General features: G+C 74.1%; 40 protein-coding genes and 2 pseudogenes. 20 read left to right on the top strand and 22 right to left on the bottom strand.

Annotated elements, in window-relative coordinates; genetic code table 11:
- Positions 1-108: 108 nt before the first annotated feature.
- On the top strand, positions 109-1,041 hold the full coding sequence (locus tag ACFRMQ_RS06920) for a VOC family protein (protein WP_380727753.1): 933 nt from the start codon (positions 109-111) through the stop codon (positions 1,039-1,041).
- Positions 1,042-1,348: 307 nt separating this feature from the next.
- Here ACFRMQ_RS06920 and ACFRMQ_RS06915 read toward each other — a convergent pair whose 3' ends face one another.
- Positions 1,349-2,194, bottom strand: a complete 846-nt coding sequence (locus ACFRMQ_RS06915; protein ID WP_380727751.1) for a helix-turn-helix domain-containing protein — start codon at positions 2,192-2,194, stop codon at positions 1,349-1,351.
- Between the two features lie 532 nt (positions 2,195-2,726).
- Between ACFRMQ_RS06915 and ACFRMQ_RS06910 the strand changes: the two genes are divergently transcribed.
- On the top strand, positions 2,727-3,179 hold the full coding sequence (locus tag ACFRMQ_RS06910; RefSeq protein WP_380727749.1) for an SsgA family sporulation/cell division regulator: 453 nt from the start codon (positions 2,727-2,729) through the stop codon (positions 3,177-3,179).
- A 42-nt stretch (positions 3,180-3,221) separates the two neighbouring features.
- On the opposite strand, the gene ACFRMQ_RS06905 is transcribed toward ACFRMQ_RS06910, so the two are convergent.
- On the bottom strand, positions 3,222-4,181 hold the full coding sequence (locus ACFRMQ_RS06905; RefSeq protein ID WP_380727747.1) for a pirin family protein: 960 nt from the start codon (positions 4,179-4,181) through the stop codon (positions 3,222-3,224).
- Positions 4,182-4,349: 168 nt separating this feature from the next.
- A complete protein-coding gene (gene rpe / locus ACFRMQ_RS06900; protein ID WP_380727745.1) occupies positions 4,350-5,033 on the bottom strand; it encodes a ribulose-phosphate 3-epimerase in 684 nt (227 codons plus the stop codon).
- A 285-nt stretch (positions 5,034-5,318) separates the two neighbouring features.
- Here rpe and ACFRMQ_RS06895 point away from each other — a divergent pair, with 285 nt between their 5' ends.
- The gene (locus ACFRMQ_RS06895; protein ID WP_380727743.1) at positions 5,319-6,170 is read left to right on the top strand and encodes a hypothetical protein; all 852 of its coding nucleotides are present in this window, start codon (positions 5,319-5,321) and stop codon (positions 6,168-6,170) included.
- Between the two features lie 55 nt (positions 6,171-6,225).
- On the opposite strand, the gene ACFRMQ_RS06890 is transcribed toward ACFRMQ_RS06895, so the two are convergent.
- From ACFRMQ_RS06890 to ACFRMQ_RS06875, 4 genes are all read right to left on the bottom strand, one after another.
- Positions 6,226-6,894, bottom strand: a complete 669-nt coding sequence (locus tag ACFRMQ_RS06890; RefSeq protein WP_380727741.1) for a C39 family peptidase — start codon at positions 6,892-6,894, stop codon at positions 6,226-6,228.
- A 275-nt stretch (positions 6,895-7,169) separates the two neighbouring features.
- The gene (locus ACFRMQ_RS06885; RefSeq protein ID WP_380727739.1) at positions 7,170-8,156 is read right to left on the bottom strand and encodes an aldo/keto reductase; all 987 of its coding nucleotides are present in this window, start codon (positions 8,154-8,156) and stop codon (positions 7,170-7,172) included.
- 71 nt (positions 8,157-8,227) lie between these two features.
- Positions 8,228-9,058: an ABC transporter permease gene (locus tag ACFRMQ_RS06880; RefSeq protein ID WP_380727737.1), complete on the bottom strand. Its 831-nt coding sequence runs from the start codon at positions 9,056-9,058 to the stop codon at positions 8,228-8,230.
- The gene (locus tag ACFRMQ_RS06875) at positions 9,058-10,029 is read right to left on the bottom strand and encodes an ATP-binding cassette domain-containing protein (RefSeq protein ID WP_380727735.1); all 972 of its coding nucleotides are present in this window, start codon (positions 10,027-10,029) and stop codon (positions 9,058-9,060) included. The genes ACFRMQ_RS06880 and ACFRMQ_RS06875 overlap by 1 nt, the downstream gene beginning before the upstream one ends.
- 104 nt (positions 10,030-10,133) lie before the next feature.
- On the opposite strand from ACFRMQ_RS06875, the gene ACFRMQ_RS06870 reads away from it, so the two are divergent.
- Positions 10,134-10,898, top strand: coding sequence for a TetR/AcrR family transcriptional regulator (locus ACFRMQ_RS06870; RefSeq protein WP_380727733.1), 765 nt, complete (start codon positions 10,134-10,136; stop codon positions 10,896-10,898).
- A 43-nt stretch (positions 10,899-10,941) separates the two neighbouring features.
- Here ACFRMQ_RS06870 and ACFRMQ_RS06865 read toward each other — a convergent pair whose 3' ends face one another.
- Positions 10,942-12,330 carry a pyridoxal-phosphate dependent enzyme gene (locus ACFRMQ_RS06865; RefSeq protein ID WP_380727757.1) on the bottom strand — a complete coding sequence of 463 codons (1,389 nt, stop codon included), beginning with the start codon at positions 12,328-12,330 and terminating at the stop codon, positions 10,942-10,944.
- A 263-nt stretch (positions 12,331-12,593) separates the two neighbouring features.
- Here ACFRMQ_RS06865 and ACFRMQ_RS06860 point away from each other — a divergent pair, with 263 nt between their 5' ends.
- Complete coding sequence (locus ACFRMQ_RS06860) at positions 12,594-13,106, top strand: hypothetical protein (RefSeq protein WP_380727731.1); 513 nt, start codon at positions 12,594-12,596, stop codon at positions 13,104-13,106.
- Between the two features lie 184 nt (positions 13,107-13,290).
- On the opposite strand, the gene ACFRMQ_RS06855 is transcribed toward ACFRMQ_RS06860, so the two are convergent.
- A complete protein-coding gene (locus tag ACFRMQ_RS06855) occupies positions 13,291-14,022 on the bottom strand; it encodes a hypothetical protein (protein WP_380727729.1) in 732 nt (243 codons plus the stop codon).
- Between the two features lie 12 nt (positions 14,023-14,034).
- Positions 14,035-14,481 carry an ATP-binding protein gene (locus ACFRMQ_RS06850; RefSeq protein ID WP_380727727.1) on the bottom strand — a complete coding sequence of 149 codons (447 nt, stop codon included), beginning with the start codon at positions 14,479-14,481 and terminating at the stop codon, positions 14,035-14,037.
- A 176-nt stretch (positions 14,482-14,657) separates the two neighbouring features.
- Between ACFRMQ_RS06850 and ACFRMQ_RS06845 the strand changes: the two genes are divergently transcribed.
- From ACFRMQ_RS06845 to ACFRMQ_RS06835, 3 genes are all read left to right on the top strand, one after another.
- Complete coding sequence (locus tag ACFRMQ_RS06845) at positions 14,658-15,518, top strand: helix-turn-helix domain-containing protein (protein WP_380727725.1); 861 nt, start codon at positions 14,658-14,660, stop codon at positions 15,516-15,518.
- On the top strand, positions 15,515-15,748 hold the full coding sequence (locus tag ACFRMQ_RS06840; RefSeq protein WP_380727723.1) for a DUF397 domain-containing protein: 234 nt from the start codon (positions 15,515-15,517) through the stop codon (positions 15,746-15,748). The genes ACFRMQ_RS06845 and ACFRMQ_RS06840 overlap by 4 nt, the downstream gene beginning before the upstream one ends.
- Before the next feature lie 123 nt (positions 15,749-15,871).
- Positions 15,872-16,873 (top strand): threonine/serine dehydratase, encoded by a 1,002-nt coding sequence (locus ACFRMQ_RS06835; protein WP_380727721.1) that lies wholly within the window; start codon positions 15,872-15,874, stop codon positions 16,871-16,873.
- 154 nt (positions 16,874-17,027) lie between these two features.
- Here the strand turns inward: ACFRMQ_RS06835 and ACFRMQ_RS06830 are convergent, their stop codons facing one another.
- Complete coding sequence (locus ACFRMQ_RS06830) at positions 17,028-18,020, bottom strand: Lrp/AsnC family transcriptional regulator (RefSeq protein ID WP_380727719.1); 993 nt, start codon at positions 18,018-18,020, stop codon at positions 17,028-17,030.
- Positions 18,021-18,236: 216 nt separating this feature from the next.
- Between ACFRMQ_RS06830 and ACFRMQ_RS06825 the strand changes: the two genes are divergently transcribed.
- A complete protein-coding gene (locus ACFRMQ_RS06825) occupies positions 18,237-19,820 on the top strand; it encodes an MFS transporter (protein WP_380727755.1) in 1,584 nt (527 codons plus the stop codon).
- Between the two features lie 231 nt (positions 19,821-20,051).
- Here ACFRMQ_RS06825 and ACFRMQ_RS06820 read toward each other — a convergent pair.
- Together ACFRMQ_RS06820 and ACFRMQ_RS06815 are read right to left on the bottom strand one after the other, a co-directional pair.
- A pseudogene (locus ACFRMQ_RS06820) lies at positions 20,052-20,768 on the bottom strand (VWA domain-containing protein); the annotation flags it as partial.
- A gap of 99 nt (positions 20,769-20,867) precedes the next feature.
- Positions 20,868-21,446 (bottom strand): hypothetical protein, encoded by a 579-nt coding sequence (locus tag ACFRMQ_RS06815; protein WP_380727717.1) that lies wholly within the window; start codon positions 21,444-21,446, stop codon positions 20,868-20,870.
- A gap of 148 nt (positions 21,447-21,594) precedes the next feature.
- Between ACFRMQ_RS06815 and ACFRMQ_RS06810 the strand changes: the two genes are divergently transcribed.
- On the top strand, positions 21,595-22,737 hold the full coding sequence (locus ACFRMQ_RS06810) for a serine hydrolase domain-containing protein (protein ID WP_380727715.1): 1,143 nt from the start codon (positions 21,595-21,597) through the stop codon (positions 22,735-22,737).
- The gene (locus tag ACFRMQ_RS06805; protein WP_380727713.1) at positions 22,725-23,288 is read left to right on the top strand and encodes a hypothetical protein; all 564 of its coding nucleotides are present in this window, start codon (positions 22,725-22,727) and stop codon (positions 23,286-23,288) included. Before ACFRMQ_RS06810 ends, ACFRMQ_RS06805 begins: the two co-directional genes overlap by 13 nt.
- Before the next feature lie 50 nt (positions 23,289-23,338).
- On the opposite strand, the gene ACFRMQ_RS06800 is transcribed toward ACFRMQ_RS06805, so the two are convergent.
- From ACFRMQ_RS06800 to ACFRMQ_RS06785, 4 genes are all read right to left on the bottom strand, one after another.
- Positions 23,339-24,148: an alpha/beta fold hydrolase gene (locus ACFRMQ_RS06800; protein WP_380727711.1), complete on the bottom strand. Its 810-nt coding sequence runs from the start codon at positions 24,146-24,148 to the stop codon at positions 23,339-23,341.
- 139 nt (positions 24,149-24,287) lie between these two features.
- A complete protein-coding gene (locus ACFRMQ_RS06795; RefSeq protein WP_380727709.1) occupies positions 24,288-25,796 on the bottom strand; it encodes a PQQ-binding-like beta-propeller repeat protein in 1,509 nt (502 codons plus the stop codon).
- Positions 25,797-25,930: 134 nt separating this feature from the next.
- Positions 25,931-27,466 carry a carotenoid oxygenase family protein gene (locus ACFRMQ_RS06790; RefSeq protein WP_380727707.1) on the bottom strand — a complete coding sequence of 512 codons (1,536 nt, stop codon included), beginning with the start codon at positions 27,464-27,466 and terminating at the stop codon, positions 25,931-25,933.
- On the bottom strand, positions 27,463-28,098 hold the full coding sequence (locus ACFRMQ_RS06785; protein ID WP_380727704.1) for a TetR/AcrR family transcriptional regulator: 636 nt from the start codon (positions 28,096-28,098) through the stop codon (positions 27,463-27,465). The genes ACFRMQ_RS06790 and ACFRMQ_RS06785 overlap by 4 nt, the downstream gene beginning before the upstream one ends.
- A 134-nt stretch (positions 28,099-28,232) precedes the next feature.
- Here ACFRMQ_RS06785 and ACFRMQ_RS06780 point away from each other — a divergent pair, with 134 nt between their 5' ends.
- From ACFRMQ_RS06780 to ACFRMQ_RS06745, 8 genes are all read left to right on the top strand, one after another.
- Entirely contained in the window at positions 28,233-29,027 is a 795-nt protein-coding gene (locus ACFRMQ_RS06780) for a hypothetical protein (protein ID WP_380727702.1), read from the top strand.
- A 224-nt stretch (positions 29,028-29,251) separates the two neighbouring features.
- Positions 29,252-29,941 (top strand): alpha/beta hydrolase, encoded by a 690-nt coding sequence (locus ACFRMQ_RS06775; protein WP_380727700.1) that lies wholly within the window; start codon positions 29,252-29,254, stop codon positions 29,939-29,941.
- Between the two features lie 224 nt (positions 29,942-30,165).
- Positions 30,166-31,413 carry a serine hydrolase domain-containing protein gene (locus ACFRMQ_RS06770; protein ID WP_380727698.1) on the top strand — a complete coding sequence of 416 codons (1,248 nt, stop codon included), beginning with the start codon at positions 30,166-30,168 and terminating at the stop codon, positions 31,411-31,413.
- Between the two features lie 149 nt (positions 31,414-31,562).
- Complete coding sequence (locus ACFRMQ_RS06765) at positions 31,563-31,919, top strand: DUF6204 family protein (RefSeq protein ID WP_380727696.1); 357 nt, start codon at positions 31,563-31,565, stop codon at positions 31,917-31,919.
- Between the two features lie 76 nt (positions 31,920-31,995).
- A complete protein-coding gene (locus tag ACFRMQ_RS06760; protein WP_380727694.1) occupies positions 31,996-32,514 on the top strand; it encodes a MarR family winged helix-turn-helix transcriptional regulator in 519 nt (172 codons plus the stop codon).
- A gap of 231 nt (positions 32,515-32,745) precedes the next feature.
- A complete protein-coding gene (locus ACFRMQ_RS06755) occupies positions 32,746-33,150 on the top strand; it encodes a sulfurtransferase TusA family protein (RefSeq protein WP_380727692.1) in 405 nt (134 codons plus the stop codon).
- 59 nt (positions 33,151-33,209) lie between these two features.
- A complete protein-coding gene (locus tag ACFRMQ_RS06750) occupies positions 33,210-34,139 on the top strand; it encodes a polysaccharide deacetylase family protein (RefSeq protein WP_380727690.1) in 930 nt (309 codons plus the stop codon).
- Positions 34,140-34,180: 41 nt separating this feature from the next.
- Positions 34,181-34,627 (top strand): hypothetical protein, encoded by a 447-nt coding sequence (locus ACFRMQ_RS06745; RefSeq protein ID WP_380727688.1) that lies wholly within the window; start codon positions 34,181-34,183, stop codon positions 34,625-34,627.
- Between the two features lie 335 nt (positions 34,628-34,962).
- Here ACFRMQ_RS06745 and ACFRMQ_RS06740 read toward each other — a convergent pair whose 3' ends face one another.
- The 4 genes from ACFRMQ_RS06740 to def all read right to left on the bottom strand — a co-directional run bounded on the left by ACFRMQ_RS06740 (position 34,963) and on the right by def (position 38,801).
- Positions 34,963-35,238 (bottom strand): hypothetical protein, encoded by a 276-nt coding sequence (locus ACFRMQ_RS06740; protein WP_380727686.1) that lies wholly within the window; start codon positions 35,236-35,238, stop codon positions 34,963-34,965.
- A gap of 428 nt (positions 35,239-35,666) precedes the next feature.
- Positions 35,667-37,100: an RsmB/NOP family class I SAM-dependent RNA methyltransferase gene (locus ACFRMQ_RS06735; RefSeq protein WP_380727683.1), complete on the bottom strand. Its 1,434-nt coding sequence runs from the start codon at positions 37,098-37,100 to the stop codon at positions 35,667-35,669.
- 128 nt (positions 37,101-37,228) lie between these two features.
- Positions 37,229-38,173 (bottom strand): methionyl-tRNA formyltransferase, encoded by a 945-nt coding sequence (fmt, locus tag ACFRMQ_RS06730; protein ID WP_380727681.1) that lies wholly within the window; start codon positions 38,171-38,173, stop codon positions 37,229-37,231.
- Positions 38,174-38,255: 82 nt separating this feature from the next.
- Positions 38,256-38,801 carry a peptide deformylase gene (def, locus tag ACFRMQ_RS06725; RefSeq protein ID WP_380727679.1) on the bottom strand — a complete coding sequence of 182 codons (546 nt, stop codon included), beginning with the start codon at positions 38,799-38,801 and terminating at the stop codon, positions 38,256-38,258.
- Positions 38,802-39,104: 303 nt separating this feature from the next.
- Here def and ACFRMQ_RS06720 point away from each other — a divergent pair.
- Positions 39,105-39,450, top strand: a pseudogene (locus tag ACFRMQ_RS06720) (hypothetical protein); the annotation flags it as partial.
- Between the two features lie 522 nt (positions 39,451-39,972).
- Here the strand turns inward: ACFRMQ_RS06720 and ACFRMQ_RS06715 are convergent.
- Positions 39,973-42,057 carry a primosomal protein N' gene (locus ACFRMQ_RS06715; RefSeq protein ID WP_380727677.1) on the bottom strand — a complete coding sequence of 695 codons (2,085 nt, stop codon included), beginning with the start codon at positions 42,055-42,057 and terminating at the stop codon, positions 39,973-39,975.
- Between the last annotated feature and the right edge of the window lie 41 nt (positions 42,058-42,098).

Here is a 42,098-nt window from a genome sequence, read left to right as displayed (position 1 = left end):
GCCCGAGGCCCAGCCCCCGGCCCGGCCCGCGACGGCGGTACCGACCGCTCCGGCTCCGGCGACCGTTCGATCGGATGCCGGTCACGCACCACGACCAGGAGGTTCCCCGTGAAGCTTCGTCCGGCCCGCCGCATCGTCCCGCTGATGGCGGCACTCGCCGTCGTGACAGCGGTCCCCGTCGCCACAGCGGCCCCGGTCGAGCAGGGAAACCAAGGTCAACCGCCGGTCAGGCACGGCCGGTTCGCCGTCGACCCGCGGTACGACGCCACCCACGTCTACGTCGAGCCCGGCACCGAGCAGGCCTTCGTCGGCAGCTGGACGGCCACCTTCGGCGGCACCGCGACCGCGCCGGTGTCCGGCCAGGTGACCCCGACGACCAGCCGAACGACCACCCAGGTGGTGTCGTCCCCGGTCGGCCCGCTGTCGGTGTTCGACTACACCACGCCCGTCCCGTACCCCTTCGGCACCGAGCGCACCGGCTGGCGGGTGACCGACCTCGACGAGGCGGTCGAGGCGGCCCGCGCCGACGGCGCCGCCGTCACGGTGGCGCCATTCGCCGACCCGATCGGCCGGGACGCCGTCGTCCAGTTCCCCGGCGGGATCAGCACCCAGCTCTACCAGCTCACCGCCCCGACCGACTCCCCGCCACTGGCCAGCGTGCCGGAGAACCGGCTCTATCTGCCCCCGGACTCGGTCGGCGCGTTCCTGCGCAGCTACCTCTCCTTCACCCAGGGCCGGATCGTCTCGGACGACCGGAAGGCCGACGGCGCCGCCATCGGCCGGCCCGGCACGACGTACCGGCTCATCCGCCTCACCTCCGGGTTCGGCGCCACCACGGTCGCGGTGACGGACGGCCACCTGCCCCACCCGTTCGGGCGGGAGCTCACCGGCTACGGCGTGCCGGACCTCGGCGCCACCCTGGAGCGGGCGAAGGCCGCCGGCGCCGAGGTGCTGTCGGGACCGGTCCGCGCGGGCGGCCGGGACAGCGCGGTGGTGCGGTTCCCCGGCGGCTACATCGCGGAGATCCACACCGACCGCTGACCGGTGTGACGGCAGCCGCCTTCGGCCGGCCGGACCGTCGACGCCCGCGAGGACGTCGGTCAGGTAGGCGGCGTCGTGGGCGAGCCCCCGCGGCGGGTTCGCGACGGCGACCACGGTCAGGCCGCGACTGTGGAGTTCGGCGATGACGCCGACCCAGCCGGCCGCGCCGGATCAGCCGTCGTGGACGAGCACGACGGCGGGTCTGACGGCAGGTCTGACGGTGGGCCTGGAGGAGGACATGGCGGACTGTCGAACGACACCGGACGGCGCTGCACGGACAGGGGCGTCGAGAGGAGGGAGGAGGGCGTCAGGAGACCGGGCCGCGGCCGTCGCCCTGCGCCGCGTACGCCTGCCACTCGCGGGGCGAGACCCCGTAGGTGTCGCGGAACGCCCGGCTGAAGTGGGAGTGGCTGACGAAGCCCCACCGGTGCGCGACCGCCGAGACGCTGGTCTGCCTGCGCGAGGGACGCTCCAACTCCCGTCGGCAGGCGTCCAGTCGGCGCTGCCGCACGAACTGGCCCACGGTCGTCCCGTCCTGCTGGAACAGCTTGTGCAGGTACCGCACCGAGATGTGCTGGGAGCGGGCGATCGCCTCGGGCGCCAGGTCCGGATCGGCGAGGTTCTCCTCGATGTGCGCGCGTATCCGCGCCAGCAGCTCCGCCGAACCGCTCGGCTGCTCCGGCCCCTCCCGCTCCAGCAGTTCGGTCACCAGCACCGCGACGATGTCGGCGACGCTGCGCGCGAGGTGGTTGCCCGGCCGGGCCCGGTGCGCCCGGGCCTGGGCGGCGAGCGTCCGCAGGAACTGGGAGGCGAGCGAGCCGACGCCCTCGTCCCCCCGCGCCAGCAGCCCGCCGGCGCGCCGGACGTCACCGGGCCGCACCCCCAGGTAGAAGCAGGGGACCCGGAAACGGAGCGTCCGGCACTGCGCGTCCTGCAACAGGCCCGCCGGGTGCGGGGTGGTGTCGATCAGCAGGTCACCGGGCGCCAACGCGGTGCTGGCGCCGTGGCGCCGCACGGAGGCCGCGCCCCGCAGGTGCAGGACGACGTAGAGGCAGTCCTCCGGATCGGCCCCGGGCGGCGGGGACAGGATGTCGACGCAGCCACCGCCGCCGGGGGCGGCCTGGCCGAACTGGTGGTACTCGGTTTCGGGCATGGGGGAGGGTCCCGACGGGATCACGGAAGGCTCCGACCGGTTCGAGGGTTCAGTACAGGTGCTGGGGGGGGACCGCCTGCCGGCGGTGGCCGAGGGATGAGCGGCAGCTCGTAGCCACGATTCTCGCCGCGCCCCGAGCCCGGCGACCACCGACCGAGGTAGGGATTGCCCGACGGAGCTTCATCGCTCTGTAGCAACCGACCGGCCCCGGCGGCAGGTCCCCCGGCAGGAGGCGGTGGGTCCCACCACCCGGACCTGGCCGTGGAGGACCCAGGGCGTGCGCGCGGTGCGCGGATCATCATGCGGAGATGCACGGCCGGAACATCCGCGTCGGTACGGTCTTCTAGCGTGGAGGACGGCGCCGCCTCCCCCTGTTCCCCGGCAGTTCCCAGGACGTGGGGCGAGCGCGTCGCGCCGCCGACGGCACCGGTGCCCCGCCCGTGCGAACCCGAGCGGCCCCTCCCCTACCCGCCCCGTGCACGCCGTGCACCCCGGCACCGGCTCCCGCCCCGACACCGCTCAGGAGAACCCCATGCCCGCCCACTCCGTCTCCAGCCCCCAGCCCCACCCCGAGGCCACCGGCACCGACATCGCGCTCCAGGCCGGGCTCGTCCTCGGCGAGCACGAGAGCGTCGACGTCCCGGTCCGCCTCGGCTACCGCAGCGACGACCCGCTCGCCGTCGCCCTCGAGTTCCTCGGCCCCGCGTCCGACGCGGGCGTCTGGCAGTTCTCCCGCGACCTCCTGTGGGAGGGGCTGCACCGGCCCACCGGCCTCGGCGACGTCCGCGTCTGGCCGCCCTGCACCTGCCACGGCCGCGCGTCCCTGCGCATCATGCTCCGCGGCTGCGACAGCGTGGTGCTGGTCGACCTCCCCGCCCGCCAGGTCCGCCGCTGGCTCCGCCGGGAGAGCTTCGCCCTGGTCCCCCGGGGCACCGAGGCCACCCGCATCGACTGGACCGCCGAACTGGACGGCCTCACCACCTGACACCGGAGCCCCGCCGACACCCCGCCCCGTCCCCGTCCCCGCTCACCGCACCCGCCCCCGCGCCTTCAGCGGGATGTCGGGCAGCTCCGGCGCCGGCAGCCGTTCGCCCGCGTAGCCGTGGACCTCGCCGAAGCGGTCGCCGGTCATCCAGTCGGCCCGGGCCCGGGCGATGTCCTCCGTCGAGCGCCCGATGAAGTTCCACCACATGACGATCTTCTCGTCGAAGGGCTCGCCGCCCAGGAGGAGGACGGCGGCGTCGGTGTGGGCGCGGAGGGGGAGTTCGGGGCGTCCGCAGCCGAGGTAGAGCAGGGAGCCGGGCTCGACCGGGGCGCCGTCGACGTCGACGCGGCCGGACATGGCGAGGACGGCGTACTCGAAGTCGGGGACGAGCGGGAGGCGGAGGCCGGCGCCCTCGGTGAGGGCGAGGTCGGCGCCGACCAGCGGGGTGTGGGTGGTCCCGGGCGAGGTGGCCGTGTCGAGGGTGCCGAGGATGACGGTGGCGCGCAGGCCCGGGGCGGTGACCACGGGCAGGTCGGGGTGGTGCTCGAAGGCCGGGGCGAGGTGCCGGCTGGCGTCCGGGAGGGCGACCCAGAGCTGGGCGCCGTGCAGGTGGCGGGCGTGCGGGCGCGGGGACTCCTCGGAGTGCGAGATCGCCCGGCCGGAGGTCATCAGGCCCAGCTCGTACGGCCGGACGGTCTGGAGGCTGCCGAGGCTGTCGCGGTGCAGCACCTCGCCCTGGTGGAGCCAGCTGACCGTCTGGAGGCCCATGTGCGGGTGCGGCGGGACCTGCATGCCGGGCTGGTCGGCGATGTCGTCGGGGCCGTAGTGGTCCACGAAGCACCAGGCGCCGACCATCCGGCGCCCGAGGCTGGGGAGCAGTCGGCGGACCATCGTGCTCTCGCCCAGCCGAACTTGACGGGCCGTCAGTAGATCCCGGACCGGGCCGGCGCTGGCCTCGCGGCCGCAGCTGGTCGGGGTCGGCTTGAGGTCGAGGTTGCTCATCGCGGTTCCACCACCGAACGGAGAGGGGCCGGGCGGAGTCCTCCGGGGACATCGTCACCACGCGGCCGGCGAGCCGCCCCCGAGGAGGACGCCGTCACCGATCATCCGGCACGGCACGGTGTTCCTCCACCCGTGCCCGGCCATCCGGCGGTCCCGCCGTCGGGGGACTCAGTGCCCGCAGGCCCACCAGGCGTCCGCCGTCGCCTTCTCGGCCAGCCCGCGCAGGTTGCGGACCGCCTCGGCCGGGTCCTCGGCCCCGTACACCGCCGAGCCGGCCACGAACACGTCCGCGCCCGCCTCCGCGCAGCGCTCGATCGTGCTCGCCGCGACGCCGCCGTCCACCTGGAGCCACAGCTCCAGGTCGTGCTTGGCGATCAGCTCCCGGGTGCGGCGGATCTTCGGCAGCATGATGTCCAGGAACGCCTGGCCGCCGAAGCCGGGCTCGACGGTCATGATCAGCAGCATGTCGAGCTCGGGGAGCAGGTCCTCGTACGGCTCGATCGGGGTGCCCGGCTTGAGGGCCATCGAGGCGCGGGCGCCCTTGGCCCGGATCTCGCGGGCGAGCCGGACGGGCGCGGCGGCGGCCTCGACGTGGAAGGTGACCGAGCCGGCGCCGGCCTCGACGTACTGCGGGGCCCAGCGGTCCGGGTCCTCGATCATCAGGTGGCAGTCGAGCGGGATGTCGGTGGCCCGGGCGAGCGACTCGACCACCGGGACGCCGAGGGTCAGGTTGGGCACGAAGTGGTTGTCCATGACGTCCACGTGCAGCCAGTCGGAACCCCGGACGGCCTCGGCCTCGTCGGCGAGCCGGGCGAAGTCCGCGGACAGGATGCTGGGGTTGATCTGGGCCATGACCGACTACCTTCGTACGAGGGCTTGCGAGGGCTGGGCACCCCCGGAGCGGGCACCTCGTCCCATCATCCCGTGCCGCGCCCCGCCGCCCGCACCCGACGGGCGTCCGTGTGACCGCCATCACACTCCTATCCGGGATTACCTGGGCCGCCGCCGTGGTCATCAGCTGGTGAGCGGTCCACGCACCCCCGCCGGAGGGCCACCGGCCGCCGCCGGGCCTGCCGGGCCGTCCCGACCAGCCGAGCTCCCGCCCCGCCGGGAGCTCCGTCCGAGGAAGGTCCCCCGATGGCCGATCTCGTCCATCCCGCCCGCGCCCTGTGGTGGCTCTTCGAGCCGGTGCACGCCGTCACCTACTTCCAGCCCGAGGCCCGCGCCACCTTCGAGGAGGCCGGTCTGCACGGCCGGCTGCACGGCTACTTCGGCACCCGCGCGGCCCCGCTCGGCGCGGTGGACGCGACGCCGGTGACCGCCGCGTTCTTCAACTTCGCCCCGGCGATGGTCGAGCGCGCCCTGCCGGAGGTGTGGAACCACGCGAGCCCGGAGGAGGCGCTGACCGCCCGGCTGAAGGCCTCGGCGACGGTCCTGGGGCAACGGCTGGAGCACGTGGACCGGGCCCAGGTCGAACTGGTCGCCGAGACCCTGGAGCAGGCCGCCACCCGGCTGGACTGCGCCGGCCGGGTGCTGGCCGCCGCCAACGCCGCGCTCCCCCGCCCCAGCGGCCTGTACGAGCGGCTCTGGCAGGCCGCCACCGTGATGCGCGAGCACCGCGGCGACGGCCACGTGGCCGCTCTGGTGACGGCCGGGCTGGACGGCTGCGAGGCGCTGGTGATCCGCTGCGCGATGGACCTGCGGCGCGAGGACCTCCAGCCGCTGCGCGGCTGGACGGACGCCGAGTGGGAGGCCGCGGCCGAGCGCCTGGTCGAGCGCGGCTGGCTGACCGCCGAGGGGACGGTCACCGAACTCGGCCGGATCGGCCACCAGTCGCTGGAGGCCGCCACCGACCTGGCCGCGGCCCGGGTCTGGGAGGACTACCCGCGTGCCGAACTCGACCGGCTGGCGGCGGCGTTGAAGCCGATCTCGGCGCTCTGTCGCGGTCAGCTGCCGCTCAACCCGTTGGGGCTGCCGGACAACCAGTGACCGGCGGCCGGTGACCGGCGGCCGACAGCCGGTCACCGGTTCCCGGTCAGCGACGTCAGGCGGCCTTCGGCGGGCCGAGGACGATCCCCCGCCCGGCGTAGAACCGCCCGAACGACCGCCACGGCACGCGCGCGAAGGCCTGCGACTCCCCGGGGAACCCGGACGGGTTGTGGATCAGCAGCGCCGTGTCCGTGGCGCCCACCGCCAGCACCAGGTGCCCGCCGCGCCGCGCCGGCTCCGGCCCGTACGGGTCCCGGATCGACGGGTGCACCGACACCATCACCAGCCGCCCGCCGGCCACCTCCGCCGACACCTCCTCGGGCGCCAACTCCCGTGCCCGCGCGGCCAGTCCCCAGCGCCGCCCGACGTACTCGGCGAACGGCGCGTGGATCAGCCCGCGCAGGCCGTCGCCGTCCCGCCGGTACGCCCCGGCCGCCTCGCACTCGGCCGCGAGCGTCATCGCCGCCGGGGTCACGCCCCACCAGTGCTCCAGCGCCATCCGCAGGCAGGCCACCCCGCACAGCCGCCAGGACCACCACGCGTAGTCGTCCGGGGTGGCCGCGCCGGACTGCCCCCAGCGCGGGTCCTCGGCGGCGTCCAGCCGCCCCTCGACGATCTCCCGCACCAGCTCCGCCGACTCCCACTGCGCGCGGTACGGCACCTCGTGCACGACCCGCACCGGCCGCGCCGGCGCCTCCGGCCGCGCCCCGCCCTGATCCACCATCCTCCGAAACTCTCACGGCGGGGGCGACCGGACAACTCACGGCACCCGCTGAGCGGCCGTGCTCAGGCCCCGGCCCGCGGCTCTCCGTAGCGTGGTCACGCCGGACACGCGGCACGCCCAGCGGGCCGAGCGCGTCGAGAGCGTCGAGAGCGTCGAGGGCGTCGAGGGCGTCGAGGGCGTCGAGGGCGTCGAGGGCGTCGAGGGCGTCGAGGGCGTCGAGGGCGTCGAGGGCGGCCTCGTCCTGCGTGAGCGAGGCGCCGGTGGGCGCGGTCCGGCTACCAGGCGTAGTCCTCCGGGGCGGGCCGGTGGCCCGGGAAGAGCTCGTCGAGGCGGTCGAGGGTCTCCTGGTCGAGCTGGACGTCGAGCGCCCCGATGGCGGCGTCGAGCTGGGCCGCGGTGCGGGGGCCGATGATGGGCGCGGTGACGGCCGGGCGGGAGAGCAGCCAGGCGAGGGCCAGGCCCGCCGGGTCGGTGCCGATCTCGTCGGCGAAGTCCTCGTAGGCCTGGATGCGGTCGCGGTGCTCGGCGAGGAGCTCGTTCGCGTAGCCGAGCGCGCTGCGGCCGAGGGTGCCCTCGCGCTCCTTGCGCAGGACGCCGCCGAGCAGGCCGCCGCGCAGCGGGGACCACGGGATCAGCCCGAGGCCGTAGCCCTGGAGGGCGGGGATGACCTCCAGTTCGACGGCGCGGTCGAGCAGGTTGTAGAGGGACTGCTCGCTGACCAGGCCGAGGAAGTGCCGGGAGCGGGCGGCCTCCTGGGCCTGGGCGATGTGCCAGCCGGCGAAGTTGCTGGAGCCCACGTAGAGGATCTTGCCCTGGGCCACCAGGACCTCCATCGCCTGCCAGATCTCCTCCCAGGGCGTGGCCCGGTCGATGTGGTGCATCTGGTAGAGGTCGATGTGGTCGGCACGGAGGCGGCGCAGGCTGGCCTCGACGCCCTTGCGGATGGCGAGCGCGGAGAGCTTGCCCTCGTTGGGCCAGTCGCTCATGTCGGCGTAGACCTTGGTGGCGAGGACGGTGCGCTCGCGGCGGCCGCCGCCCTGGGCGAACCAGCGGCCGATGATCTCCTCGGTGCGGCCCTTGAGGTTACCCTCGCCGTCGCGGCCGTACGCGTTGGCGGTGTCGAAGAAGTTGATGCCGCGCTCGTGGGCGGTGTCCATCAGGCGGTGGGCCTCGGACTCCTCGGTGTGGCGGCCGAAGTTCATGGTGCCGAGGCAGAGGCGGGAGACGGTCAGGCCGGTACGGCCGAGGTGGGTGCACTCCATGGCGAACCACCTTCGGCCGCGCCGGCCCCGGTGTCCAGCACATTCCGCCGAACGCCGCCGAACGCCGCCGATCACCGCCCGTGGGTGGCGAACTTCCGCACGGCGAGCGGCACGCAGGCCGCGAGCAGGGCGGCGCTCCAGAGCAGTGCGACGAGGGTGGCGTGCCGCATCGGCCAGGCGGAACCGGCCGCCGAGGGGTTGCCGAACAGCTCCCGGCAGGCCTGGACGACGGCGCTGATCGGGTTCCAGTCGGCGAGGAAGCGCAGCCAGCCGGGCATCCCGCCGGTGGGCACGTAGGCGTTGGTGACCATCGCCAGCGGGAAGACCGCGACGGACAGCTGTCCGGCCGCCTCCTCCTTCCCCACGGCCAGGCCGAGCAGGGTGCCGACCCAGGTCATCACGAAGCGGAAGAGCAGCAGCAGGGCGAACGCCCCCGCCGCGTCGGCGAGTCCGTTCCGGGCTCGCCAGCCGGCCCCGAGGCCGACCAGGGCCAGCAGGGCCAGGACGACCACGCTGACCAGCAGGTCGGCGAGGGTCTGTCCGAGCAGCAGTCCGGTGCGGGAGACCGGCATCGAGCGCAGCCGGTCGGTGACTCCGCGCCCGACGTCGCGGGCGGCGCCGACCATGGTGGGCATGACGCCGTTGGTGGCGACCATGGCGAACATGCCGGGCATCAGGAACTCCCGGTAGTCGCCGCCGCCCGGTACCTGGATGGCACTGCCGAAGACGTATCCGAAGACCACCACCATCACCACCGGAACGCCCAGCGAGGCGGCCAACAGGCCGGGTGAGTGGCGGTAGTTGAGCAGGACGCGGAGCATCGACGTCCCGGTGTCGGAGACCAGGCGGGCCGCGGCGGTCGGCCGCGGGGCGGGGCGGGTGGCGTGGAGGACGGTGGCCATCAGGCGGCCTTCCCTTCGGTGAGCGCGAGGAAGACGTCGTCCAGTGAGGGCGACCGCACCCCGACGTCCTGTGCGACGACCCCGGCGCCGTCCAACTCCCTCACCAGCGCGGGCAGCAGGACGGATGCCCCGGGCGACGTCAGCACCGTGACGGTCCGCTCGGCGACGTCCACCTGGACGTCGCCACCAGTGATCGAGGACAACACCACGGCGGTGGCGGCGAGTTGCCCGGGGTCGGCCAGGGTGACGGAGACCTGGCTGCCGATCGCCGCCTTGAGCGTGGCCGGCGGTCCGGTGGCGATGGCGGCGCCGTGGTCGACCACCACGATGTCGTCGGCGAGCCGGTCGGCCTCCTCCAGGTACTGGGTGGTGAGCAGCACGGTGGTGCCGCCGTGCGCCAGCTCCTTGACGGTGTCCCAGATCGCCTGGCGGCTGCGCGGGTCGAGCCCGGTGGTGGGCTCGTCCAGGAAGAGCACCGACGGGCTGGTGACCAGGCTGGCGACGAGGTCCAGGCGCCTGCGCGTGCCGCCGGAGTAGGTGCGGACCAGTCGGTCCGCGGTCTCGGCGAGGTCGAAGCGGGTGAGCAGTTCGTCGGCGCGTTCCCGGGCCCGGCGGGCGCCGAGCCGGTGCAGCCGGCCGAGCAGGCGGAGGTTGTCACGGCCGGTGATGCCCTCGTCGACGGCGGCGTGCTGCCCGGCGAGGCCGATGGCGCGCCGGACGCCCTCGGCGTCGCGGACGACGTCGCGGCCGGCGACCCGGGCGGTGCCGCGGTCGGGGGCGACCAGGGTGGCGAGGACGCGGACGGCGGTGGTCTTGCCGGCGCCGTTTGGGCCGAGCAGGCCGCAGACGGTGCCGGCCGGGACGGTGAGGTCGAGGCCGCGCAGGGCCTCGGTGGCGCCGAAGCGTTTCCGCACGCCCGCCATCTCGATGGCGGGCGCCGCGCCGGCGGCGGGTCGGGCGGTGTCGGACATGGCTCTGCCCTTCTCTAGGTACAGCGTACGTAGAAGCGCGCTCGGGCGCCATCGTAATACGTACGGCGTACGTATCTAAGATGGGCGGGCGAGGTGATCTTCCAGTGCCGTCCAGCAAGCCCCCCACCGGCCCCGACCGGCCGCAGCAGCCCGGCAGGCCCACACCCCCCGAGGCCCCCGAGCCGATCTGGCTGCGCCCCGAGCGCACCGGCCGCGGCCCGCGCCCGGCCCACAGCCGCGACTCCATCGCCGCGGCCGCCATCGCGATCGCCGACGCCGAGGGCCTGGACGCCGCCTCCATGCGCCGGGTCGCGGCGGCACTCGGCGCGGGCACCATGTCGCTCTACAACTACGTGCCGAAGAAGGAGCACCTGCTCGACCTGATGCTCGACGCGGCCACCGGCGAGTACCGCCTGCCGTCCGAGCCGAGCGGCGACGTGCGGGCCGACCTCACCGCCCTCGCCCACCAGCAGCTCGCCATCCTCCGCCGCCACCCCTGGCTGCCCGCGCTGGTGCTGGCCCGTCCGAGCCTCGGCCCCAACGCCCTGCGCTACACCGACCACTTCCTCGCCGTCACCGCCCCCACCGGGCTCGGCGGCGGGGCCCGGATGGAGGCGATGGCACTGTTCAACGGCTTCATCTGCCAGTTCGCCCAGTACGAGCAGACGGCCGCGGCGGGCGCCAAGTGGCAGGCGGAGCTGGTCGGTTACCTCGGCCAGGCGGCGGCCGGCGGCGAATTCCCGCACCTGGCACAGGCGTTCGCCACCGCCGGACCGCCCGCCGATCCGGACCGGACCTTCGACCGCACCCTCGGCCGGGTGATCTCCGCCATCCTGGCGCCCGCGGAAGACGACCGGGCCGTCTCATGATTCGCGCGCCCGGCGGGAATCGCGAGACACGGCCGGGCACTGCCTAGCCCAGCGCCTCCCGGCCCAGCACCCCGGCCACCCGGCCGTCCACCAGCACCAGCACCGCCGCACGCCGCTCCCCCAGCGCCGCCCGCGCCTCGGCCGGCGACTGCCCGACGCCGACTGTCGGCAGCGCCGGCCCGAGCAGGCCGCCCAGCGGGTCGTCCAGCCGGTCACCGGGCTTGGCCGCGCCGTCCGCGAGCGCCGCCGCCAGCACCTCCCGGGACACCGAGCCGGCCACCTCGGTCGCGGCCACCCCGAACGGGCGCGCCGCCCGCGCCAGGGCGGCCGGGGCGAGGCCGCCCGGCGCACCGCGCAGCAGTTCCAGGGCCTCGCCGACGGTGGCGTCGGCCCCGACCGTCACCAGCGGGCCTGCGGTGTCGAGCAGCGGCCGGAGCGTGTCGTCCCCCTCCTCCAGGAAGCCCCACTCCCGCATCCACGCGTCGCTGTGCACCTTGGACAGGTAGGAGCGGCCCGAGTCCGGCAGCACGACCACGACCAGGTCGTCCGGCCCGAGCGTGCGCGCCACCCGCAGGGCCGCCGCGACGGCTGTGCCGGAGGACGGACCGGCCAGCAGGCCCTCCTCCCGGGAGAGCCGGCGGGCGGTCAGCAGCGACTCGCGGTCCGGGACGCTCTCGTAGGAGTCGATCAGCTCCGACCGCAGCGCCTGCGGCCAGCGGTCCTCGGCGGTGCCGGGGTGAAGGTAGTGCCCGATGCTCTCCACGTACCAGGGGCTGCCGTCGCCGCCCCCGTAGGACGAGGCCTCCGGGTCGGCGCCGACCACGGTCACCGCGCCGCCGGACACCTCCTTCAGGTAGCCGCCGGTGCCGGTGATGGTCCCGCCGGTGCCGACCCCCGCGACGAAGTGGGTCACCCGGCCGCGGGTCTGCTCCCAGATCTCGGGGCCGGTCGTCCGGACATGGGCATCGGGATTGGCCAGGTTGTCGTACTGGTTGGCGAGCCAGGCGCCCGGGATCTCCTCGACCAGGCGTTCGCACACCTTGAAGAGGTGCCGCGGATCCTCCTGCGGCACCGCGGTCGGGGCGAGCACCACCTCGGCCCCGTACGCCCGCAGGATGTCCGCCTTCTCCGCCGACGACTTGTCGGCGACTCCGGCGATCACCCGGTAACCACGCTGCCGCCCGACGATCGCCAGGCCGATGCCGGTGTTCCCCGACGTCGCCTCGACGATCGTCCCGCCGGGCTTCAGCAGCCCGTCCCGCTCGGCGGCGAGGACCATGCCGAGCGCGGCGCGGTCCTTGACGCTGCCACCGATGTTGAGGAACTCGGCCTTGGCGTAGATCGGCGCGGGCAGCCCGGCGCCGAGCCGGGCGAGACGGATCAGCGGCGTCCCGCCGATCGCGTCGAGGACGGATTCGTGCACTGCGGTCATCATCGGCCCTTTCACTGGCGTTCCGCTCCAGCCTGCCCAGCCCCAAGGGCCGCTAGACCGTGGGACACCACTCCTCACCTGGTCGAAACAATGTCCCCCGCAGGACCGGCCGGACACTCTGCGCCGCCGCGCTGTCCTCCATCCCTGGATTCTCATCAACCAGCCTACTGGCCAACCTGGTTGGGAGTGCTTGCGCTCGGATCCCTCCCCCCTAGCATGTACATGCACCACGGCATCGTTCCTCCCGTCGGAAGGAGCACTACATGCACGTGCAATCACGCAGGGGCGGCGTTCTGCGGCGCGCCCTGATCAAGGCCGCCGTGATCGGTACAGCCGTCACGGCCGCGCTGAGCCTGACCGCCACCGAGGCCGGTGCGACCGGGGACCTGACGGACGTCTCGGCCGCGAGCTTCACCCTGAACCAGACGGACTGGTTCCCCGGGTATGGGTCGACTGACAACGGATACACGCTCTCGTTCCAGTACGACGGCAACCTGGTGCTCTACAACGGCTCCGGCACGCCACTCTGGGCCAGCGGCACCAACAACAGGGGTGTCACTCGCCTCGTCTGGTCCTACCTCGGCTATGTCGCGCTGAAGGACGGCAACGGCAACAACGTCTGCACCCTGGGCTCACTCAACCGAGCCCCGAACGGCGACGCCCGGCTACAGGACGACGGCAACTTCGTCTTCTACAAGGCCAACGGCGGCCCCGCCAGCTGGGCCACCAACACCAACGGCGGCCAGCAGGGCAACCGCAACTACTGCTTCGGCTGACCGTCTCTCGGCATGACCTTCGGCCGGGGATCGAGGAATCGATCCCCGGCCTCTTCATGCGCGTGGAGGCTGTGGGGCGCGCAGCAGCACCTTCACGCCCCATGACTTCGCCGCGCTCCGATGCGTGCACCGACACCCCACCCGGTCACCCCTTCGACGGTCGTGCGCGGAGAGTAACTGATGGTCAGATCAGCGGGCCGAAACAGCCCCGACCCCAGCGCCCCAGCCAGGAGGCCGTGGCGGACGGCAGCTCCTCGTCCTCCGTGGACTCGTCGTACGGGAGCAGCACGGTCGGCGCGAACCAGCCCTCGCCCGGGTCGACGCGGATGCGCAGGACACTGACCTGCCGCCGCGCGGCCAGGTACGACCAGAAGTCGCCGGTCTGCGGGCGGCGCGCCTCGAAGCGCTCGTGGACGACCTTGCACATGGACGTGATGGCAGTGGTCACGAGCAGGAGGTGACGGCTGCCGGGGCCCAGGTTGACGCAGAACCGGCGAGGAGCGTCACGACAGTCGGCGAACGAGAGGTTCTGGCGGTTGTCGACGTGCAGGCCGGGGCGCAGGCCGCTCTCCGGCAGGAAGTGGGTGACCGGCTCGCCGGGCGGGTCGTAGGTCGCGGCGAGCGGAACCGGGGCTGGATCGCCCAACTCACCGACCAGGGCGGCGAGTGCGGACGGGTTGGTGACGACGGCGGGGAGCCGGAAGAACTCCACCAGGCCGCTGTCCTGGGTGAAGATGTTCGGGGCGTACCGCATGGGGAGGTCGTCGGACAGCGGGGCCCAGTCGCCGGCCGGGAGGACGGCCCCCGACTCGTAGCCGGGCTCGCCGTGGACGCGCCGGACGCCGCCGATCTCGCAGCGGTCCAGGAGGGCCGCCGGGTCGCGGTGGGCGATGGCGGCGGGGTGCAGGTCGGGCATGGGGGCCTCGGATCAATCGGCGTTATCGGTGGGGGTGTTGTCGGCCGGGTCGAGCAGGACGCGGACCCAGACCCGCTTGCCGCCGTCGCAGCGGCCGGTGACACCGGAGTCGAAGGCGAGATGGCGGACGAGTTCGAGCCCCCGGCCGCCTTCGCCGAAGCGGTGCGGCCGGGGCCGGCGGACGGAGAGGTCGCCGCGCGGGTCCCAGACTTCGAGGCGGCAGTCGCCGTCGAACTCCTGGAGGTAGAGCCGGATTTCGCCGTGGCCCTGGCAGGCGTGGACCACCGCGTTGGTGACGAGCTCCGAGGCGATCAGGACGAGGTCGTCGACGGGATCGCCGCTCCAGTTCCAGGAGTTCAGCTGCTCGCGGATCAGACGGCGGGCGGTGCGGACCGAGGTCGAGTGCTCGGTGAGGACGGTCTCCCAGGTTCGGAGGACCGGGTTACGCAAGGTGGACATGAGTCACCCCACACCTTCAGTGGCGTGTTCGTGCGGTCACAGTGAGTGTGGGGCAAGCGAAATCGAATTTGCAACCCGAACTTGCACAAGAAAAAAATAAATTAGTTGATCTTGTGGTTCGCTTGAGCCCTCGCGGCACAGCCAGCGAGACTGGGGTGGACCAAGGGAGAGACGTGTTGAGTAAGGACCCGTCAGCGATCAGGCAGATCCGCCTCGGAGACGAGCTCCGAGCGTGGCGGATCGAGAACAACAAGACGCTCGCCGAGGTAACCGCCGGCCTGAAGGGCTGGAACCCAGCTCGACTCAGCAAGATCGAACGAGCACTCCTGCCGGTGACAGCGTCCGACTTGGCCGTCTACCTGGATCACTGCGGGATCGCGGGCCCCGAGCGAGCCGAGATCGAGTCCTTCGCCACTGACAGCCCTTCGAGGCACTGGTGGCAAGACCACGACTTCGCCGACACCATCAGTTCGGCGTTCGCCGAGTTCCTCAGCCTCGAAGCTGATGCCACTCAGATGCTTGAGTACTACTTGTCCGGCTTCCCTGGCTTGCTACAGACAGAGGACTACGCACGCGAGACCATTGCTGGTGGCCTCGACGGCCTCAGCGAAGACCAGAATGAGGCTGCTGCGGAGGTCCGCATACTTCGCCAGCGCAGGCTCACCGAAGCACCGCTCCTTAAGCTCGATGCCTACTTCGGTGAAGTGGCTCTCCTGGTTGGCGGCGACAAGGAGATCCTCGCTGGTCAGATCCGCCACGTCATAGAGGTGGCCCAGTACTCGAATGTCACCGTTCGCATGGTCCCGCTCAGCGCCGGACGACAGGGGATTCTGGCATCCGGGCTCACACTTCTCCGCTTCCCTGGAGAGCCAGGTGAGAGCTTCACGTTCATCGAGGCACTCGGAGGTATGCTCCCGCGTAAATCGGGACGCGACGTACGGCGAGCCGAGCGGGCCTTCGCCCGGCTGAAGCGATGCGCGCTCTCGCCAGACGCAACCGTTGCTCACCTTGAACGCAAGTTGGAAGAGATCACGTGATCGAGAAGCACGACCCATACGTCCACGACCCTGCCGACGCCGAGTGGGTCAAGTCCCCCTTCTCTGCCGATTCCAACGGCAGTTGCGTGGTCGTCGCGCGCTTCGACAACGGCGACGTCTGGGTCGGCGACGACAAGAACCCCGACCGCCCCCACCTCGCCTTCGACCACGCCGAATGGACCGCCTTCATCCAGGCCGTCGAAGCCCGCGACCCCCGCTTCACCGCCTGACCGTCCGACCGCTCTACCGGCGACCCGCGCCGCCTCTCGATGCCCTGGCCTGCCCCCGGCCTGGGCATCGCGGATCAGCCGTCTCATCGCCTGGTCGTGACCTCTCCCCCAAGGAGCGCCAAGTTGCACCAGCTCACGTACGGCGACATCAAAGCCGCCGCCGACCGGATATCCGGACACATCCGCCCGGTCTCCCTCACCCCGGTCGACCGGGGCGCGATCCGGACCGCCCACCGCGACCCCCTGGACGACACCCCCGACCAGCCCTGCGAGGTGTGGTTCGCCCTGGAGTTCATGCAGCACACCGGCAGCTTCAAGGCGCGCGGCGCGCAGAACTTCCTCCAGGCCCACCGCGAGGCCGCCACCCTCCCCGACGCCGGGGTGACCATCGCCTCGGGCGGCAACGCCGGTCTGGCATGCGCCTGGGCCGCCCGACAACAGGGCGTCCGCGCCACGGTCTTCCTCCCCGCCACCGCTCCGGAGGTGAAGGTGGCCAAGCTTCGGGGCTACGGTGCCGATGTCCGCCTCATCGGCACGGAGTACGCCGAAGCCCTCGCGGCCTGCGAGGAGTTCGCGGCCGCCAGCGGCGCGCTCGCCTCCCACGCCTACGACCATCCGCTCATCGCCGCCGGGGCGGGGACCCTCCTGGACGAGATCCACCAGCGGATTCCCGGGCTGGACACGGTGGTGGTCGCGGTCGGCGGGGGTGGCCTGTTCGCCGGCGTCGCGACCGCCGCCCGGCACCACGGCATCCGCACCGTCGCCGTCGAACCCGAGAACTCCCGCGCGCTGAACGCCGCTCTCGAAGCGGGCCGCCCGGTCGACGTGCCCGTGAGCTCGGTGGCCGCCGATTCCCTCGGCGCCCGCCGCGTCTCCGCCACGGCCCTCGACGTCGCTCGGCAGGAGGACGTGCGCTCGGTCCTGGTCCCGGACACGGAGATCATCCGGGCCCGCCGTACTCTCTGGGACCACCGCCGCATCGCCGTCGAGCACGGCGCGGCCACCGCCCTCGCGGGCCTGCTCGCCGCCGACCACGGCTACCGGCCGGGCCACGGCGAGAAGGTCTGCGTGGTGCTCTGCGGCGCCAACACGGACCCTGGCGACCTGGTCGGGCCCGCCGAATAGCCCAGCCCCCGGAGTAGGAAGTCGGCCGAGCCGACTTCCTACTCCGCCACCCGACCTCTGACCGGGAAGTCGGCCCGGCCTGGCCCGGAGGCCCCCGCCCCGCGGCTGCTCCACAGTCGCACCGCCCCCGGAATCCGGGCGGGCGCGCGCCGGGTCAGGCGATGGCCTGGGGGACGAGCCGGCCATGGTGGATGAGGGAGGCGGACTGCTTGAGGCGGCGTTCCCGGATGCTGATCTCGTAGCCGTTGATGCCCTCGACGTGGGCGAGCCGGTCGCTGAGGTAGCGGTAGAGGTCCGGGGTGTCCCGGCAGATGACGACGACCATCAGGTTGTGGCGCCCGCTGATCGCACCGGCGAAGGCGCACTCGGTGTGGGCGGCGACCTCCTCTCCGATCCGGTGCAGCCGGGACAGGCCCACCTGGAGCCACAGGGTCGCGTTGACCTCGTAGCCGAAGCGCTCGGGCAGCACGTCGATGTCGTAGGTGAGGGACCCGGCGGCCTCCAGGGCCTCCAGCCGCCGGGCGACACGGGGTTTGGACCAGCCGGTGAGCTCGGCGAGGCGGGTGTGGGTGGCCCGGCCGTCCTCCGCCAGCGCGTCGATCAGGGGGGTGTCCTCATCGGCGGCGGGCAGGACCGGGCCTTCGGGAGCCGGGCGGTCCGACGTCAGCCGGAGCACCTGGTCCGGGGTGAGGGAGCCCTCGCGTCCGGTCCAGCCCGCGGTGCCGGGGGTGCCGAAACCGTGCAGCACCAGGTCGAGGCTCACGTCCAGGACCGCGCCCGCCCGGGGGAGGTGGCGCAGCAGCAGGTCATCACGGGAGATGTCCGCGGGGGAACGGATGACGCAGATGATCTCCGACCCGCCGGAGGCGACGGTGGTGTAGGCGACCTCGGGCCTGCGGGCGAGGGAACCCGCCAGCGGGCCCGTGGCGTCCGGCCGGCAGCGCAGCCGGGCGATCCACTCGGCCTGACCGTGGACGGCCGGGTTGCCCGTCCCGACGACCCGCAGCACGCCGCTGCGGCACAAGGCGTTGTACCGGCGCGCCACGGTCTGTTCGGACACGTCGAGGACCTCGCCGAGCCGCCGGAAGGAGACCCGGGGCGCACATCGGAGGGCGTGGATGATTTTGCGGTCCAGGTCGTCGGGCATGAGGAAATGATGCCACCGAGGCGATCCGACGTAGAGGTTTGAATACGCCCGGCCGGATCGCCTGCGGGATTTCGGCCCGCAGGGTGGAGGCTGGTCGGCGCTCCCACAGCACCGTCGGCGCCCCGCGCGGGGCGCCTCCACCCCATCCGAAGGAACGACTCCGTGAACTCCGCAACCACGCCGGAACCCCGGGCCGGGCGAGCCGCCACGCTCGTCATGGCCTGCCTGGGCGTCTTCGTGGCCTACCTGCCCGTCACCACCGTGTCGGTGAGCCTCCCGGCGATCCAACGCGCGCTGGGCGCGTCCACCTCCCAACTGTCCTGGGTGTCCGACGCGTTCGTGCTGCCGATGGCCGCGCTGATCCTGACCACCGGCGTCTGGGGCGACGTGCACGGCCGCAAGCAGGTCTTCCAGGCCGGAATGGCGTTCTGCGCGCTGGGCGCCGCCGTGTCGCTGATGTCCGACTCGGTGGAGACGCTGTGGATCGGGCAGGCCGCCTCCGGCATCGGCGCGGCCGCTCTGCTGCCCACCACGCTGGCGCTGATCAGCCACGCCGTCCCCGACCACCGCGAGCGGGGCAGGTTCATCAGCATCTGGGCGATGTCCATGCTGGCCTCGCTGGCCGCGGGCCCGCTGATCGCCGGTGTGCTGCTGGAGCACGTCGCGTGGCGCTGGATCTTCCTGCTGCCGGTCCCGGTCGCCGCGGCCGTGCTGGTCGCCGCCGCGTTCCGGCTGCCCGACTCGCGCGCCCCGCACGGCCGCCGGCTCGACTGGCCCGGTCAGATCACCGCCGCCGTCGCGGTCACCGCGCTCGTGTACGGCGTCATCGAGGGCGGCGCGGAGGGCTTCGGCAGGCCCGCCGTGATCATCGCGCTGGCGCTCGGCGCGGCCGGCGCCGTCGCGTTCGTCCTGGTCGAACTCCGCAGCTCCGCCCCGATGCTGGACCCGGCGCTGTTCCGCAGCCCCGCGTTCACCGCGACCGCGCTGGTCGCCATGGTCAGCTTCCTCGGTCTGATCGGGTTCTTCTTCGTGCTCAGCCTGTACTTCGGCATGGTTCAGCACCTGAGCACGATGCAGGCGGCACTGCGGATGGTGCTGGTGGCCGGGACGTCACTGGTCGCGAGCATCCCGGTCGGCCGTCTGATGCACCGGGTGTCGCCGCGGGTGCTGATCACCTCCGGGCTGGTGGCGGTCGCGGCGTCGATGCTCTCGATGACCGGGCTCGACGCCCACACCTCCTACCCCGCCCTGGCCTGGCGGATGGTGCTGCTCGGCCTCGGCATGGGCGCGGTCCTCACCCCGATGACCGCCTCCGCGGTCTCCTCCGTCCCCTTCCACCTGGCCGGAATGGCCGCGGCCGGCAACAACGCCATCCGCCAGGTCGGCGGCGCCCTCGGCCCCGCCGTGCTCGGAGCACTGCTCACCACCCGCGCCCTGCACGCGCTCCCCGGGCACCTCGCGGACGCCGGAGTGCCGGCCGCCCTCGGCGACGGGATCGTCCGCACCGCCCGTGAGCAGGGGCTCGGCGCCGTCGCGGCGCTCGATCTCGGCCCCGCCACCGGTCAGGCCCTCGGCGCGCTGGGCGGCTCCTTCCTGGACGGCATGCGGCTGTGCCTGCTGGTCTCCGCCTCACTCGCGCTGTTGGCCGCCCTCGCCTGCGCGGTGCTGCTGCGCCCGGCCGCCCGCACGTCGCCGGTCGTCTCCGGTACTGCTCCGGTCGTCTCCGGCACGGTCCCGGTCGACGCCCGCACGTCGCCGGTCGACACGGCGTCGCGGCGGGAGTTCGACCACAGCTCGTGAACCCCGCCGCCCCCTGACGGGCCGCCCGCGCCGGGCTCACGCCCCCCGCTTGCCGAACCACGAGGCCAGGGCCGCCTTGAGCCCCCGGCGCTGCGGCTGCTTCGTGACCGGCGCGGCCGGAGCGGCCGGAGCGAGCGAGGCCGGAGCGAGCGCGGCCGGAGCGAGCGAGGCCCGAGCATCCGCGCCGGGCGCGGCGGCCGGAGCGGGTACCGACACCCGCGCCCCCGGGCCCGGAGGCGTGATGCCCTGGGCCCGGATGGCGGCCAGCCACGCCGGAAGGTCCGCGAGCAGCAGGTCGTACAGTTCGTCGTCGGAGACCGTCCGGGGGTCGCGTCCCAGGTGGACGAAGGCCGCGTTGTCGACGGGCCGCTTCTGCGGGACGGCCAGGCCGGCGAGCTTGCGCAGGAACTCGAACTGACGGCTGTCCGGGTCGCCGAAGCCGACGAACTGCCAGAAGATCGGCAGCTTCGCCGCCTCGCACAGGCGGGCCTCCGCCGCGGCCTTGCTGATCGGCCCGCCGTCCGTCTGGAACACGACGAAGGCCGGGTCCGTGGCGCCGCTCGCGAGGTAGTGCCGGACCACCGCGTCCATCGCCAGGTGGTAGCTGGTCTTGCCCATGTGGCCGAGGCCCGCGACGATCCGGTCGATCCAGCCCTCGTGGTGCTCCAGCTCGATCTCCTCCTGGGCATCCACCTCGGTGGAGAAGAAGACGACCGGCACGCTCCCGTCGTCGTCCAGGTGGGCGGACAGGCCCAGGACCCGGTCGGCGAGCGCCTGGACGCTGCCGTCCTTGTAGTAGGCCCGCATCGAGCCGGAGTAGTCGACCACCAGGTACACCGCCAGCCGCCGGCCGCTCAGCCCGCGCCGCTCCACCGAGGCGCCGGCCTTCTTGTAGAGGCTCACCAGCGCGGGTGCGCTCTGCTCGACCTTGCTCAGACTGACGGCCATGGGTCACTCCCTCGCTCACCGCGCACGTGATCGTCCATGCGCTCCGGACACTGTGCGCGGCGGACCGGGGCTGCGGCAAACCTTCGCGCGCCGGAGCCGTCACATGCCACTCGGGTACGGCGACAGCCACTCGGCGTGCCGCTCCTTCAGCCGGTCGCGTTCCTCGGCCGTGGTCAGGTAGACGTCCGCGCCGCCGTCGTACGGGTGGTACAGCCGCCGCAGGCCGGGGCCGGCGATGATCACACCGCCCTCGATGTCGTCGGCGACCCGGCGCAGCAGCCGGTCCAGGCCGCCCCACCGCCACTGCCGCCGTTCCACGAACACGTGGCAGTAGAAGCTGAGCTCCGGAACGGTGTCATCGGCTCGGAGCCAGGTCCGCCAGCGCCTCGCGTCCCGGTTCATCCGGGGCGCGCTCGACCGGTCTGACCACCTCGGGACCATGACGTACACCTCGGAGCCTGCGAACAGCTCGTCCAGCACGGTGTTGTGACGTTCCAGGACGATCGCGTACTCGCTCTCGTCGTCGGGGTAGCGCTTGGACTCCGGCAGGCTGTGGAAGCGCACCCAGACGTCCCGGTCACCTCGGCCGAGCTCCCATCCGATGGGCTCCGTCCCGGGCCACCGGCGCTCCCAGAGCGCCGTCAGTGCCGTCAGTTCCCCGCGATCCCCGCGATCCACGTGATCTCCTCCGCTTCGGCGGGCGAGTCTGCCACACCCGCCCCACCCGCCCCGACCCGGCGAAATCCACTCGTCACGGCCGCCCGGCTCCCGTAGCGTGGTTCGGTCGATCTTGAGAGCGGAACAGGGCAGAACGGGGCACCACACCATGCAGCAGTTCCAGGGCTGGGCCGACGAACGCTTCGGTGCCGTCGCGGACGTCTTCGCCGCCAACTTCGCCGAGTTCCCCGAACTGGGCGCCGCCGTCACGGTGTTCGCCGGTGGCCGGAAGGTGGTCGAGCTGTGGGGCGGCACGGCCGACGAGCGCACCGGGCGGGCCTGGACGCGGGACACCCTGGTGCCGGTGTTCTCCTGTGCCAAGGGCGCGGTGAGCATCTCCGCGCACCTGCTGGCCCAGCGGGGCCGGCTCGACCTGGACGCCCCGGTCGCCCGGTACTGGCCGGAGTTCGCCCGGAACGGCAAGCAGGCGATCACCACCCGGATGGTCCTCGGCCACCGCGCCGGCATCCCGGCCCTGGACGCGGTGCTCCCCTTCGAGGAGGTCGCCGCCTGGGATCCGGTGATCCGTGCGATCGAGGCGCAGCGGCCGCTGTGGGAGCCGGGCACGACGTACGAGTACCACGGCCATGTGCTCGGCTTCGCGGTCGGCGAGGTGATCCGCCGGATCACCGGGCTGACCCCGGGCGCGTTCCTGCGCGAGGAGATCGCCGAGCCGCTCGGCCTGCCGCTCTGGATCGGCCTTCCGGAGAGTGAACTGCCGCTGCTGGCCCGGCTGGTGGAGGCTGACGGGCGCCGTCCGATGCCCGGTCCGGAGCACCTGCTCACCCGGATCGTCACCATGAACGGCGCGCTGGCCTTCCCCGGTCTGGACGTGCCGCACGGCTGGAACGACCCGGACCTGCACGCGATCGAGCTGCCCGGCGCGGGCGCCGTCGCCTCGGCCACCGGTCTGGCGGGGGTCTACGCGGCGGCGGTCACCGGGCTGGACGGATCGCCCCGCCTGCTCTCCCCCGACACCGTCACCGACGCGGTGCGTGAAGTCTCCTCCGGCGCGGGCTTCCTGGGCTTCGACATGGGCGCCCGCTGGGGCTCCGGCCTGCTGCTCGACTCCCCCGCCTTCCGCCCGCTGCTCGGCGCGCGCAGCTTCGGCAACGACGGCGCGGGCGGCCAGTTCGCCTTCGGTGACGACGAGTTCGGCGTCGGCTTCGGCTACGTCGCCAACCGGATGATCGGCCACGGCGACGCCCGGGCGAACCGGCTGATCGAGGCGGTGCGGGCGTGCCTGGGCTGACGGGCTTCCTCCCCCTCGTCACGGCGCTGGCCACCACCGGCGGCCTCGGCGAGCTGCGCTACGGCGCCTCGCTGCCCGAACTCGCCGCCCGCTACGGCGAGCCCTGGGACGGCGGGCGCGTCCACAAGCAGTCCCCCTGGCCGCACGCCTTCGGCTGGGGCGACGTGCGGACGGTGTTCTGCCGCTGCCGCCGGCTCCACTCGCTCTCCCTGCCCGTCTGGCACGGTGAACTCGACCTCCCCCGGCCTGACGGCGAGCCGGTGACGCTCGATTCCCGGGTCACCGAGGCCGAGTTGATGGCCGCGCTGATCGCCACCGGCCACGACTGGCGGACGGTGGCGTACGAGAACCTCCCGGGCCAGCGGACCCTGGAGTTCTCACCGGCCGAGGAGGTGCGGGTCGGGCTGGTGCTCGTCGACCGCGACGGTTACGACCAGCCGCCGTTGCCGGAGTGGATGCTGCACAAGGCGGTGCTGTGGGGCTACGAGCACGTCGACTGCCCCGAGCCGGAGTCGCCGGCCGACGACGGCTGGGGCGCGGCCGAACTCTGAAGCGGCGGCGGGCCGTTCCGCCTCCGTGCGGAGCGGCCCGGCCGGAGGGGTCACGCCAGCGCCCTCGGTAGCACCACCCGTACCCACTCCTCCGGCTGCGACAGGTGCGGCGCGTGCCCGGCGCCCTCGTACAGGTGGCGTTCCGCCACCGGGAGGGTGAGGTCGATCAGGTCCAGCACCTCGCCGAACATGGGCGCGCTGTCGTCGCTCTGGGTGAGCAGGGCCGGTTCGCCGAACCCTGACAGCCCGGTGAGGTCGAGGTCGAGGGCGTCCGGGTCGCGCAGCTCGTCCAGGTAGGTGGGCGCGTTGCGGATGTAGGCGTGCCGGACCGGCGCGGGCAGCTGTTCCCAGGCGCCCGGGCCGAAGGCGAGGCTGTCCACGTACAGTTCGGCGGCCGCGGCGGACTCGGCCTGCTCCAGCAGCTCCCGGACCGCGGTGATCCGGTCCGCGAAGTCGGTGCCGATCGGGCGCAGCTCCGGGTCGGCGAGCAGGATGCCGGTGCCCGGCGGCTCGTGCACGGCGATCCCCCGCAGCAGGTCGGGCCGGGCGGCGGAGAGCCGGAGCGTCACCAGCCCGCCGTAGGAGTCGCCGTAGACGAAGGCGGGCGCGAGACCAAGCCCCTGGATCAGCCCGGCCAGGTCGGCCGCGTCCTCGTACACCGATCCCTGGGTGAGCGGGTCCTCGCTGCGGCTGTGCCCCCGGCGGTCGTAGGCGACCGCGGTGGTGGACTCCGCCAGGCCCGGCAGCACCCGCGCCCAGGAGTCCGCGTCGCTCCAGGAACCGTGCACCAGGACGACGCCGGGGCCCTCGCCGTGGGCCTCGTAGTGCAGCGCCACCCCGTTCACCCTGATCTCGGCCATCACGAGTCTCCCGGTCTCGGCGATACTCCCCCACCAGCCTGACACAACCACCCGGAAGGCTCAGATCCTCCGCCGGGTCCGCCGCCGGGCTTGCCGCCGGGTCCGCCGCCGGGCTCGCCCGGGGCTCCTCACCCGCCGCTCAGCTCATCACCCGCACCGGCGGCTCGTCCCGCGTCCCGTCCTCCGCGACCACCGTGAACCGCTCCGAGCCCGACACCGACAGGTCCACCGGATAGAGCGACGCGGTGTCGTTGACGTCCAGCACGGCGCTCTGCCGCCCGGTCGCCGCCTCCACCTTGGTCACCCGGTCCCGGGTCATCGCCCACACCGAGCCGCCGTCCACCGCCAGGCCGGTCACCTGGTCGTCCAGCCCCGCCGTCCACCGCTTGCCGCCGTCCGCGAGCGAGTACGCCAGCAGCCGGCCGGTGGCGGTCCGGCTCGGGTGCTTGCCGCCGCTGATGCCGACGTCGCCCGGCTTCTCCCCCGGCACGATGAACAGGTCGCCCACGACCACCCCGCCGAACAGCGGCCGGGCGTTGAACTCGTCGAAGGCGTGCAGCCCGCCGAGCATCACGTCCAGGTCGTACTCGTCCCCGGCGACCGGTATCGCCGCGCGCTGCCGGCCGCCCCGGTCGTAGCTGAGCACCGCGTGGGTGCCGCGCTCGGCCTGGGCGTCGACCCAGACCGCGAGCGGGTCCACGGACACCACCGCGAGGTTCCGCAGCCCGCCGGCGGGCAGGTCGATCCGCCGCAGCTCCCGCCCGTCGGAGGGCGCCAGCGAGCGCAGCACGGGCGCCGCGTCACCGCACTGGGCGACCGTGACGGCGTCCCCGGGGCCGCCCGCGACCTGCAAGGGGGCGCACCCGGGGTCGGCCGTGCTGCGCCAGGCGTCCCGGCCGTCCGCCAGCCGTACCGCGTGCCAGCCGGTCCGCTCCTGGAGGAGGGCCTGCTGCCCGGCCACGGCGACCACGTCCGGGGTGGCGTCGTCCCCGTCCCGGGCCGGCGCGTCGACGGTGGCGGTCCAGCCCTCCGTGCCGTCGGCGAGGTCGAGCGCGGTGACGGCGGCGCACGGCTTGTCGTGCGGCGAGTGGCCGATCAGTCCGACGACGCCGCCCCGGGCCGGGCCGCCGGGCCCGGTCCCCCGGCTCATCGCGCAGACCGAGTCCTCGCCGGGCGGGGTCCAGCGCCAGAGGACGGCCCCGGTGGAGCCGCGGTACGCCACCACCAGGTCCGGTCGGACCCGCACCACCAGGTCCCCGCTGGTCCAGCTGCCCACGGCGCGGATCGTGGACGGCCGGTCCGGCGCCGCCTTCCAGGAGTCGTTGAGGCCGTCCCCGGCGAAGCCGACGAAGACCGCGAGCCCCAGCAGCCCCCCGAGGGCGACCGAGGGGAGACCGGCCCTGGGGTGGATCAGCGCCCAGACGAAGCCCGCGCCGCAGGGCATCAGCCCGAGGATGCTGATGATCCCCATGTATGCGAGGCTGTCGCCACCGAACCCGTTCGCCGGGCCGAACAGCACCGCCAGCCCCATGCTCGCGAACATCGCTCCCAGCACTCCGCCGGAGACCACCATCCAGGTCTCCTTGCCCCAGGCGAGCCTGGCGCTCCACCTCGCCCGGACGACACTGTCCTCGGGCCACACGGCCATGCCGGTCTCTCCCCTGCGACGCGTCGCCCACCGCGTCGGGGCGACGATCATCGGATCGTCGCAGAGCGAGCCATGATCCGGAACAAAGAGCAGGGAAAACCCCGGCCATGGCCTGGTCCCCGGCCCCCGGCCCCTCAGTTCCAGCCGGTGTCCCCGCCCGCGCCCCGGCGCGTGCCCCCGCTCGCGCCCCGGCCCGGCTCGCCGCCCGGCACCCAGTTCCCGTGCAGGCCCAGCGGCACCCGCACCGGCAGGTGGACGCGGGCGACGGGCTCGCCGGTGAAGTCCTGGGCGGCGAGGATCACCAGGTCCGTCGCGCCCCGGGCGGGGTCGAAGACGTACGCCATCAGGTACCCGTCGTCCTCCGCCGTCGGCGACTCGGCGGGGACGAACACCGCCTCGCCCACCGCGCCGTCGCGCCCGAACTCATGGGCCTCGACGGTGCCCCGCTCCAGGTCGTGCTTGAGCAGGGCGTTGCTGAAGCCCTCCCCGGGGCGGTCGTCATCGGGGCCGGCGGGCGGCGCGTAGAGCTCGACGGCGGCGGCGTAGCCGTAACGGTAGGGGCGTCCGGTGTGGCGCGGGTTGACACGCGGGAACTCCTGGACCCGGTCGTCCAGCCGCTCCTCCCGCACCGTTCCGGCCGCCAGGTCGAGCGTCCAGCGGTCGAGGGTGGGCCGGCTCGCGCCGATGTCGCGCAGGTCCATGCCCGGCGGGTGCCGCACGACGTCGACGACCAGGCGGTCCGCCGTCCGCTCGTACGCGTTGAGGGTGTGCCCGACCAGGTGCGGCGTGAGCTCGAACCACCGCACCGGGCCGCCCTCGCGCGGCATCACCCCGACCCGGGCGGTCCGCCGGTCGTCCCAGGTGAAGGGCACGCCGGTGGCCAGGTGCGCCGCGCTGAACACCACCTGGGTGTCGTACAGCAGCACGAACCGCTCGGTGAGCGCGAAGTCGTGCATGTAGGGGTTCCCGGGCACGTCGATCAGGGTGCTGCGGCGCACGGTGCCGGTGGCGTCCATCACGATGTGCTGGACCTGCTCCGATCCGTACCGGAACGCCAGCGAGTGCAGTTCCCCGGTGTGCGGGTCGAGGATCGAGTGGGCGTTGGCGCTGTACCCCTCCGGCGTGGCACCCAGCTCGCACGGCCCCAGCGTGTCCAGCTCGTAGCCGAGCTCGTACGGGCGGATGCCGCCCTCGATCAGCGCGTAGGTGCGCCCGGCGAGGCCCGCGACCTGCACGTTCGGGGAGATGTCCAGCCGTTCGTCGACGGGGGTGCCGCGCCGGGGCTCGCCGAGGTGGTCGGCGACGGCGCCGGAGCGGACCCAGCGGTTGCGGTACCACTCGGCGCGTCCGTCCCGGATGCGGACGCCGTGCACCATGCCTGCGCCGAGGGTCCACAGGTGCGCGGCCGGGTCCTCGATGCCCAGCGGGTTGGGGCCGTTGCGCAGGTAGCGGCCGTCGAGGTGGGCCGGGACACGGCCGGTGACGGGCAGGTCGTGGACGGTGACCTCCTCGGTCACCGGGGCGAAGTTCCCGGACAGGTAGCGGTTGCGGCGGGTGGTGCCGGGCGCCCTCGTGGCGCTCGTGGTGCCGGTTCCCGTGGTGCTCGTGGTGCTCATAGTGCTCGCGGTGCGGGTGCCCGTGGTGCCAGTGCTCGTGCTGCGGGTGCTCATGGTGCGGGCCTCTCGTCGGGTGATGGGGTGCCGCTGCCGAACGCCCGCCCCAGTGCGGCCATCAGCACCTCGTAACGCGCCCCGGCCTCGGTCGGCGCGAAGTGGCCGGCCAGCTCCAGGCTCACCGCGCCGTGGGTGGCCGCCCAGAAGAGCTTGGAGACCTCGTGGGCGTCGCCGGGCCGGAAGACCCCGGCCGCCATGCAGGCGTCCACGGCGGCGACCGAGGCGTCGAACGCGCCGTCCGCCACCGCCAACGCCTCGGCGCTGGGCCGGAATCCGGGCACCGGCTGCTCGAACATCACGCGGTAGTAGGCGGGTTCGGTGATCGCACGCTCCCGGTAGGCCCGGCCGAGTTCGGTCAGATGGGCCAACGGGTCGTCTCCGAGCGGGACTTGCTCCTGCGCCCGGCGCAACCGTGCGAATCCCTCGCGGTACAGCGCGTCGAGCAGCCCCTCCTTCCCGCCGAACATCGTGTACAGCACCTTGGTCGAGGAGCCGATCTCGGCGGCGATCCGGCGCACGGTCAGCCCGGCGGGGCCTTCGGCGACGAGGAGGGAGATGGCGCGGTCGAGGATCACGGCGCGGACGGCGTCCTGGCCGATCCGCTGCGCGTCCTGGTAGGGCGAGCTCATGGGTAACAACGTAACCGATGGGAAACAGTGTTACCAGCCTTTGGCCGCAACAGTGTTCGGATCCGGCCCGGCCCGGTCCGACCGTCCTGACGTCTGATTAGAATGGCGCGCTCCACAGCCGAGGGGAGTCAGCAATGAGTGGTCTCACCCGCTGCGACGAGGTCGCGGCCGAGGCGGGCCTGGGGGAACGGCGCCGGGTCTACCGGACGACCCGCCGGATCGGCGACGGGATGGCCAAGTGGGTCCTGGGACTACCCTCCCTGCTCATCTTCGCCGCCTCCGGCTGGACCTGGTGGGGCGCCGCCCTCGCGGTCGCCACCCTGGCCGCGGGCATCTGGGCCTACAAGACGGTGCCGCCGCGCACCGGGCTGGTCGCCGTGGCACGCTACGGGGGCGGACTCGTCCTCCACCACGCCGGCGGCGACTTCACCGCCCTGCCGTGGGACGCCATCGAGAGCCACGAGTACATCCCCTCCCGGACGGACGTCCGGGGCAACCTGATGATCGAACGCTTCGCCCGCGTCCTCATCCTGCCGCGCGGGCGCGAAACCCCCTACGTGGTCACGAAACTGGCCGGCCGTTACGAGCCGGGCCTGGCGGAGGCCATCCGGGCCGGCCTGATGCCGCGCCACACCCGGCAGTTGCGCGAACGGTTCGAGGAGGAGGGGCACGTCCTGTTCGGACGGGCGCTCGCCGTGGTGCCCGAGGGCCTCGTCATCAGCCCCGGCGACCTCCACCACAGCGAGACGGTGCCGTGGAGCGTTCTCGCGGAGGTCACCGCCGAGGGCGAGCGCGAGCTCCGGATCACGACGCGCACCGAACCGGAGCGGGGCGGACGGCAGGTCGCCCTCCTCATCCCCGACGCGGACGTCGTCGCGGCCTTCATCCTGGAGACCCGGGCCGAGTTCCCGCCGGAACGGGCCGACTGACCGGGCGATCCACTCCTCCCGGCGGGCATGACGGCGGGCACCCGGACCTCGTCGTTCCGCGCCCGCCGGGCGAATGTCATGTGCTGTGCGGCCGGATCTCCGGCCGGGCCCCGCGGCCCCGGCAGCGCACCACCAACCGGCGCGGGAGGCGTAGGAACCCACCGGAACCGCAGGAACCCACCGAAACCGTAGAATCCGCCGGTACGCACCAGGAGGGATTTCGCGTGTTCCGAGCGCAGCGTCCGCGCACCGCAGAGCTGACCCCGTGGCAGGGCGAGGGACCGGTCACCGGCGTCGCCCTGCTGCTGCCGGGCGGATTCATCCGCAGCCGGCGCGCACCCCTGAAGGCCGCCGAGCTGGGATTGCGGGACCTGGCCGCCGAGCTCACCGAGCGCGGCGGGCCGCACGGCCTCGCGGTGCACCTGTTGCGCTACCGCCACGGCGGCTGGAACGGCGCCGACGCCGACACCGCCGTCGACACCCGCTGGGCGCTCGACGAACTCGCCCGGCGCCACCCGGGCGCACCCGTCGTGCTGATCGGGAACTCGCTGGGCGGGCGGGCCGCGTTCTGGTGCGCCGGGCACCCGTCGGTGGTAGGGGTGGCCGGGATCGCCCCCTGGCTGCCGAGCGGCGACGCGGTCGAGCAGTTGGCCGGGCGCCGGGTGCTGATCGTCCACGGCACCGCGGACCACAGTTCGGCCGGCGCCGTCCACTCCCTGGAGTACGCGCTGCGCGCCCGGCGGATCGTCCCGGACCTCGCGCGCTACGAGGCTCCCGGCGGCAACCACTACCTGATCCGCGAGGCCCGCGACATCAGTGCGCTGACCACCGCCTTCACCCTCGCCGCCGTGGGCGCCGAGCCCGCCGCGCTGGCGGCGGGGGCGGTCTGCAGCCGGCTCCCGGCCCGGGCGTAGCCCGGCCTTCCCCTCCGCCCCGCCGCCCCGCCGCCCCGCCGCCCCTGCCGATCGACAGGGGCGGCCAGGTGGTGTTCGCGCGGGTTCCTGCCGATCGGCGCGCGCAGGAAGGGGGCCCGGCGGCCGCTCCGGCTCCGGCCGAACGGAACTGATTGATCGTCAGTTTCGTGTATCTCCAGTGCGGGCGTCCCGCCCCGCACCCGTCCCACGGCATCGGAGAGCACATGGCCGCCACCAAGCCCGTCGGCACACCCCCCGTCAGAGTCACCCGCAAGCCCATCGCCCTCGCCCTCGGCCTCGCCGCCCTGCTCCTCGCGGTCTCGCCCGCCTCGCCCGCTCTCGCCGCCCCGGCGCCGCACGCCAGTGGCCAGGCACCGCCCACCGGTCCCGATCCGGCGGCCCTCAATGCCGCGATCGCCGCCCGGCCGGGCGACCCGACGGCGGGCGTGATCGCCCGGGTGACGGTCGAGGGCCGGGTGTGGCGCGGCAGCGACGGTGATCCGGTGAGCGGACGGCCGGTGGATCCGAACGCCTCGTTCCGGATCGGCAGCATCAACAAGACCTTCGTCGCCGCGGTGCTGCTCCAGCTCGCCGCCGAGCAGCGGATCTCCCTGGACGGCACGGTCCAGCAGTACCTGCCCGGCACGCTGCCCGCGACGTTCACGCTGCCCATCACCGTCCGCCGGCTCCTCGACCACACCAGCGGGCTTCCGCAGGCCGACGAGGGGCCGAAGACCACCGACCACGACGAGCTGATCGCCCTCCGGTTCGACAGGGAGACACTCGACCAGACCGTCCAACGGACGCTCCACCCGGACGACAAGCGCATCGTCCTCCCGGCCTTCGACCCCGGCGCCGAACAGGAGTACAACAACTTCAACTACCGGCTGGCCGGCCGGATCATCGAGCAGGTGACGGGGCACACGATCAGGCAGGAGGTGACGGCCCGCATCCTGAAGCCACTCGGCCTGCGGCACACCGAGGTGACGGAGGGCAGGCCCACGATGCCCGAGCCGCACCTGGCCGGCTACTTCCCCGACAACGCCGGCGACCTGGTCGACGTCTCCGAGCAGGGCGGCAACTCGGAGTCGATGGTCTCCACCCCGGCCGACCTCGACCGCTTCCTGCGCGCCCTGCTCGGCGGCGAACTCCTGCCGCCCCAGCAACTGCACGACCTGCTCACCCTGCCTCGGGACGCCTCCGGCCGGCTTCTGCCGGTCCGCGGCGCCGACGAGTGCCGGTTCGGCCCGGACAAGGGGCTGGCCTGCTACAGCGCCGGGCTGCTGGCCATCCCCCTCCAGGACGGGACGGTGCTCTGGGGCAAGACCGGGCACGACCTCGGGTACGCCGACGGATTCTTCACCACGACGGACCTGAGCCGGCGCCTGGTCTACTCGATCGGCACCGGCGAGGGCGCTCCGACACCGGCGCTCCGCCTCGCCACCACCCTCTTCGGCCCGTTCGCCCCCTGACCCCGACCAACCCCGACCAACCCGCTCGCCCACCCACCCCCGGCGCACCCCGTTCCACGCTCCCGCCCGGCCACCGGATTCGGGCCACCACCCCTCGGCGCCGGATATCGAGCTGGCGGCCGACGGCCCGCACTGCCTATCGTCGGGGGATGACCACTCGAACCTTCCGCATCATGGTGCGTGGCGTCTTCGACGGCCTCACCGACCAACAGCACGCCGAACTGCTCGCCGCCGCCCCCGAGCACGACGTGCTGCGCGCCGCCTTCACCCGCGAGGGCCACCTCAGCTACGACCTGTCCGCGCGGGCCGCCTTCACCTTCCGCTTCCTCGACGAGGGCGAGGCCGAGGAGGACATCCTGGAGGCCACCGAGCGGGCCGAGCAGTCGGCACGGGACTGGCTGAGCGAACGCGGCTACGGCCACAAGAACCTCCGCTCCCAGGCCGAGGACCTCTCCCAGGCGCCCCTCGGCAAGCGGCAGCGCCGCGCCGCCAACACCGCCCACTGACCCGACCCCTCCCCCCCTCCGCCACCTCCTTGACGGCTCTCCGTCGAGATATACTTGAGCAGTCAAGGAGGTGGCAATGACAAACCACTCGGAACCGCCGCAGCACCCTGAGCCGACCGAACCGGCTCAGCCCACCAGGGGCACGGGCCCCGATCCGCTGGAAGCCGCCCTGCGACTGGTCCGCGCCCAGGCGGCCCTGGTCAAGCGCTTCGACGCGGGCCTCAGCGGCCTGCACGGCGTCAGCCTGGCCGACTTCACCATGCTGCTCCACCTCTCCCAGGCCCCCGGCGGCCGGATGCGGCGGGTCGACCTCGCCGAAGCCCTCGGGCTCACCGCCTCCGGTGTGACCCGCGGCCTCGCCCCGCTGGAGCGGATCGGCCTGGTCTCCCGCGAGGCCGCCGCCCGCGACGCCCGGGTCACCTACGCCGCGCTCACCCCGACCGGCCGGGACCGGCTCGCCGAGATGCTGTACACCGCCCGCAAGGTCGCCGCCGAGCACTTCGCGGCCGACCAGTGGAGCCCCGAGGACCTCGGCCGGCTCTCCGCGCTGCTCACCCGCCTCGGCGGCACCGCCCCCGGCCCGCACCTTGGCTGAGCCGCGCGCCCCGGCCTGCCCCGCACCCCCACATCCGGCGCACGACCCGGGGCGGACCCGGCCCACGCCGGGTCCACCCCGCGTCCGCACCAGGGCCCACGCCGGAGCCACACCCGTCCCGCACCTCGCACGCACCCCACCGCACCCGCCGCGCGCCCACGCCCTAGGCTGAACCCGCCCCACCCGCAGCACCCACCACCCCCGCACCACCCACCCGCGAAGGGCGGCACCATGACCGACACCCCCGGCACCGGGCCCGGCCGAGAACGCGCCCTCGCCGAGGCCCAACACGCACACTGGCAGCAGACCTACACCGCGAACCCCGGGATGTACGGCGATCGGCCGTCCGCCCCCGACCTCACCGTCGACGGCACCGGACTGCTCTGCGTCCAGCTCCTGCTCCGGCTGCGCGCCCGGATCGCACACCTTCCGGCCGGCGCGGTGGTCCACATCCACTCCACCGACCCGGCCGCCCCCCTGGACCTGCCCGCCTGGTGCCACCTGACCGGCCACGAGTACCTCGGCCCGGTCCCGTACGAGGCCACCGACCGCGAGGTGTACGCCCTGCGCCTCACCTCCGCCCCGGTCCGAACCCGCCCCGACCGCCCCTGGCACCCGGCCCCCGAGGCCGACTGACCGGCCGCCGCTCCGGAAATCCCCGCGCACCGGCCCGGGGCGCGGGGCACACTGACCTCGTGCCCGCAGCCGACGCCACACTCCCGATCCCGACCGGAACCGCCAACCACCTCCTCGGCCACCCGCCCGACGCCCGCCTCCTGCTGCTCAACTGCGACGACCTCGGCCTGGACGAATCCGTCAACCTCGCCGTGATCGACGCCGTCCGCAACGGCATCGCCGCCTCCTGCAGCCTGATGACCCCGTGCGCCGCCGCCCCGCACGCGCTGCGGCTGCTGCGCCGGCACCCGGAGGTGCCCTTCGGCGTCCACCTCACACTGGTCTGCGAGTCCCCGGACCGCCGCTGGGGCCCGCTCACCGCCCGCGACCGGGTGCCCTCCCTCCTGGACGCCGACGGCGACTTGTTCGCCCCCACCCCGGCCGGCCGCGCCCAGCTGCTCACCCAGGCCCGACTCGACGACGTGGAACGCGAGTTCCGCGCCCAGATCGACACGGTGGCGGCAGCCGGCCTCACCCCGACCCACCTCGACTTCCACTGTCTGGCCGACGGCGGCCGCGAGGACGTCCTCGACCTCACCCTCGCTCTCGGCGCCGAGTACGGCCTGGCGGTCCGGGTCTGGCTGCCGCCCGCCCTGGCCCGGATGCGCGAGCGCGGACTGCCGGTGGTGGACCACGGCTTCCTCGACAGCTTCACCGTCCCGGTGGACGACAAGCCCGCCCACTACGCCCGGCTGCTCGCCGCCCTCCCGCCGGGCCTCACCGAGTGGGCCCTGCACCCGAGCCTGGCCGGCCCGAACCCTCGCGACCCGCAGGACGGGTGGCGCGTCCGGCGCACCGACCACGCCTTCCTCGTCTCCCCCGAGGCTCCCCGCCTCCTCACCGAGCACGGCATCACCGTCCTCGGCTACCGCACGCTCCAGGAAGCCTGGCGACGGGCCCGAGGACCACTCGTCGACCGAACCGGCGGGCCGCCCGGTGTGCCACGATGATGAGGTACGAACGTCCCAGCGCCACACGGAGGTTGACCACCGTGGACCCGATCATCAGCTGCCGCTGGCAGGACCGGAACGGCGAGTGGGCCCTGGCCGTCGGCCACAACGGCGCCGGCTGGGAACTGCTCGCCTCGGCGCCCGCCTGGTCGGAGTCGTTCTCCTTCGCGAACCCGGACGAGGTCCGCCGGCTCGCCCAAGCCCTGCTGGACCTGCCCGCCGAGCCCGAACCGTACGAGTTCGAATGGCAGCTCTCCCGCACCGAACCCGCCCCCGCCAAGGGCGAGTTGACCCACTTCGCGACCTTCGCCGTCGGCCTCGACCCCACCGACGGCCACCGCCCCTACCTCGCCTACCAGTCCTACTACGACCTGGGCCGGGTGACCGGACGCGGCCTGGAGGTGATCTGCGAGGACCCGCCGGTCGACCACCTCCGCGCCCAGGCCCACGCCTTCCTCACCACCTTCCCGACCCCCGACCACCCGTAGCCCCGGCCGCACACCCCCGCGCCCGCTCACACCACCCACCGCCCACCGCCCGGCAAGCCGCCGAACACGCCCGCGAGGAACTCCCTCACCAGGCGAGCCCGTCCGTCCTCCGCGAGCCGGGCCAAGCGGTGCACGATCGTCAACACCTCAGGTGTCGAACCGAGCCTTGCCACCGCTCCCGGCACCGCCCGTCGAAGCCGCGGCACCCGGATCCGGAGGTCGATCGCCTCCGCCTGCGCGGCGGCGGCATCGGCCGGGGACAGTTCACACTCCACCACCCGCCGGATCGCGGGCAGCCCGAGCCCGAGCTCCCGCAGGGCCCGCCGCCACGGGCATCACCCACGGGGCCCGGGCCGGCGCTCCTCCTCCCGCCCCGAGCGCCGCGGCGTCCGCCAGGCGGCGAACAGGACGCCCGCCGCCCCGATGACCGCCTGGAGCGCCCCCGCTCCGGCGGTCAGGCAGATCAGGGCGCACACCGCCAGGATCGACATCAGGGCGACCAGGTCGAGCCCGCGGCCGTCCAGCGCGGTCCGGCGGCCCGCCCGCGGCACCGGCACGGCGGCCGACGAGCCGGGGCCGTCGTCCTGCGAGCGCTGAATCTCCGATGACACCGGGTGCCTCCCACGGCCGGGAGGGGCAGTCGCCGGGAGACGTCTCCACACAACGGAACAGCCGCATCGCGCCGCATGTCTCGTGGGGTCGCTTCCCCGGCCCGCCGCACGACGCGACGAAGCCTGCCCCCCAAAGATCATGCAGCCGAGCGGCTACACGCCCCTCATGGAAGCCCACGCCTGACGCACTGTCAACCCTGCGCGGGAGCACCGAATCCCGTCCCCCACCCGGGAGCACCGACTCCCGTCCCCCACCCGGACGGCGCCCCGGCCGGGGCGAGGTCCGGACGGCCTCGGGCCGTACGCCGCGGCGATGCCGGACGCATCCCGCCCGTCCCGCCGCACTCGCGGCCACAGCCGCACGCGTGGGCCGCACGCCTCCCCGCCCGGGCGGAAACCCCGGCCGAGGAGGCGCCGTCACCACGGCCTCAGGCAGTGCGGCGCAGCAGCGCCAGGTACATCGCGTCCGTCCCGTGCAGGTGCGGCCACAGCTGCACGTCCGGCCCGTCGCCGAGCGCCGGGACGCCGGACAGCAGCGGGCGGGCGTCGATCCACTCGACCCGGCCGCCCTCGCCGCGCAGCACGTCGTCCACGACGGCCCGGGTCTCCGCGAGGTGCGGCGAGCAGGTCGCGTAGCCGACCACGCCGCCGACCCGGGTGGCCTCGATCGCCGAGCGCAGCAGGTCCCGCTGGAGCGGGCCGAAGGCCGCGACGTCGGCCGGCCGGCGGCGCCAGCGCGCCTCCGGGCGGCGGCGCAGCGCGCCGAGGCCGGAGCACGGCACGTCGACCAGCACCCGGTCGAAGCCCCCGGAGCGCCAGGCCGGGTGCGTCCCGTCCGCCGCGATCACGGTGTACGGGCCGGGGTTTCCGTCCAGCGCCCGGGCCACCAGTCGGGCCCGGTGGGGCTGCTTCTCGCTCGCGACCAGGGCCGCCCCGCGCTCGGCGGCCAGCGCGCCGAGCAGCGCGGCCTTGCCGCCGGGGCCGGCGCAGCCGTCCAGCCAGAGCCGGTCGGGGCCGTCCAGCGGCGCCGAGGCCAGCGCCAGCGCGACCAGCTGGCTGCCCTCGTCCTGCACGCCCGCCCGGTTCTCCTGCACGGCGGCCACCGAGCCGGGGTCGCCGCCCTCGGCGAGCCGCAGCGCGAACGGGGACCACCGGCCCGGCTGGGCCTCGGGCAGCGCCTCGGCCAGCTCGTCGACGGTGGCCCGGCCGGGGCGGGCGACCAGGGTGACCTCGGGCCGCTCGTTGTCGGCCCGCAGCAGTTCCTCGACCGCGGTGCGCCCGGCGGCGTCCGGCTGCCAGCGGCCGAGCGAGTCCCAGAGCGCGGAGACCACCCAGCGCGGGTGGGAGTGCACGACCGCCAGGTGGTCCTCGGCGTCCTTGTCGTACGGCGGGGCGACCTGCTCGACCCAGGTGTCCAGGTCGTGGGCGCTGATCCGGCGCAGCACGGCGTTGACGAACTTCGCCTTGCCGTCGCCGAGCACCACCCGGGCCAGCTCGACGGTCGCCGAGACGGCCGCGTGGGTGGGGATGCGGGTGGTGAGCAGTTGGTGGGCGCCGAGCGAGAGCACGTCCAGCACCGGCGGGTCGACCTTGCCGAGCGGCCGGTCGATGCAGGCGGCGATGATCGCGTCGTAGGTGCCCTGCAGGCGCAGGGTGCCGTAGACCAGTTCGGTGGCGAGGGCGGCGTCGCGCCGGTCCATGCCCTTCTGCTCGGCTTCCCGGAGCAGCGAGGGCAGGATCAGGTTGGCGTAGGCGTCGCGCTCGTCGACGGCCCGCAGGGCGCGGAAGGCGACGATCCGGGCCGGGTCCTTCTTCGGGCGGCGGTGCGGGCGGGGGGCGCGCTTGGCGCTGGGGGTGGTCACAGGTGCCTCAAGGTGCTGCGGTGGTTATGAACAGGTACTGCGGTGGTTGTCAACGAACTCGAACGAAGAACTCGAACACGTACGGCAGACGAACGATCTCAATCGAACAGTAACGCCGAACGAGGGCGTCAGCCCCCGGTCCCGAAGCGCTCCCCCGCCTCCAGCCGCGCGCCCCGGGCCCAGTCGGCGGCCCGCATCTCCTTCTTCCCCTGCGGACGCACCTCCCCCAGCTCGACGTCGTGGCTGCCGGTGCCGACCCGGACGCTGTTCTTGCCGGCCATCGCGACCTCGCCCGGCGCCAGCTCGGCGGAGCCCGGCAGCAGCTTGACCGGGCCGGTGACCTTCAGCCGCTCGCCCCGGAACTCCGTCCAGGCCCCGGGCGCGGGCGCGCAGCCGCGCACCACCCGGTCGATCCGCAGCGCGGGGTGGCTCCAGTCGATCCGCGCGTCCTCGACGGTGATCTTCGGCGCGAGCGTGATGCCCTCGGCCGGCTGCGGCACGGCGTTCAGGGAGCCGTCCGCGATGCCGTCCATGGTGGCGGCCAGCAGCCGCGCGCCGGAGACGGACAGCCGGGTGAGCAGCTCGCCGCTGGTGTCGCTCGGGCGGATCTCCTCGGTGACCACGCCGAACACCGGGCCGGAGTCCAGGCCCCGCTCGATCAGGAAGGTGGACGCGCCGGTGACCTCGTCACCGGCCAGCACCGCGTGCTGGACCGGGGCCGCGCCGCGCCAGGCCGGCAGCAGCGAGAAGTGCAGGTTGACCCAGCCGTGCTTGGGGATCTCCAGGGTGCCGGGGCGCAGCAGCGCGCCGTAGGCGACCACCGGGCAGCAGTCGGGAGCGAGTTCGGTGAGCCGGGCGACGAAGTCCGGGTCGCTGGGCTTCGCCGGCTTGAGGACCTCGATCCCGGCCTCCTCGGCGCGCTGGGCGACGGGGCTGGCGACCAGCTTGCGCCCCCGCCCGGCCGGAGCGTCGGGGCGGGTGACCACGGCGACGACCTCGTGCCGGTCCGAGGCGAGCAGGGCGTCCAGGGCGGGAACGGCGACCTCGGGGGTGCCGGCGAAGACGAGACGCATCAAGGGCCTTTCTGCAAACGGGAATTCAGCGGAGAACGCAAAGACAGCGAGGACGGCGAGGACGACAGGAACGGCGACGGGCTCAGCGGGCGGAGCCGAAGGTGCTGTGCGGCGAGACCTTGACCACCGGGGCCGGCCCGTTGCCCCAGTCCGCCTCCCGGATCGCCTTCAGCGCGGCCTTGCGCTGCTCGCGGTCGAGCCGGTCGATGAAGATGATGCCGTCCAGGTGGTCGGTCTCGTGCTGGATGCAGCGGGCGAGCAGCTGGGTGCCTTCCACCGTCACCGGATCGCCGTACATGTTGAAGCCCTTGGCCACCACGCCGTACGCGCGCCTGGTGTCGTAGCGCAGCCCGGGCAGCGAGAGGCAGCCCTCGGGGCCCTCCTGCTCCTCCTCGGTCAGCGACAGGTCCGGGTTGATCAGGTGCCCGGTGACGCCGTCCACGTGGTACGTGAACACCCTTAGGGAGACACCGAGTTGGGGTGCCGCGAGACCGGCGCCGGGGGCGTCCAGCATGGTCTCGGTGAGGTCGCCGACCAGTTTGCGCAGTTCCTTGTCGAAGGTGGTCACCGGCTGGGCGGTGGACCGCAGGACGGGGTCTCCGAAGAGACGGATCGGCTGGATCGCCACGGGATGCGGACTCCTGTCCGTAGGGGCGCGGGCTGCGGTCGGCTGCTGGTTCACCGGCCAGTCTATGCAACCCGCCCGGGACGGCCCGCCCGGCCGCCCGCGGAGGCCGCCCGCGGAGGCCGCCCGCACACCCCCGCCGGAGCCCGCGCGGAGCCCGGATCGACGGTCCGCGCATCCCGACTGTGCCGAGCCGCGTTACCCCTGGCCCGATTCGGCGTTGGTCAAGAGAGATTGACCGGGGCCGGGCGCACGCACCACCGCGTCCCGGCCGAGCTGAACCGTACGGAAGGTGGCACGTAGGCCATGGCCGAGCAGATCAACCACGACGCCCGGGCGCGGGCGAGCCTGCACCTGCTGGTGCGGGACATCGAGCGGGTGAGGCGGCAGGTCGACGCGCTGCGGACGCTCACCGCTCAACTGGGCAACGTCTACCGTCCGCGCCGACCGAGCACCTCGGCCGGTTTCGTGGTGTACGGACGGGCGCCGGCGCCGACCGTGCGCCTGGCGCAGGAGCTGCGGGAGAGCGTGGAGACGCTGGTGGCGGCGGCGGTCGAGTTCGACCGGGCGCTGGGTTTCTCCTGGGACTCGGTGGGCTCCGCCCTCGGGGTCACCAAGCAGGCCGTGCACCGGCGCTACGGCATGCGCCGCCCGACCAGCGAGCTCCTCGCCGCGAGCGGTGCCGTCCCGAGCCAGGGCCGACCGGACCGCGCCGAGGAACTGCCCGCCGGCGCCGAGCGCACCGGCCTGGCCGCGACCGTTCCGGCGGCCCGCCAGGGCGGCCTGGACCGCGGCAGCCTCGACCGCGGCCCGATCGACCGTCCCGCGATGGACCGCCCCACGATCGACCGCACTCCGATCGACCGCGGCAGCCTCGACCGCACCCCGATCGACCGCACCCCGATGGACCGCCCCACGATCGACCGGACCCCGATCGACCGAGGCCCGATGGACCGCCCCACGATCGACCGCGGCACCCCCGTCGACCGCCCCCAGCCGGACCGACCCGGCATCCCGCTGCGCGGCTGACCGAGCCGCCCGCGGCCGGGCCCTCCGGGGCGGGGTGGCCCACTCACCCCGCCCCGCCGGGCACGGCCCCGGGCCCGACCGGGCCTCCGGAACCGAACCCCGCCGAGCCCGTCCGGACCACCACCCCGGAACCCCCGCCGTCCCCTCAGCCGATGTCCGTCGGATCCACCCGCACCCGCACCGGCTCCGCCGTCCGCAGCGCGATCCTCGCGATCTGCGCCGCCTTGAGCGCCGCCGCCAGCGCGGACCCCTGCCCGGGCGCCACCCGCAGCAGCGCGCGCTCCTGCTCCTCCCCCCGCAGCGTCGGCACCGGCACCGGCCCGAGCACGTCCGCCCCCTCCGGCAGCCGGATCAGGTTGAGCAGGTCCGCCACCGCCGACGGGCTCCCGCTCACCGAGGCCATCCGGGAGACCGGCGGGAAGTGCAGCTGCGCCCGCTCGTCCCGTTCCAGCCCGGCGTGTCCCAGCGGGTCCCAGCGGACCAGCGCCTGCACCGGACGGGCCGAGGGCTCGGCGACCACGACGACCGTCCCGCCCTCCGTCGAGGGCCGCACCAGCGCGGCCGCCGCGAGCCAGAGCCGCAGCGCCTCCTCCCCCGCCCGCAGGTCGGGCCGGCTCAGCAGCGCCCAGCCGTCCAGCAGCAGGGCGGCCCCGTATCCGCCGCCGCCCTCGACCACCGGCTCCGCGCCCGGGGTGGAGATCACCAGCGAGGGCTCGTCCGGCACGGTGGTCAGCACCGAGTCCCGGCCGGAGGTCCGAACCGGGAGCCGGGGGAACGCCTTGCCCAGCTCCTCCGCCGTCCGCCGGGCGCCGACCACCTGGGCCCGCAGCCGGAAGGACCCGCACTCGGGGCAGTGCCAGTCGTTCTCCGCCTCCCCGCACCAGCCGCAGCACAGCGAGGCGTCCGCCGAGGGCGCCTCCAGCGGCCCCTCACAGCGCCGGCAGCGCGCCGGGGTCCGGCAGCGCCCGCAGGCCAGCCGGGGCACGTAGCCGCGCCGGGGCACCTGGATGAGCACCGGGTGCCCGGCCGCCAGCGCCTCCCGGGCTGCCTCCCAGGCCACCGAGGGCAGCCGGGCGGCCTGGGCCGCGGCGTCCCGGTGCTGGTCCTGATCGGTGACGGTGCGCACCCTCGGCGCGGTGCGCCGCACCGTCTCCCGGTCCGCGACCAGCGGGCGCGCCCAGCCGGTGCTGACCAGCTGCGCGCCCTCCACCGTCACCGCGTGCCCGCCGAGCAGCACCGCGGCCCCCTCCTCGGCGGCGCGCAGCAGCGCCACCTCCCGCACGTGCGGGTGCGGGGCGCGCGGGTCGCTGTGGCTGCCGTCCCCGTCCGACCAGACGACGACCAGCCCGAGGTCGCGTACGGGCGCGAACATGGTGGCCCTCGTCCCGACCACGGCGCGCACCGAGCCCCGGCTCACCGCGAGCCAGCGCCGGTAGCGCTCGCGCGGGCCGAGGTCGGCCTCCAGCGCCACGTGCGCCCCGGGGCCGAGCAGTTCGGTCAGCGCCTGGTCCACCCGGGCCACCGAGCGCCCCTCCGGGACCACGACCAGCGCCCCGCGCCCGCCCGCCAGCGTGGCCGCCACCGCCCGCGCGATCTCGTACGGCCAGCCGGGCCCGGGCAGCGCGGCCCAGACGGCGCGCGGCGAGCCGCCCGAGGCCAGGGCGGTGAGGAAGTCGGGCCCGGCCGGGTAGCGCTGCCAGCCGCCGGGGGCCGGAGCCGCCGGGGGCGCCGACGGCGGCGGCGAGGGTTCGGCCTCGGCCTTGGCGTGCCGGGGCGGGACGGCCAGCTGGAGCACGTCGGCCAGCGTCCCGGCGTACCGGTCGGCGACGGTGCGGCACAGCCGCAGCAGCTGGGGGGTGAGCACCGGCTCGGGCGAGAGCACCTGGGCCAGCGGGGCGAGCGGACCGGCGAAGTCGCTCTTCTCCAGCCGGGCGACGATGAACCCGTCGTGCAGTTCTCCGCCCTCGCGCTGGCCCTTCACCACCCGCGCCCCGAACCGCACCCGGACCCGGACACCGGGCTGGGCCTCCTCGGCCATCGCGGCCGGCACCGCGTAGTCGAAGAACTTGTCGATGGTGAGCACGCCCTTGTCCACCACGACCCGGGCCACGGGCAGGTGCTCGGCCCGTTTGGCCCCGTGCCAGGTGCGCGGCTTGGCCCGCTTGACCGTCTCCCGGATGAACGCCAGCTGCTCCGGCTCGGCGGCCCCGTTCTCCCCTGTGCTGCTCATCGCCACCAAGTACTACCAGGTCACACCGACAATGCACGAAG

This window comes from Kitasatospora sp. NPDC056783, assembly GCF_042789895.1.
Lineage (GTDB): Bacteria > Actinomycetota > Actinomycetes > Streptomycetales > Streptomycetaceae > Kitasatospora.
Note: the sequence above shows the minus strand (reverse complement) of the source record. Positions and strands in the feature narration are given on the sequence as shown.

Coding starts and splice junctions, on each gene's coding strand:
- ACFRMQ_RS06850 (WP_380727727.1), bottom strand. CDS start 14,481: ATGTCCACCTTGCGTAACCCGGTCCTCCGAACCTGGGAGACCGTCCTC.
- ACFRMQ_RS06885 (WP_380727739.1), bottom strand. CDS start 8,156: ATGGAGTGCACCCACCTCGGCCGTACCGGCCTGACCGTCTCCCGCCTC.
- ACFRMQ_RS06895 (WP_380727743.1), top strand. CDS start 5,319: ATGGCCGATCTCGTCCATCCCGCCCGCGCCCTGTGGTGGCTCTTCGAG.
- ACFRMQ_RS06770 (WP_380727698.1), top strand. CDS start 30,166: ATGGCCGCCACCAAGCCCGTCGGCACACCCCCCGTCAGAGTCACCCGC.
- rpe (WP_380727745.1), bottom strand. CDS start 5,033: ATGGCCCAGATCAACCCCAGCATCCTGTCCGCGGACTTCGCCCGGCTC.
- ACFRMQ_RS06765 (WP_380727696.1), top strand. CDS start 31,563: ATGACCACTCGAACCTTCCGCATCATGGTGCGTGGCGTCTTCGACGGC.
- ACFRMQ_RS06790 (WP_380727707.1), bottom strand. CDS start 27,466: ATGAGCACCCGCAGCACGAGCACTGGCACCACGGGCACCCGCACCGCG.
- ACFRMQ_RS06865 (WP_380727757.1), bottom strand. CDS start 12,330: ATGACCGCAGTGCACGAATCCGTCCTCGACGCGATCGGCGGGACGCCG.
- ACFRMQ_RS06795 (WP_380727709.1), bottom strand. CDS start 25,796: ATGGCCGTGTGGCCCGAGGACAGTGTCGTCCGGGCGAGGTGGAGCGCC.
- fmt (WP_380727681.1), bottom strand. CDS start 38,173: ATGCGTCTCGTCTTCGCCGGCACCCCCGAGGTCGCCGTTCCCGCCCTG.
- ACFRMQ_RS06910 (WP_380727749.1), top strand. CDS start 2,727: ATGCCCGCCCACTCCGTCTCCAGCCCCCAGCCCCACCCCGAGGCCACC.
- ACFRMQ_RS06830 (WP_380727719.1), bottom strand. CDS start 18,020: ATGCCCGACGACCTGGACCGCAAAATCATCCACGCCCTCCGATGTGCG.
- ACFRMQ_RS06825 (WP_380727755.1), top strand. CDS start 18,237: ATGGCCTGCCTGGGCGTCTTCGTGGCCTACCTGCCCGTCACCACCGTG.
- ACFRMQ_RS06800 (WP_380727711.1), bottom strand. CDS start 24,148: ATGGCCGAGATCAGGGTGAACGGGGTGGCGCTGCACTACGAGGCCCAC.
- ACFRMQ_RS06890 (WP_380727741.1), bottom strand. CDS start 6,894: ATGGTGGATCAGGGCGGGGCGCGGCCGGAGGCGCCGGCGCGGCCGGTG.
- ACFRMQ_RS06785 (WP_380727704.1), bottom strand. CDS start 28,098: ATGAGCTCGCCCTACCAGGACGCGCAGCGGATCGGCCAGGACGCCGTC.
- ACFRMQ_RS06780 (WP_380727702.1), top strand. CDS start 28,233: ATGAGTGGTCTCACCCGCTGCGACGAGGTCGCGGCCGAGGCGGGCCTG.
- ACFRMQ_RS06875 (WP_380727735.1), bottom strand. CDS start 10,029: ATGTCCGACACCGCCCGACCCGCCGCCGGCGCGGCGCCCGCCATCGAG.
- ACFRMQ_RS06715 (WP_380727677.1), bottom strand. CDS start 42,057: ATGAGCAGCACAGGGGAGAACGGGGCCGCCGAGCCGGAGCAGCTGGCG.
- ACFRMQ_RS06880 (WP_380727737.1), bottom strand. CDS start 9,058: ATGGCCACCGTCCTCCACGCCACCCGCCCCGCCCCGCGGCCGACCGCC.
- ACFRMQ_RS06760 (WP_380727694.1), top strand. CDS start 31,996: ATGACAAACCACTCGGAACCGCCGCAGCACCCTGAGCCGACCGAACCG.
- ACFRMQ_RS06905 (WP_380727747.1), bottom strand. CDS start 4,181: ATGAGCAACCTCGACCTCAAGCCGACCCCGACCAGCTGCGGCCGCGAG.
- ACFRMQ_RS06810 (WP_380727715.1), top strand. CDS start 21,595: ATGCAGCAGTTCCAGGGCTGGGCCGACGAACGCTTCGGTGCCGTCGCG.
- ACFRMQ_RS06860 (WP_380727731.1), top strand. CDS start 12,594: ATGCACGTGCAATCACGCAGGGGCGGCGTTCTGCGGCGCGCCCTGATC.
- ACFRMQ_RS06855 (WP_380727729.1), bottom strand. CDS start 14,022: ATGCCCGACCTGCACCCCGCCGCCATCGCCCACCGCGACCCGGCGGCC.
- ACFRMQ_RS06755 (WP_380727692.1), top strand. CDS start 32,746: ATGACCGACACCCCCGGCACCGGGCCCGGCCGAGAACGCGCCCTCGCC.
- ACFRMQ_RS06915 (WP_380727751.1), bottom strand. CDS start 2,194: ATGCCCGAAACCGAGTACCACCAGTTCGGCCAGGCCGCCCCCGGCGGC.